Source organism: Paenibacillus herberti, assembly GCF_002233675.1.
GTDB classification, from domain to species: domain Bacteria; phylum Bacillota; class Bacilli; order Paenibacillales; family Paenibacillaceae; genus Paenibacillus_O; species Paenibacillus_O herberti.
The window spans coordinates 1,762,346-1,819,522 of the sequence record NZ_NMUQ01000001.1 but is presented as its reverse complement, the minus strand read 5'-3'; the positions used below and the strand labels follow the sequence as shown (position 1 = coordinate 1,819,522).

Here is a 57,177-nt window from a genome sequence, read left to right as displayed (position 1 = left end):
TCCATATGATTCGGGTAGATGTGGAGTCCGAGTTTGCGCCGATCATCGGCACCGAGAAACAGAGCGAGGAGCTTGTGCGCTACTTAATGCAGGACTTCGAGAACGATCCGATCAAGGTTTGGGATTCAGACATGTTCGGTCGCTCGCTGCATTCCATCGTGCGGGAGGGCATTCAAGGCAAGATCGCTATGATGCCGGACAATGCCCGCTACAAACTGCAGGAAACGCTTGGCCGAATTATTAACGAAGGCTCAGGCGGGTTGATTGCTATCATTCTCTAAAATGAATAAATATACAAATAACAGCAAAAAGCTGGATGCCCTGGGCAGCCGGCTTTTTGCTGTTTTATTTTTGAGTGATTTGGAAGCTTTGCCTAACAAGAATGGGGATCTGAGCGCATATTCACACCCTATCCTTGATTCATTCCAAGTTAATGCCCGTGAAAAGGCTAAAATGAAAAAAGCTTTTCATAACACAGGACAAGCTCTATACTTATACATAAATATACTTTTCGAGCATATTCGACATTAATTCGCACTAATCCGATTGACTAGATTGGGAAAGCTGTTATGATAGACTTAATTATATGTCCACCCCCTTAATAAGGGAAGGGTCCAGAAGGAGTAGATTAGAGATGAAGTGGGGCAAAAAGTCTTTGATGACGCTTGCAGCGGCAGCATTGTTTGTAACTGCGGCTTGCAGCAACAATGGTGGAGGAGCCGAACCGGCTAATAATGATGGCGGAGCTGTTAAGTCCAATGCGATTCTGGCTACGCTCGGCGAGGGCAATGATAATCTGAAAGGCAAAAAAATCGCACTCATTATGCAGTTCAACGAAGGAGCCTTCTCAGCTCAGTATGTGGCAGGCGTTAAGGAGCAGGTTGAAAGTCTCGGCGGTACGCTTCAGGTGCAGGCTGCGGGTAACAATCTCGCGGATATGGCCTCCAAGCTGGATGCTGCGGTCAACGGCGGCTTCGACGGCATTCTGACCGACCACGGTACGGCAGAGGCGCTTGAGGCAGGCGTGAAGAAGGCTGTCGAGAAAGGAATTCCGGTAGTTGCTTTTGATGCTAACCTCCAAGTTCCTGGTGTAACGGTGCTGCAGCAAAGTGATGAGGCCATGTCCAAAACGCTGCTGGAGCAAATGAAAGCTGATATCGGCGGCAAAGGCAATATCGTCAAAGTGTGGGTGGCCGGCTTCGCTCCGATGGAGCGCCGTCAAATTTCGTACAAGGCGTTCATGGACGCCAACCCTGATATTAAGGAGATCGCTCACTTCGGCACGGCTGAGAAGCCTGCTCTGGATACTCAGAACCAGATGGAAGCGATTCTCAAGCAATATCCGAATAAAGGTGATATTTCAGCCGTTTGGGCTTCATGGGATGAATTTGCCAAGGGCGCGACTCGTGCGATCGAGCAAGCTGGGCGTACTGAGATTAAAGTATATGGCATCGATATGAGTGACGAGGATTTGCAAATGATCCAAAAAGAGAATTCCCCATGGGTCGCTTCTATTGCGGTAGACCCGAAAGATATCGGACGCGTTCAGGCGCGTTACTTGTACCAGAAGCTGCATGGCGACGAGACGGAAGCTAAGGTCGTGCTGGATGCGGTACTCGTGAAACGCGAGGCGTTGCCGAAGGATAAACAAATCAATACAACGGAGCTTGGCCAATACGTCGAGGGTTGGGGCAAAAGCGAGCAAGGCATCGCCGACTGGATGGGCCGGACCGACAAGTAGTCAATAATCAACAAGCAAGCGGAGGTGGCCGTTGGCCACCTCCGCTTGCTTGACAATGGGAGGGAAAAGGATGGAGCAGCAGCTTGCTCGCTTGAAGCTGGCTGGCGTTCGGAAGTCATTTTCCGGCGTGCCGGCGCTGCTTGGAGTGGATCTTGAGCTGAGGGGCGGAGAGATCCACGCTTTGCTTGGAGCGAATGGCGCCGGCAAAAGTACGCTTATTAAGATTTTGTCCGGCGCCTACTCCGCGGATGAAGGCATAATCGAGCTAGACGAGCAGAGGGTCCGTATCGGCAGTCCCAAAGAAGCTAAGGCTCTCGGCATCCACTGCGTCTATCAGGAGGTCGATACAGCGCTTGTGCCCCGTCTGAGTGTGGCGGAGAACATCATGCTGGATCGCCATTCTGCAGCTGGTGGCAGCATCTGGGTGGATTGGAAGCAGTTGCACCGGGAAGCGGCAGAGACGCTGAAGAGGCTGGGAGCGGATATTCCGCTTCACAAGCCTGCTGGCGATCTGACGCTGGCAGAGAAGCAACTCGTCCTTATTGCGCGTCTGCTCACGGAGCAAGCTCGCTTCGTTGTACTTGACGAGCCGACGGCTCCGCTCAGCCTCGAGGAAACGGAGCGGCTCTTCCGTGTAATGGAGGGGCTGCGGCAGGATGGGATCGGCGTTGTGTTCATTACACATCGGCTTCCCGAGGTGTTCCGGTTATGCAGCCAGGTGACGGTGATGAGAGATGGAAGCCGCATTTGGACCAAGTCTGTCGAGGAGACAGATGCGGATGACGTAGCTTTGGCGATGCTTGGCCGGCGCTTCGAGGATGAGTACCCGAAGCTTGAAGCGGAGATCAGCGACGTTCTTCTCGATGTAAAAGGGCTGCGCAGCGGCAGCAGGGTCAACGGAGTTGATCTGCAGGTTCGTAAAGGCGAGATTACTGCTGTTGTCGGGCTCGTTGGAGCCGGCAAGACTGAGCTGTCGCGAGCCATTTTTGGCGCGGATGCTGTAACGGACGGCAGCGTGTCGGTAGCAGGACGCCGCATCAAGGCGAGCCAGCCCGCAGATGCAGTCCGCGGCGGGATCGTGCTCGTACCGGAGGAGCGCCGCCGTCAGGGCATTATCGCCAGCGACAATGTGCTGAGGAACCTCACTTTGCCAACGCTGCGCAAGCTGACGCGTGGCGGACTGCTATCGAGGAAGCGCGAGGAATCCAGCGCCACCGGGATTATCGAGCGCCTTGGCATCAAAACATCCGGTCTAGGACAAATGGTTTCGACGTTAAGCGGCGGCAACCAGCAGAAAGTCAGCATTGGCAAGTGGGTGCCGACAGATGCATCCGTCTATCTATTTGACGAGCCGACCAAAGGTGTTGATATTGGCGCGAAAAGCGATATTTTTCGAGTAATAGGATCGCTGGCGCAGCAGGGCAAAGCGGTGCTTTACTTGACCTGCGAATTCCAGGAGGCGATCGGCATTGCCGACCGGATTCTGGTTATGTACGATGGAGCTATTGTGCGCGAATTCCAGCGAGGCGAAGTCTCGCAGGAGGAACTGCTGATCCATGCCAGCGGAGGAAGGGGAGGAGTCGCATGAATTCCAGGTTAACTGAATTTATTTTTAAATACGGCTCGCTGCTCGTCATTGGGTTAGTCATTATTTTCTTCTCGTTTTGGGACGAGCATTTTTTCACCTATGACAACTTGGCTTCCATTTTAAGATCGATCTCGATCACAGCCTTCGTCGCCATTGGGGTGACCTTCTCGTTGTCGGTTGACGGTTTCGATCTGTCCGTGGGCTCTACGGTGTCGATGGTCATCGCCTTCTCCACCGCACTGATGGTATGGTACGAGATGCCGCTTGCCGTTGTCATCATCGGTTCGCTGCTCGTCGGGGCGGCAGTTGGTCTGATCAATTCACTGTTGATCGTCCGTGTACGCATCCCGGACCTGCTGGCGACACTCGCGATGATGTACGTCGTCTCCGGCTTACAGCAAATTTTCACAAAAGGCAATTCGGTCTACAGCAATATGGTGATGCCGGACGGTTCTTCCGCTCCAGGCTCGATCTCTCCGGCGTTCCTCTGGCTTGGTCAAGGCGAGTTGCTAGGTATGCCTGTGCCCGTCGTGATGATGGTGCTGGCGTTCATTCTCGTATTTATCTTTTTCAAATATACCCGAACCGGCCGTCAGATGGAGATGACCGGAGGCAATGAAGAGGCTGCTCGCCTATCCGGCGTAAGGGTTAAGCGAATCCGTACCGCCGCTTATGTGCTGTCGGGCTTATTCGCCGCCGTGGGCGGCCTACTGTTCGCAGCCCGTACTGGCAGCGGTCAGTCCGGAGCTGGTGCGCCGATCCTGATGGAGGCGGTCGCCGCTGTGTTTGTCGGTTACTCCGTGCTCGGCGCTGGACGTCCGAACATCGTAGGTACCTTTTTCGGGGCGGTGCTGATCGGCGTGCTGCTGAACGGCCTCACCATGATGAATGTTCCCTACTATTCCAATGACTTCATCAAGGGTGGAGTACTAGTGCTGGCACTGGCTATTACGTTCATCCATCTCAATCGCAGAAAGGCCTGAAAAAGGGGCTATAGGACGCGCTTGGGGCATGCGAATTGCCTCTGTAAGCCGCTAAAAATAGTCTTGTATTCCGGGTGCTACTGTATTAGTATAAGTTTGTTCCGCCTGAACAGGTATATTTTTGCAGGAAACGGTTAAACCATGTGATAAGGTGAGAAATTACAGGAGGTGAGTTCATTGAACAAGACCGATCTGATTAACAAAGTAACTGAAGTGACTGAGCTGTCCAAGAAGGATGCAACGAAGGCGGTAGACGCCGTGTTCGAAGCCATCTCCGACGCTCTTCAATCGGGCGATAAGGTACAACTCGTAGGCTTTGGCAACTTCGAAGTACGCGAGCGCCAAGCTCGTAAAGGCCGCAATCCCCAAACTGGTGTGGAGATCGATATTCCTGCCAGCAAAACGCCTGCTTTCAAACCAGGCAAGTCCCTCAAGGACCTTGTATCCAACTAGTCCAGCCCAGCTGGCGCGCGTCCGAATGTTTACATTCGGGCGTTTTTTGTTTTAACGGAGGACTTCTACCGGCAAATTTCAGCAACAAAAAGACCACCCCTTCAAATGTAATTTAGTACATCTGAGAAATGGTCCATTTGGGTTGAAATCTGGTTTATGTAGACTACAACTTTTAAAACTTAGAAACTGCTGTAGCCCTGGTATGTTATCTATGGTCGGAGTAACAGGATTTGAACCTGCGACCTCACCCACCCCAAGGGTGCGCGCTACCAGGCTGCGCCATACCCCGACGTTAAAAACTCAACCAAACTCTTAAAACACTTATGTAACGCCAGTTCCAACGAAAATTCGTACGATAATGGCTTCCGTTTGGCACAGGGATGATTATAGCACCTAGGCGCGCACCCCTGCAATATAAAAACTAGCAGTTCTGAGGAAGAAATTTCTTCTCTTTTCCCGTGGGCTATCCTCGCCGCCAAAACTGTCGTTGAACTGGACATACTCCACATGTCGTTCATCGAGCCGTTCGAAGGTTTACTTCAGGAAATCGATGGCACTGGTGGAAGAATGCGTACTACCGGGACGGACTACCGCATTCAGGTTTATTTATTGTCAAGATGGTCACCCCTCAAGTAACATTTGTCTCCTTCAAGTAACGGGTTATTCTCGATATGATACATATACAAAAAGGAAGAGAGAAGGATGATCCTATGAGTTTTTTATCCTTAACGAATGCCAAACGCAAGTTGAGTATGGCTTCTCTTGTTATGGTCCTGATGGCAGGCTCGGTGTCCAGCATCTATAGTCCAGTATCTTTGGCAGCATCCGTTTCAGCTGTTACGATTACCAATCTCAAGGTCGAATCAACCGCAACACCGCTCGGAATCGATGTGGACAAGCCAAACTTTAGCTGGCAAATGGCGGTTTCATCCGATGCACGCGGGTACACACAGACCGCTTACCAGATCGTCGTCAAGGATCCCGAAGATAAAGTGGTTTGGGACTCAGATAAGGTCGCAAGTGGTGGCTCAGTTGGTATTTCTTACGTGGGTGAAGTTTTACGGGCAGCAACCAAGTACAGTTGGACGGTTACCGTTTGGGATCAAAACGGAGATTCCGCTACGGGAGCTTCATGGTTTGAAACAGGTCTGATGAATCCAGAACTTTCAGCATGGAATGGCGCAACCTGGATTGGCGGCAGTCAGGATGATATGGTGCTATTTTCACACTCCCTGTCCGTATTTAAGGTGAAATACAGCATGAAGCTGGACAGCGATTCGAACAGTACAAAAGCAGGCTTTGTACTTGGCGCAAATGATAGCCGTTTGATGGACAAAAATAAGAATATTTACAATATCCAGAGCGGAAAAAATCAAAGCTATCTTAAATTCGAACTTGATATTTCGGCGGTAGATGGCTCTGCTCAAGGTCTAGCTAAGTTCAATATTTATCGAGTGGGCTATGCTCCTGGCGATAAGTCGGATACTCCGATTAGTACGGGCACTATTCCATTGACGTTAATCAACAAGGATAACAAATATAACGCACACAACTTTTATTTAGAGGAAAACCTTGAGCAATGCATGATATATGTAAATGGAACAGGTGAAAGTAACCGAATCATGAGCGCAAAACTCAATCCTTTGGGTGCAAGCGGCGATTTTATCAGCTTCCCGATGTTAGCCGATATCGGTTTTAAGATGGATGCAGGGCAAAAGGCCTCCTTCTCTAACCTCGAAGTGTACAATTATCGAAAACCTTCTAGTACGCTGTTTAAAGAGAATCTGAGTCAAATGATCCCATACGACGGCGTTTACAGCGGATTTGTGGATAATGCGAATTCAGGATTCAAGGTGGTAAATGATGCCTATGTTCTTGACGGTGGGGCCAGTGGTATTTTTGCCGTGGCAGACCCAAGCCGAAATTCGGTTCCCATGATGCGAACAGAGTTTGCTGCCGACAACAAGGAGATTGAAAAAGCCCGCCTATATGTTACAGCCCGTGGTGTATATGAAATGTATATTAACGGCAAACGTGTAGGTGAAGACTATTTCAACCCGGGTCATACCCAGTACAATGTGACTCATATGTATCAAACCTATGACGTTACAGATATGATCCATTCCGGAGGAGATAATGCAATAGGAGCTTGGCTGGGTGAAGGCTGGTGGAGCGGCAATTTCTCCTATATCGGGAACAACTGGAACTATTATGGCGACCGTCAATCGCTTGTGGCTAAGCTGGTTATCACGTATAGCGACGGATCGACCAAAGTCATTACAACAAATCCCACCGAATGGAAATACTATAATGACGGACCCATCCAATACGGCAGCTTCTTCCAAGGTGAGAACTATGATGCAACTAAAGAAGCGGCAATCAACGGTTGGAGCACGGCGGGATATGACGACAGCAACTGGAAGAGCGCGTTCGAGGTAAAGCTGGACAGCACGAATGCCTTTGTGGAGTGGCCTTTACTTTATAACAACATGAAGATGATCGGTCAAATTGGCGATAACGCAAGTATTGTGGAAACGCTTACAGCGAAAAGCGTAACGGACGTTCGCCCCGGCCAAAAGGTCTATGTGTATGATATGGGACAGAATATGGCGGGTGTACCTAAAATCACGATTAAGAACGGTATCGCCGGTCAGAAAATCACGATGCGCTATGCTGAGGTGCTTTATCCGAACCTGCCGCAATACGGGGCAAACGTCGGCATGATCATGTTGGAAAATATTCGGGCTGCCCATGCCCAGGATACTTACATTCTCAAGGGTGGAGATGAAGTTATACAGCCGCGATTTACCTTTCATGGCTATCGTTATATTGAGATAACGGGTATTGATGAACCGTTGCCGGTAGATGCCGTGCAGGGACTGGTTATCAGCTCTATGAAAAATGAAGCTTCTCATTATGAATCATCAAATAGTGAAGTGAACAGGCTGTGGCAAAATATTAACTGGTCCACTCGCGGAAACTTCCTTAGCATTCCTACGGACTCCCCGCAGCGCAATGAGCGCATGGCTTGGTCCGGCGACATTTCGGTGTTTTCGAGAACAGGTACCTATATTACGGATGCGGACCAATTCCTTACTCGTCAATTGTTGGCTTTGCGCGATTCCCAGGATTCGAGTGGCAGATTCAAAGACGCTACACCAGGCCAAAACGGCTTCGGTGGAATTCTGTGGGGAAGTGCGGGCATTACCATACCTTGGGAAGTATATCAACAATATGGCAATGTAGCTGTTTTGAGACAGCATTACGATTCTATGAAGAAATACATGGATTACTTAAGTACCAATTACCCTTATGATGCGAGGCTGGGTGACTGGCTTAGTCCTCAATACGAACAGAATGAACCGATATTTCTGACGACAGCCTATCACGTTTACGATCTGTGGATCATGGCTAAAACCGCGGAAGTTCTCGGTCAATCGCAAGATGCTGCAAAATATTGGGCCTCATACAACGAACGAAAGAATTACTTTAATAACACATTCGTGAAAGTCGTGAATGTCGATAACAAACCTGTCAAAAAAACGGTCAGATCCGACGGTACGCTTATGGATACACAAACTTCCTATGCCGTTCCATTAGCTCTTGGAGCCTTCAGTGATGAGAACATTGCTGTCATGAATGAAAATCTCGCAAATACGGTAACGCGTCAAAATATCGATGACAATAAGGCACTACTTCCCGACTATTCTTTGATGACCGGTTTTATCGGAACAGCGTGGATCAGCAAAGCGCTATCAGACGGAGGACATAGCGATTTAGCCTATCGTCAACTGCAGCAAACCTCTTATCCGTCTTGGTTGTATTCCGTAAAACAAGGCGCAACCACGATTTGGGAGCGATTGGATTCATATACAAAAGAAAATGGTTTCGGCCGCTACAATAATATGAACTCATTCAACCATTATTCCTTCGGGGCTGTCGGTCAATGGATGATGGCGTATTCGCTGGGTATACAGCGCGATCAGAATAATCCGGGTTTCAAACATTTCATTTTGCAGCCTACTCCCGATCCGGATAAAGTCATGACTTCGGCTCAAGGCTACTACGATTCTGTGTACGGACGGATTGTCAGCTCGTGGAACGTCAACAATGACATGTTTACGTACAGCGCGACGGTACCGGCGAACACTACGGCTACCCTGTACATCCCTGCTGCCTCTGAGAGTGCAGTTCTGGAAGGCGGGAAGCAGGCATCGGAGTCCGCTGGAGTCACATTTGTTAAATACGAGAATGGCAATGCGGTCTATGAGCTTCAATCCGGCAGCTACCAGTTTACTTCCCCAATAATCAATAATTCCGGATTGGTCGATCTGGTGAAAAAAGCTAGGGCGTTGCCCAATGCCAACGGAAAGTATACAGTGGATTCTTTCGAAGCTCTGCAAGTAGCAATTGGAGCTGCCGAAGTTGCTTTGGATACCAGCGAGACTGCGGAAGAATTGGCAGCTGCAACGGCTGCGTTACAAGCTGCTATGGATGGTTTAGTGGAATCCGGTAATACCATTGTTGTAACTGCAAACAAGCAACCATGGAAACCAGAATATTCATGGCAAAATGCTGCTGATGGCGATTTAAATACGTTCACTTGGATTAACTCTGCTCAGAACATTGGCGATTACATTCAATTAGAATTAAGAGATCCGCTGCAATTACATTCAGTTTCACTAACTTCAGTTAATACTACGGACCTGCTGGCTAAATCAGATGTTGAAGTTTCTATGGATGGAACAAATTGGGCTAAAATAGGAGAAATGGATAAATTAAACAGGCAGACAATCACCGTTAGCCAAGTACAAGTTAAGTACGTTCGTCTTACTGTAAAAGAAGAAGCATCACGTTGGACTTTGATTAATGAAATAGCTCTTAATGATACGCCAGCCCCTACACCAACGTCTACACCAACGCCAACACCGACACCGACACCGACCGTAACACCGACACCAACGCCAACCGTAACACCGACAATTGTTGTATCTGCAAATAAGCAACCATGGAAAACGGAATATGCATGGCAAAATGCTGCTGATGGCGATTTAAATACGTTTACTTGGATTAGCTCTGCACAGAACATTGGCGATTATATTCAATTAGAACTAAGCCATCCACTGCAATTGCATTCAATTACACTGATATCAGAGAATACTACGGACCTGCTGGCTAAATCAGATATTGAAGTTTCTATGGATGGAACAAATTGGGTTACAGTAGGAGAGATGGATAAATTAAATAGGCAGACGGTCGAAGTTAGCGGAGTACAAGTTAAGTACGTTCGTCTTACTGTAAAAGAAGAAGCATCACGTTGGACTAGGATTAATGAAATCATTCTTAATGATGCACCGACGCCGACAGCAACGCCGACGCCAACAGCAACGCCGACGCCAACAGCAACGCCGACGCCAACAGCAACGCCGACGCCAACAGCAACGCCGACGCCAACAGCAACGCCGACGCCAACAGCAATACCAATACCAATACCAATACCAATACCAATACCAATACCAATACCAACAGCAACGCCAACACCGAGCGCTGAACCTGGAAATGAGCCAGGGCAGCATGAAGAGAAGGTTGAATGGCCGGACGTGGATGCTGGGCATTGGGCAGCGCAAGTCATTCAAAAAGCGGTTAAACTCGATATCGTCAAGGGATTTGCTGACGGCACATTCCAGCCGGGCCGAATAACAACGCGAGGTGAATTTGCAGCTCTGCTAGGAAGAGCACTGAAACTGAATGATGTGGAAAGTGGAGAGCCAGAGTTTGCCGACCAAGCGAGCATACCGAAATGGGCCAGACCATACGTTTCTCAATTGGTCCAAAGGGGCATTATTAACGGATTTGAAGATGACACCTTCCGAACAGGAGAAAGCATGACTCGACTCGAAATGGTTGTCATGATTACGAGAGCGCTTGAGATCAAGGTTGAGCTTAAGGCGCCAGTAACGATGTTTACCGATGCAAAGCAGATACCGGAATGGGCGAGACCTTATGTCGCCGCTGCATATAAGGCGGGATTTGTAAGCGGAAGAGAAGATGGAAAGTTTGATCCTGGCACATCTGCCACTCGAGCAGAGGCGGTCGCAATGGTTATCAGAATGCTGGAATTAAAAAATAACTAAAGCTTCCTTCTGCCGCTCAGTTTTCCTTTCGGAAAACGAGCGGCTTTTCCTTGCCAATTCGTATGAGAAAACGATACGAGATCCGTGATGACCGATGGGGAAAAGTGAACGACCTCTTGCCGCCAGAACTATATCCACAGGGGGCGCTCGGCAATAGATAGCGGAAAGATGCTGAATGCCATGTTCTGGATGATCCGCTCTAAGCATCGGACAATTTAGCGAAAGATTGACTGGTGGTTGTTTAAAGAGCGGCATTTGGTCGAATGCCTCTTCAATAAACTCAAACACAGCAGGTAAGCAAAAATGCAACCACTATCAAGCTGGTTGCATTTTTTGTGAAATTTCATTTGGATCTATATTCTGAAATAAATGCAGTTAAAACAAATGATGCAATAATAATACCGCCAAGGGAGAGTATTTGGATTACATTCATAGTACCGCTGAGCACATTAAATTGAGCAAAAAAGAAGCGGAGTAAAATGAAGAGTACGACAAAAACACCGATGAAAATAATTGTATCTATTAAGAAATTGATGATTCTAATAAAGACCACCACCCACATTCTTCGTTGTATCTTTTAGACTAAATTATCTTTTACTCTTTATTCTTTTTTTTTCTTGATAAGTATTAACAGATAAACAAGAAGTAACACGACATTAATTGACATGAAAAATAAACGTAGGCTTTTCTCAAATAGTCCAATCATAAAAGATACATTGCCACTGGAGAAGAATAAGAACAGTGTTTCAACAACATTACTTTTGTTATGAATCGAATGAATAATTTTGTGAACTACAACTGTTAGAGCGAAAATATTTAAGATTATAGCGAATATGAGCAAGCTCTACCCCCCTGAAATGTATAAGAGCGTATTAGTAGTTTTAAAGCTACTTTTTCATATTCATTAATTATAACATAATTGGCTATATTTACTTTTGGTAATTGAACAGCAAATGCTAAAAAAGATCTGTGATGTGCTGAAGTGTTCACTAATTGGCTGATTTACTGGGAAGATGGGGTTAAGTTATAATTGATGTGAAATTGTATTGTTTAATCGAAGAGGTACTGGGGATTAAATGCCCGGTTCAACATATGTGCATGGTCACTTCATTCACTAATATAGCAACAACAAGGGAGTCTACAGCATGGATTCGATATTATTTATTGTGACATGGGCCATTATTGGGATTTTTATCGGTGGAGTAATAGTACTTGTTAAAGCTAAATTCAAGAAGTAAAAGCAATGAAAATAGGCTTGATTGTATTGAATAAGCTTTTTTGCTAATTCATAAGCATGATCGCTGCTGCAATAAATGAAGTAATCGCTTTGCTTGTACATGAATGATCAAGCTGAGGCGCTTTGAGACTCGCTAGTTTATGAATCTCAATTTATAACGGGACTGAGAAGCCTTATTGGAGCAAAACGGAGGACTTTTTAAGCGTAACGGAACTCAGAGAAGCTATAGAGGGGATTGCGAGGTAATATCATCATCTTTGATTCAAATAACGTTTCTCAGTTCCGTTAAATAATTCGAACCCTGTGTTTGACGGGGAATAAGCTCTCTGAGTTCCGTTAGCGGGTGTTGAGCAAAAATGCTTTCCCAGAATGGATGAGAGCATGGTGAGAACAGAAGCACGCTAAATTTATCAGGCTATAAAGTTGAGCCTGTGCTTATAAGTAGTCCTCTTTACAAACCTAATGGACCTCTCTATACTGTTAAATGATTAGTGCACTAACATGAATTTACTGAATAAACCGGGGAAACAATTAAGTAGTGGTCATCCCGTTTACTTGGGGTGGGTGAGGTCACAGGTTCATATCCTGTTACTCCGACCATACATAATAGCCTGAACTGCTTTCCTGATGCTGATCGGGAGAGCAGTTTTTTCTAGAGGAACATGATGTCCGGATTACCGGGCGAAGGAGGAGACAATCATGGGGCAGCAGGAAGCAGATTACATCGTCATTAAGGCCAAGGATCAGGGAGTCCAGGTCATCGGATTGACTCGTGGCACGGACACCCGCTTTCACCATACCGAAAAGCTGGACAAAGGCGAGGTGCTAATCGCTCAGTTCACAGATCATACTTCCGCAATCAAGATTAGGGGCCGGGCGACAATCATGACCCCCTATGGCACGGTTGAGTCGGGAGAATGATGGAGCAGGCGCAGGCCTGCTTTTTTTTGCGATTGAGAATTCACGAAAGTTGTCCTCATGAGAATTCATGAAGGTTCTCCTCGTGAGAATTTACGAAAGTTATCCACTTTGAAGCCTTGAAGCTCATGAAATTGAACCTGTCCCCGTATACTGGCTGTATAGACCGGTAATGTTGTCCGGAAGCAGTCGGGAGAGGGAGGCTTGGCTCGTATGAGAGCAGGGGCGTGGGGACGGATGGCCGGGGCAGCGATGGCGGCAATTGCCGCCATTTTGCTGCTGGCGCAGCTGCCGTTTGATGGTGGAGCCGTAAACGGCGAAAACAGAGCGGTATTTCGCACGGAGCTGCCTGAGCCGCTTAACCAAGCGAATTTAGTGGATGAACTGCAGGCGCTCGGCTTTTCGCAGCGTTTGCAGCGGGTAGACTGGAATGGAAGCGTACTTAGGGTGGATCTGAAGCGCGCAAGCGGAAGTTTAGAGGAGGCGTTCTGGCGGGAGGATCTGCTGGGGCTAGCCCAGCTCAGTTTCCTTCGCAGCTCGAATGTGACCCGTCTGCTGGCCAGATTGGAAACTTCCGAAGGCATCCTAATTGCCGCCGCTGACTTGAGGCGTTGGGACCCATGGATCAAGCCGGAGACGCTGCGTGACTGGAGTGGCATCCAACTGGGTTCAGATCGCCTATGGCAGTCGCGGCTCAGGCTGGTCTATTTCCGGGCTAAGCCGGAACAAAAGAGTAGTTAGTTCAGCAGAAGGAGCATACTCTGGCAAGGGCTTTCATGCCGTTTTGCTTTTGTGCTTCTATGCCACGATTGTGCTATAATAGTTTAGATTATGGAACGGTTGTGTCTCGCCGTTAGGTTCGGAGGCTTACCTCATGACAGATTACCGAATACCCGATTTAGCCAAAAAGTATACGAAGCATGACATGATTCAGCGCTACGCGGATTTGCCTCCGTTTCCAGACGCACGTATTCGGCTTTTGAGCAGTTTCTTGCAATATGGGCCAGCGGCGGAGCATAGGGAGGTTCAATCCCTTGCTGTATCACTCGTCCAGCTAGGGCTGGACACCCACGATGAGGTGGATATAGAAGCCGGTGAACGTGGAATGATGCAGATGCGTCAGAGACAGCTGCGCGTTCTGGCAGGCGATTATTTTAGCGGCCGATTCTATCAGCTACTGGCAGGCGCCGGGCAGATTGAGATGATCCAGCGCCTTAGCAGAGCTATTTGCGAGGCCAATCTCTTCAAGACGGATCTGTACCAACGGATCAAGAGAGGGCAGCTCCCATCAGAGGATTATCTGGAGCTGCAGAGCAATATCCGAGGTGAACTGCTCCTCAGCTTTTCCGAGCTGATTGAAGAGCGGCTGAAACCTGCTTGGGAGGAGCTTGTACGCACCCTATCCAGGCTGGAGGTTCTCTCTGAAGAGAGGAATAAGCTGGATCACTCCGGCAGTTTCTATGACGGCTGGGGTTACTGGTTCGTTGTGGAGCATGGCGAGTCTCAGGACAAGCGGATGCTTCAGGAGGAAGCGAAGCGGGGAGCTGGCGTAGCAGCACTTATGATCAAAAAATACGGCCTGGCTTCTTTGCTGGCGGACAAGCTTGGCGCATGCGCAGCTCAATTCGGGCAGCTTGCGGGTTCACTGGTTCCGGCCAAGCTGGCGAAGGAGACGGCTCTCATTGGAGAGATGCTGCTTCGCCCCGCCGCGGGAGCGGCTGCTGGAGCGGCAGGTGAAGTGAGGTGACAACAGAGATGAACTCAAGCTCCAAGGAAACACATGTCCATTCCGTATTTCAGAAGATCGCTCCTAAATATGACATGATGAACGATTTGCTCAGCTTCCGCCAGCACAAAGCTTGGCGGAAATTCACCATGCGCAAGATGAATGTGCGTCCGGGAGAAACGGCGATTGACCTTTGCTGCGGTACATGCGACTGGACGCTTGCAATTGCCAAAGCGAGCGGCAACGGCAAGATTATTGGCCTTGATTTCAGCCAAGCGATGCTGGATGTCGGCCAGAATAAGGTCAACCAGGAGAAGCTCGGCGACCAGATTACGCTCGTTCAGGGCAACGCAATGGTGCTTCCCTACCCGGACAATAGCTTCGACTATGCAACGATCGGCTTCGGCTTGCGCAATGTTCCTGATCTTCATCAGGTGCTTCGTGAAATGAAACGCGTCGTGAAACCAGGCGGTAAGGTTGTATGCCTGGAGCTGTCCAAGCCGACCTGGCAGCCTTTCAAGGGGATTTATTACTTCTACTTCGAAAAGCTGCTGCCCCGCGTCGGCAAGCTGGTTGCCAAGTCTTATGAACAGTACAAGTGGTTGCCTGATTCTTTAAAGGCATTCCCGGGACGGAATGAACTTGCGGTAATTTTCCGCGAGACCGGACTGGAATCGGTAAGCGCAGATCCCCTGACCGGCGGCATTGCGGCGCTTCATATCGGAACGAAGGGGACAGACGGGAAATGATCCGCAAAGTACGCATCTTTTTAGAAATGATTAAATTTGAGCATACCATCTTTGCCCTGCCGTTCGCTTATATCGGTATGCTGCTCGGTGCAGTGACGATGGAAGGGCGGCTTCCTTCTTGGGCGGAGGCCGGCTGGATTACTCTGGCTATGATTGGCGCTCGCAGCGCCGCTATGGGCCTCAACCGGCTGATCGACAAAGCAATCGATCTCAAAAACCCGCGGACCGAAAAGAGGGCACTGCCTGCCGGCTTGCTGAAAACCGGCGAGGTTGTGCTTTTCGTTGTCCTGAGCTTTGTCCTCTTTTTCTGGGCGGCGTCTAAGCTCGATCCGGTTTGTATCAAGCTCATGCCGATTGCGGTATTTTTCTTGGTCATCTATTCCTATGCCAAGCGTTTTACTTGGCTCTGCCATATCATTCTCGGCTTGACGATCGGCCTAGCACCACTCGGCGGCTGGATTGCGGTCACAGGCGAATTCGCGCCTGCGGCCTGGGTGTTCTACATCGGCATTGTTTTCTGGCTGTCTGGCTTCGATACGATCTATGCCCTGCAGGACATCGTTTTCGATCGTAATGAGAAAGTGTATTCTATTCCGGCTCGCTTTGGAGTCAAGCGTTCTCTGATGCTGGCTAAGTGTTTCCATCTCGTAACAGCGGTTTGTTTCATCGCACTCTTCTTTATGACCGACCTTAGCTGGATTTACCTGGCGGGTGCATTGATTTCCATCGGCATCCTGTTCTATGAACATCTAATACTTGGTCCAGATGACATGAGTCGTCTGCAAACAGCCTTTTTTACCATGAACGGTTGGCTCAGTATTACGATGCTTGTATTCACACTGCTTGATCTTACGGTGCTGAGAGCATGGGCATGACGGGGGAGACAAGGCGTCCGGTACGCTGGGCTGTCGGCATTACAGGGGCAAGCGGAGCGATTTATGGCGTTCGTTTGGTGGAAGAGCTGCTGAAAGTAGGCTGCGAGGTTGGACTTGTAATCAGTGATGCAGGTTGGAGAGTGCTTAAGGAAGAGCTCGGTTGGGATGCTACGCGAAGGCAGGAAGCGATTCGTCAAGCATTCGGACAAGCAGCAGAAGACGGCAGATTGAGGATGTATCCCAGTGGAGACATCGGGGCGAACATCGCCAGCGGCTCCTACCGGATGGAAGGAATGGTCATCGTGCCTTGCTCGATGGGTACGTTGTCTGCAGTGGCGCATGGTTCGTCGGATAATCTGATGACCCGTGCGGCGGATGTGATGATGAAAGAAGGCCGCAGGCTGCTGCTCGTTCCCCGGGAGACTCCGCTTCATGCGATTCACCTGGAGAATATGCTCAAGCTGTCGCGGATGGGCGTTTCTATCGTGCCGGCAATGCCGGCTTTCTATTACGGACCTCGAACGATGGAGGACCTCGTTGATTTTCTAGTGGGCAAGCTGCTTGATCTGATGGGACTAGAGCATGACTTGTTCCGTCGGTGGGGAGATGATGGGCGTGGCTAACAGCAGACCGATCGGAGTCGGCAGAATTGACTACACGAATGCCTGGCCGCTTTTTCATTATGTGCCGGACGAAACAGAGGATTACCGTATCGTGCGTAGTGTGCCTTCAGGCTTGAATCGCATGCTGCAGCAGGGGGAGCTTGGCGTTTCGGCCGTCTCCTCCTTTATTTACGGAATGGAGCCGCAGCGTTATGTGCTTTTACCGGGGCTATCAGTGGGTACAGTTGGCCCGGTGCGATCCATACTGCTCTTTCTCAAAAAGCCGCTGAAGGAAGTTCTACGCGGTAAAATTGCCATGACGGACACTTCGGCTACGTCGGTGAGCCTGCTCAAAATGATCTTGCGTCTGCGCTATGACGGCAATCCGGAATATACCGTGATGAAACCCGATCTTGGGGCGATGCTGAAGGATAATGATGCGGCTCTGCTTATCGGCGATAGCGCTATTCGGGCGTCATGGGAGTCTCATGGCCTGGAGGTCATGGACCTTGGCCGCGAATGGAAAGAATGGACGGGACTCGGCATGACTTACGCGGTTGTCGCCGCTCGGCGGGAAGCTGTCGAGAACTCCCGAAGCGAAGTGTTGCGCATTCATGAGGACCTGCTGGCAAGCAGGCGCAGAAGTACGGCGAACTTGGAGCCGCTCGTGCAGCGGGCGGTTGCTTCAATCGGCGGCACTAAAGCTTATTGGACCGAATATTTTACCGGCCTGCAGTATGACTTTGGACCGGAGCTCCGCGAGGGGTTAGAGCTTTATTATCGCTACGCGCATGAGCTTGGGCTCGTTGACGGCAAGGCAGTGCTGGAATTTATGAATTCGCAATTATCCACAGGCAGGTGAACGAATGAAACTGCTAGATCTTTATGCCAAAATGAAAGGCGAGCTAAACGGAATCGAGCGGCAGCTGGAAGCAGCTGTAGCCGAGGATACGAGCCTGCTTGGTGAGTCCTCTTTGCATCTACTGCAGGCAGGGGGCAAGCGTATCCGCCCTGTGTTCGTGCTGCTCGCCGGCCGCTTCGGCGACTATCGGCTTGAGGAGCTTCAGCGCGTGGCAGTGACGCTTGAGCTGATCCATAGCGCCAGCCTAGTGCATGACGATGTAATCGACAATGCACGGACCCGCCGCGGCCAGCCAACAGTTGGAGCCAAATGGGATAACCGCATCGCGATGTATACCGGAGATTACATTTACGCCAAAGCGCTTATACTTATGACCGAATCCAAGGACCCTGAGCTTCATCGGGTTCTGGCGCGGGCGATGGTGCAGATGTGTATCGGTGAGATGGAGCAAGTTCGCGATTTCTTCAATACGGAGCAGTCTGTACGCAACTACCTGCGGCGTATTCGCCGCAAAACAGCCCTGCTGATTGCGATCAGCTGCCAAATGGGGGCTATCGCTTCCGGCGCAGATCGCAGAACAAGCAATCTCCTCTACCAATTCGGCTACAATACGGGCATGGCATTTCAAATCCGCGACGATCTGCTGGATCTGCTCGGTACGGAGAAGCAGATCGGCAAACCGCCGGGCTCTGATATTCGCCAAGGCAATATTACATTGCCCGTGCTGCTTGCGCTTCAAGAGCCGGCGCGCCGTGAGCCGCTATTGGCAGAGATTCGCGCGATTCGCGAGAGTGAAGGGCATGGAGATACACATGCAGCCATTCATTTAATCCGTTCGAGCGGTGGCGTAGCCATTGCCGAGGAGATGGCGGAGCGCTTTACCTCAAAAGCTTTGACCGCGCTGGCAGGACTTCCGAACTTGCCGGCGAAGAAGAATCTGACTGACATCGCCCATTTTATCAATAAACGCAGCTACTGACCGTCCGCCGTGGCGGCAGTTGGGTGTCCAGCGAACCAGGAGGGAACCGCATGGAAAGAACCTTGATTATGGTCAAGCCTGACGGCGTACAAAGAGGTCTCATCGGCGAAATCATGACTCGTTTCGAGAAAAAAGGCCTTCAGCTTGTCGGTGCGAAGTTCATGCTCGTCAGCGAGGAGCTGGCCGAAACCCATTACGCCGAGCATAAGGGCAAACCGTTTTATGAAAAGTTGATTACGTTTATTACTGGCGGGCCCGTGTTCGCGATGATATGGGAAGCCGATAATGTTATTGCTCTTACGCGGGCGATGATCGGCAAAACGGATGCGGTGGAAGCTGCGCCTGGCACGATTCGCTCGGATTATGCCGTACATACGAACTTGAATCTTATCCATGGATCCGATTCTCCCGATAACGCCGAGAGGGAGATTTCACTTTGGTTTACGCCGGAGGAGATCGTTAGCTATGAACGAACCCTTGCACGCTGGATCTGATGTCGTAAGCGGAGCGGATGCGGATTTCAATCGCTTCATCGAACAGATTCGCACCCAAACCCGGATTGATTTGTCCCAGTACAAAGAAAATCAAATGAAGCGGCGCCTCACAACGCTGCGCATGCGGTATGGCTATACGACGTTCGCCGCTTATTGGGATGCGCTGCGCAAGTCGCCGGAGCTGATGGATGAATTCCTCGACCGGATGACCATCAACGTATCCGAATTTTGGCGCAACCCAAGCCGCTGGGAAGTTCTGCACAGCCGTTTCCTGCCGGATTTGCTGGGGAAAACGACGAAGCTTCGCTGTTGGAGCGCAGCTTGCTCGACCGGTGAAGAGCCGTATACATTGTCTATTCTTCTGGAGGAGCTAGGTGCTGCTGCGAGATCTGAGATCGACGCCACGGATCTGGATCGGGGTGTGCTGGCCAAAGCACAGTCGGGTGAGTATCACACCCGTTCGATCAAGGATGTACCTCGCCCGCTGCTGGACAAATACTTCAGCGCAAGTCACGCAGGTTATACGGTGAAGCCGGAGCTGCGTAAAATCATCCGTTTCAAGCAGCATAATCTGCTGGACGACTCCTTTAATGGGCCTTATGATCTTATTATTTGTCGTAATGTCATGATTTACTTCACGGAAGAAGCCAAAACGTTGCTTTACCGCAAATTCGCAGACGCCTTGAAGCCTGGCGGGATTCTATTCGTCGGCAGCACGGAGCAGATTTTCTCTCCCGCTGAGTACGGTCTGGAATCCGCCGATACTTTTTTTTACCGGCGTAAAGGTTGAGTTAGCTCCAGTAAGCCCGGCCTTGTGGCCGGGCTTACTTTCTTGTCAAACCTGGGCGCCTATACTATAATGGGCAAAGAAAGTTTGGATGGATGGCCTGATGCGAACAGGGCTGGGCACTGACGGCGAGTAGCGAATTTCCGCCGAAAAGTGGAACAGTTCGTCTTGGCGCAGCATGACGCTTGATCTCTTAAAAGCGTCGCTGTATTAAAGCAACGGCATCATTTTTGGGCCTTATTGATGAGGGGGAAAACGGGTTGCGTGAGCTAACAGTTAATTTGGAGGAGCGGTCTTATCCGATTTATATCGGTGAAGGCTTGCTGACCCGCGCTGGCGATCTGCTGCTGAAGCATGGTCTGAGCACAAAATCCCCGCTATTGATCGTCACCGACGATAGGGTGGGACCGCTCTATCTGGATTCACTTACCTCCACTTTGGAGGCAAGCGGGTTCAATCCTGTATCTTTCGTAGTACCAGCGGGTGAGCAGTCTAAGTCGCTGGACGTATTTCAATCCATCATTACGAAAGCGTTGGAAGTTGGCCTAGATCGCAAGTCGGCAGTCATCGCTCTCGGCGGTGGAGTAGTCGGGGATCTGGCGGGTTATGTTGCTGCTGCTTATATGCGCGGCGTTCGTTTCGTGCAGATTCCAACAACGATTTTGGCGCATGACAGCAGTGTTGGCGGCAAGGTGGCGGTAAACCACCCCAAGGCCAAAAATATTATCGGGGCGTTTCACCAGCCAGAGCTCGTTCTTTACGACCTGGACACTTTGAAATCTCTGCCTCCGCGCGAGGTTCGTTCTGGACTGGCTGAAGTCATTAAGCATGGTCTCATCTGGGATGAGGAGTTCGTGAAATGGTGTGACGACAACGCCGAACGTCTGCTGGCACTGGACCCGGAGGCGCTAGGGTACGCGCTTTACAAAGGTTGTTCGGTGAAGGCGGCGGTCGTGTCCGAAGACGAGACGGAGCAAGGTTTGCGGGCGATTCTTAATCTGGGGCATACGATTGGTCATGCGCTAGAAGCGGTAGCTGGCTACAATGAGCTTCAACACGGTGAAGCGATATCGATCGGTATGATCGGTTCAGCGATGCTTGGCGTACAGCTAGGCGCGCCGATTGAAGTTTACGAGCGGACCCGCCGTGCGCTCGGACTGGTCGGATTGCCGACCACTTTGCCGGAGCATTTGAATACAGACCGGATTATGGAAGCATTGATGCATGACAAGAAATTTGGCGAAGGCAAACTGGTGTTTGTTGTGCCAACGGCAATCGGTAAAGTCGAGATCAGAAATGACATTCGCAGCGAGTGGATATTTGCTATTGTGGAGAGGCTAAAGCGGGAGGAAAGCTGGACATGAGTGTAAGAGGAATTCGTGGAGCCATTACGGTTGACCACAATGAGGAAAAAGATATTTTGGACGCAACTTCGGAGATGCTGGAGGCGATCGTCGCCGATAATCGTATCGATCCAGAAGATATTTGCAGCGTGATGATCACGGTAACTACCGATTTGGATGCCACCTTCCCAGCGCGCGCTATTAGGGGCTTGCAAGGATGGGATCTCGTACCTCTTATGTGTGCGGTAGAGGTGCCGGTCAAGGGCAGTCTGGAGCGTTGTATTCGCTTGATGGTTACGGTGAACACGGAGCTGACGCAAAAGGAAATCAAGCATGTTTACTTACGCGGCGCCAGAGTGCTTCGCCCTGATCTGAGCGTTACAAAAGCTCCATAATAAATGGAGCTGCGGAGCAGTCAGCACCGCCTAGCAATAATGCAACTCCGGCTTGACGGCAGCTTGAGCGCTCCTGTATAGTCAGGATAGCAAGCAAGATCCGGGTGGACTTAACAGACAGTCCCCAATCATGTCCGGCGGCAAGAGGGCCAGGAGTGACGGGGAGTCTGATAGATGAGCAGAGATGAGCTTAGTTGAGCAGGCGAGTATGGCAGGGATTATTCTAATGTGCCGAGTGCATGATTTTGTGCATGTCGTGTATTTAGACTAGGTTTCCTCCATTTAGCGCTTGAACTTGACCTATTCCATGTCTCCATCAGCTCCCGCCCTGCGGGAGCTTTTTGCTTTGACCCGGGTTTTATCCCTACCCTATGGCATGGAGATGATGACGATGAATCAAGAGTTGGAAACGATAATCCGCCTAGCTGGACGTTACAATCTCATCCCAGTAGCACGCTATTTGCTGGCTGATACCGAAACGCCCATCCGTTTATTTCAGCATTTTGCAGCAGAAAAGAGAGCTTTCCTGCTGGAGAGCGTAGAGGGCGGAGCCAAGTGGGCGCGCCACTCCTTTATCGGCATGGATCCGTTCATGATGCTTCATGGCAAAAACGGTCGTATGGTGCTGGAAAAGCGCGGTGAACAGCTGGAGCTTGGAGGAGAGCGGCCACTTGAGCTGCTTAAGGCGCAACTGCAAGCCTATCGTAGTCCTGAGCTGCCTGGTATTCCCTCGTTCAGCGGCGGAGCTGTAGGATTTTTCGGTTACGACCTGCTGCAGTATTATGAGAAGCTGCCGAAGCATCGTCATGATGACTTGATGATGGACGATATGCAGTTCATGTTCTGCGATTCTATGATCGTGTTTGATCATTTCAAACAGCAAATCGGCGTAATCGGCAATGTTCATATTCCAGAAGCAGCGACGGATACCGATATCGAGCGTGCTTACCATGATACGCTGACGAAAATCGAGGGGACTCTTGAAAAGCTGCGGCAGCCGGTTCCACTCTTGGCGACGGCTGGAGGACCGCTTCCAGATGACCCAGAGCTAGGCGACATTCGCTCCAACCTGACCAAGGAGCAATTTCTCTCCAATGTGGAGTCGGCGAAGGAATACATTCGGTCCGGGGATATTTTCCAGGTGGTGTTGTCCCAGCGCTTCCATATCGAAACGGATGTTGATCCGCTGCAGGTGTACCGGATTTTGCGGACGATGAATCCATCTCCATATATGTACTATCTCAAAATGGACGATGAAGTGATCGTCGGAACTTCACCCGAAGCACTTGTTAAAGTGTCGGACGGCAAGGTTGAAACGCGTCCGATCGCCGGCACAAGGCCGCGCGGCCGCAACGAAGAGGAAGATCGCGAGCTTGAGGCGGATCTGCTCGCCGACGAGAAGGAGCGCGCGGAGCATCTGATGCTCGTTGACCTGGGGCGCAACGATATTGGACGCGTAGCGGAGTTTGGCAGCGTGCGCTGCGATTCTTTTATGCAAATTGAGCGTTATTCTCATGTGATGCATATCGTTTCCAATGTGAAGGGGCAGATGAGAGAAGATAAGGATTTCTTTGATGCCTTTATCAGTTGCCTGCCGGCAGGTACGGTCTCCGGCGCTCCAAAGCTGCGGGCGATGGAAATCATCGCAGAGCTTGAGCATGAAGCCAGAGGCGCTTATGCCGGGGCGATCGGTTATTTCGGCTTCAGCGGTCGGAGCATGGATACATGCATTACGATTCGCACGATTATTTTCAAAGGCGGCAAGGCCTATGTGCAAGCTGGGGCGGGCATCGTCTGGGACTCCGTTCCGGAGAAAGAATACGAGGAGACCGTCAACAAGGCGAAGGGTATGCTGAAGGCGATTCGCACGGCCGAAGCGGCATTCGGGCAACGACGCCATGAGGAGCAGGCGCTTCCGCAAATCAATAGCGATTATTTTGTAACGGCAGGAAGGGAGGAGCGGTCATGATGGAAGCAGTTCAAGGAATTACGATGCAAGGAGCGCTGAACAAGCTGATCGGGGGCGAAAATCTCAGCCGCGGCGATGCAGGCGATGTTATGCGTCAGATCATGGACGGCCAGGCGACATCTGCGCAGATTGCGGGTGTTGTGACGGCGCTGCGAATGAAAGGCGAAACGATCGATGAAATCAGCGGTTTTGCGGAAGTCATGCGCAGCTTCTCCCGACATGTCGATACGGTGCAGGAAGGGTTGCTGGATACATGCGGCACTGGCGGCTCCGGCATTCATAAGTTTAATATTTCTACAGCTTCATCGATTATTGCAGCTGCGGCAGGTGTGAGGGTAGCCAAACACGGCAACCGGGCGATGAGCGGCAAGGCAGGCAGCGCGGATGTGCTGGAGGCCCTTGGCGTGAACATCGGCCTGGATGAAAAGCAGGCGGCAGCTTGCCTAGAAGATATTGGCATCTGTTTCCTGTTCGCACAGCTGTATCATCCTTCGCTCCGTCATGCGGCTGGACCTCGCCGTGAGCTTGGCTTCCGGACGATTTTCAACCTATTGGGGCCGCTGACCAATCCAGCAGGAGCAGATCGACAGCTGCTCGGTCTGTATGATCGCTCGCGCACCGCAACGGTAGCTGAAGTACTCGGCAGCCTTGGGCTGAAAAGAGCGCTCGTTGTCTCCAGCTATGACGGGCTGGACGAGATCAGTATCAGCGCTGCGACTACAGTGTCGGAGCTAGGCGAAGACGGCAAGGTGCGCACGTATGACCTGACGCCGGAGGAAGCGGGGATTAACCGCTGGCCGTTATCGGCGATTCAAGGCGGATCACCTCAGGAAAATGCGGAGATTATCCGCCGGATTTTCAGCTGCGAGGAGCAGGGTGCATATCGCGATATCGTGCTGATGAATGCGGGAGCGTGCATTTTTACCGGAGGTGCGGCGGGAACGCTGGCCGAAGGCGTACACAAAGCGCGCGCGGTCATCGACAGCGGCTTGGCTGGGGCTAAGCTCCAGCAGCTTATTCAGAAGACAGGAGAGCTGGCCCATGTTTCTTGAGCGAATTGTGCAAACGAAAAAAAATGAGGTGGGGGAGCTTGCAAGAAGCTTCAACCTCAATACTTACGAACGTGAAATATCCGGCTTGGAGCCGTGTCGCGGCTTCATCCGTTCTGTTACAATAGAGCGTCATCGGGATACAGGTCTCATCGCTGAGGTGAAAAAAGCCTCGCCGTCCAAAGGACTGATCCGCGAGGATTTCCATCCTGTGGAGCTGGCGCGCACGTATGAGCAGGCAGGTGCAGACTGTATTTCGGTGTTGACGGATCGGGATTATTTTCAGGGTGCGCCCGAGTACTTAACCTCTATCCGCGGTGCTGTATCGCTGCCGCTGCTGCGTAAGGATTTTTTAATCGATTATCGTCAGGTGTATGAGGCGCGGATTATAGGTGCGGATGCGGTGTTGCTGATCGCGGCGATTTTGAAGCGCTCGGAGCTGAAGGCGCTGCATGAGATTGCCGAGTCAATCGGCATGGATGTGCTTGTAGAGGTTCACGATGAGCGGGAGATGGATCTTGTGCTTGACGTCGGTATTGCTAAGCTCGTCGGCATCAACAATCGCAATTTGCATACGTTTGAGACGAGTCTGGAGACGACGGAGCGGCTGATGCGCATGGTGCCGGCAGGCGTTAGCGTCATCAGCGAAAGCTCGATTTCGCAGCCAGAAGATATCGAGTATATCCGTGGCACAGGAGCTAGCGGCGTGCTCGTAGGCGAGCATTTCATGCGCCAGCTTGATCCTGGCGAGGCGGTTGAGCAGTTGCTCGGCCCAGTTACGAAGCGATGAGCGAGTCGGTGGGGGCGCAGGAGGGCTCGCTGCAGGGCGGGTGCTTGCAAGGCACGCCGCATGAGGAAAGCTTACCGCAGGGCGGGAGCCTGCCGGTAGACTCATCGCCGCGCCAGCCTATGCAGAGCGGCATGCCGCTGCTCAAAATTTGCGGCATCCGCGATGCGGCTGCTGCCCGCCTGCTCGGCGAGCTGCCGGCCGATTATGCCGGCTTCATCCTCGCGCCGAGCAAGCGGCAAATCAGCCCGGCGCAGGCGCGCGAGCTGATCGCCGCTATGCGCGAGGCGGCACGCGCGGCTGGGCGCCGCGCACCGCTAGCCGCAGGCGTGTTCGTGAACGCGCCTGCGTATGAGCTGGCGCGTGCCGCTGACGCAGCCGGCCTGGACATCGTCCAGCTGCACGGCGCGGAGAGCCCCGCGGATTGCGCGGCCGCGGCTGCGGCAACAGGACGCCCCGTATGGAAGGCGCTGCATGCCGGCCATGTCGGCGGAGCCCAAGGCAGCGGACCAACACCAGCGGAGCTGGTGCGAGATTATGCAGCGGCAGGCGTTAGCGCGCTGCTGCTGGACACGGCCGGAGGAGGAACAGGCCGGACGTTCGACTGGGAGCTGCTCCCGGCCTATCAACAGGCGGCGCGTGAGGCTGGGGTGCCTCTTTTCGCCGCAGGCGGGCTTCATCCCGAGAATGTCGGCGAGCTGATAGAGGGTTATCGTCCAGACGGGATCGATGTATCAAGCGGCGTAGAGCAGGACGGACAAAAATCACCGGAGCTGATCCGGGCATTTACGGGAAGGGTGAAGCAACTATGAATAAGGTACCTGATGGGAACGGGCGCTTTGGCAAATTCGGTGGACGTTATGTGCCGGAAACGTTGATGAACGCGCTTTTTGAATTGGAGGAAGCTTATAAACATTATTCCAATGATCCGAAATTCCAGGAAGAGGTCCGCTATTTGCTTAGCAAGTATTCCGGACGTCCCACCTCGTTGTACTACGCGGAGCGTTTGACGCAGCATCTGGGCGGCGCCAAGATTTTGCTGAAGCGTGAGGATCTCAACCACACTGGCGCACATAAGATCAACAATACGATCGGACAAGGCGTCCTGGCCAAACGGATGGGCAAAAAGAAAATTATCGCTGAAACCGGAGCTGGCCAACATGGCGTCGCCTCGGCGACTATCGCTGCGCTGCTCGGCATGGAATGTAAAGTATTCATGGGTGAGGAAGACACAAAGCGCCAGCAATTGAACGTATTCCGTATGCAGCTGCTGGGAGCGGAGGTCGTGCCGGTACTGTCCGGAACGCGTACGCTGAAGGATGCTTGTAACGAAACGCTGCGTTATTGGGTCAGCCATGTGGATGACACCTACTATATTCTTGGCTCCGTTACAGGACCGCATCCTTATCCGATGATGGTGCGCGACTTCCAGCGCATTATCGGCGATGAAGCCAGAGAGCAGATTCTGCGTGAGGAAGGCCGTCTTCCGGACTATGTTGTAGCCGCTGTAGGCGGAGGCAGCAATGCAATTGGTATTTTTTATCCATTTGTAGGGGACGAGTCGGTGAAGCTGGTCGGTGTCGAGGCAGCTGGACGCGGCATTGATACACTTGAGCATGCAGCAACGATGACGCTCGGTCGCCATGGCGTATTCCAAGGTTCTCTCAGCTATGTGCTTCAAGACGATGCGGGACAGGTTCAACCAGCTCATTCCATCTCGGCTGGACTGGATTATCCGGGTATCGGACCCGAGCATGCTTATCTCAAAGATTCAGGCCGAGCAGAGTATGTTCCAGTAACGGACGCGGAAGCTTTGGAGGCACTGCAGCTGCTGAGCCGCACCGAGGGTATCATTCCGGCGCTGGAATCGGCGCATGCGATCGCCCAGGTCATGAAGCTGGCTCCAACATTGCCCCCTGATCAGACGATTGTTGTCTCCCTGTCCGGGCGCGGCGACAAGGACGTGGAAGCGATTATGAGCTATTTGGGAGGACAAAAGCATGAATCGCATTGATGAGGTTTTCCACAAGCTGAAGTCAGAAGGCCGCACGGCGCTCATTCCGTTTATAACTACAGGTGATCCCGATCTGAAAACGACAGTGGATATCATCATCGAGCTGGAGCGGAGCGGCGCGGATATGGTGGAGCTTGGTGTTCCTTATTCCGATCCGCTTGCGGACGGGCCGGTCATCCAGCAAGCCTCGGAGCGCGCGCTCCGTGGGCCGGTAACGCTGGAGGCATGCGTCGAGGTTGCCGCTCAAGCAGCAGCGGCTGGCGTTAAGATGCCGTTCATACTGTTCAGCTATTTTAATCCTATTTTGCAATATGGCTTGGAGCGATTCTTCACCCTCATTCATGAAAAAGGGATCAGCGGCCTCATTATTCCTGATCTGCCGATCGAAGAGGACGGCGAGGTGCGTGAGATGGCGGCAGAAGCCGGCATTCATCTCATCCCGTTAGTCGCTCCAACCTCCAAAGCCAGAGTGCAGCGCATCGCAGCCTTGGCGCAAGGTTTTGTCTATTGTGTCAGCTCGCTCGGCGTGACCGGCATGCGCAGTGAGTTCCACAGCGGCATCGAAGAATTCCTACAGTCGGTGCGCGAAGCGACGCCGCTGCCAATTGCAGTCGGCTTCGGTATCAGCAGCCGTGACCAGGTAGAGCGGATGAGCAAACATGCCGACGGTGTTATCGTAGGAAGCGCGATCGTTCGCCAGGTAGAGGAAGCATTGCCACTGTTGCTAAAAGAAGACACATACAGGGACGGCATCTCGCAAATCGGCCGTTTTGTTGCCTCTTTGCGAATCTGACTTGGTGCACCGCTTTAAAGTGCTTTCAACTTCACGTCAATTATGAGACAATAGAAGGCATGACGCGTGAAGCGGAATCCTACTTTTTATGAGGTGAACCATCCATGAAGACCAAACGAAATATCGTCCATTTGCCAGTCTACCAGCCAGGGAAGCCGGTAGAGGATGTTAAACGGGAGCTTGGCCTGACTGAGGTCATCAAGCTTGCCTCCAACGAAAATCCATATGGCAGCTCTCCTAGCGCCAAGCAGGCTATTATAGCGGAGATCGACAACAGCAGCATTTATCCGGATGGAGCGAGCGTGGAGCTGACAGCTGCGATGGCGCAGCATCTCGGCGTCCACCCGAATCAGTTGATCTGGGGCAACGGTGCAGACGAGATTATCCTCATGCTCGCGCGCGCTTATCTGGAGCCTGGAGACGAGACGGTAATGGCTGACGAGACTTTCTCGCAATACCGTCATAATGCAGAGGTTGAGAATGCGGTTCTCAAAGAGATTCCACTCATCGACGGACGGCAGGATTTACCGGCGATGCTGGCAGCGGTGACCGACAAGACGAAGCTTATCTGGGTCTGCTCTCCGAACAATCCGACGGGTACAATCGTGACCGAGGCGGAGCTGGTCGAGTTCATGGATAAGCTGCCGGGACATGTTTTATGCGTGTTGGACGAGGCTTACTGCCATTTTGTCGACGATCCAGAATACCCGGACAGCATCAAGCTGTTGGAGCGTTACCCGAACCTAATTCTACTTCGCACCTTCTCAAAAATATACGGCTTGGCTGCGCTGCGCATCGGTTACGGTATCGCTCAGCCGGATGTTATCCATTCGATTAATCTTGTACGCGAGCCGTTTAATACGGCGCGTGTAGCTCAGGCTGCGGCCAAGGCTGCGCTTGGCGACCAAGAATTCGTCAGCAGCTGCCGTGAGAACAACCTGCAGCAGCGGGATTACTTGCAGGGCGAATTTGCTCGCTTGGGACTCTCCTACTACCCGACACAGGCCAATTTCATTATGGTCGACGTCGGTATGCCTTCTCGTGAGGCGTTTGATCTTCTGCTGCGTCGCGGTTTCATTACCCGTGCTGGATGGGCCAAGTCTCCGACTTATTTGCGAGTGTCGATCGGTACAGCCGAAGCGAACCGCAAATTCATCTCTGCTTTGGAGGAAGTATTGAAGGAAGCGGCGGTGCGGCAGTAAGTTGATGACTAAAATAGCGATTATCGGAGCTGGCCTTATCGGCGGCTCTCTTGCCCTTTGTTTTAAAGGACAGCCCGGCCTACGGGTAACAGGGTATTCCTACCGCCAGGAATCGGCGGATAAGTATGTGCGTTTAGGTGTAGTTGATGAAGCGACGACATCGCTCGAAGAAGCGGTGCACGGCGCTGATTATATTTTTCTATGTGTACCGGTAGGCATGCTGACGGACTACGCGCAGCGCATAAGTCTCATGCCTCTCAAAAGCGGATGTATCCTGACGGATGTTGGCAGCACGAAGGCCGGCGTGGCAGCCGCGGTTTCAACTATTAAATGGGGAGACGCCGTTTTTATCGGCGGCCATCCCATGGCAGGCTCAGAGCGTGCGGGCGTGGAGGCAGCGAGTGCGATTCTGTTCGAGAATGCGTACTATGTACTTACACCGGATGAGAATACACCTCCCGAGGCAGTGGACCGACTGAGCTATCTGCTGCGCCTTACTCGCGCCAAAATCGTGCATATGAACCCAAAAGAACATGACGAGATTGTCGGCGCGATCAGCCATTTGCCGCATCTCATTGCGGCAGCGCTTGTTAATCAGGTGAGTCGTTATAATGAGGGCAACGGCGGTTATGCGATGCTTGCTGCTGGCGGATTCCGCGATATTACGCGCATCGCTTCCAGCGATCCTATCGTTTGGCGGGATATTCTGCTTGAGAATCGGGTAATCGTGTTGCGTCTGCTGGAAGAGTGGGGAGGAGAGCTCAATCGGCTTGCAGACATTCTTCGTTCAGAGGATGGCGAGGCAATCAGTGGAGCATTCCGTAGCGCAGGAGAGTTCCGTAGCAGCTTGCCGGAGCGTCGTAAGGGTGTGCTGCAATCCATTTACGAATGTTATATGGATGTACCGGATCATCCTGGTATTATCGGCAAAATCGCCACCGAGCTCGGCAACCGGAATATCAGCCTGAGTAATCTTCAAATTATCGAGACCCGTATGGATGTACCGGGTGTGCTCAGACTGAGCTTCCGCACACAAGGCGATCTGGATCAGGCAGTTGAAGTGCTAGAGGCGTTTAATTACGTCGTAAGAGTTACTTAATAGACAAAAAGCCCCGGTGCTGCTGGGGCTTTTTGACGTCCTGAAAGTGGAATTTGTTCCTCAAAATTTAAAATGAAAACGCTTATTGACAAATTGTAAACGGATACATATAATAAAGGTACAGTATGGTTTCTCTCCACTCCTATCCTACTTAAGCACTCATCATGAGTGCGTGCCACCCTTCGGGGTGGCTTTTTTTATTGATTTTTTTAACGGGTTAGGGAGTCTGAATTAAATTATGCATTATCGATTCTAACAATTGGTGCGTCTTCTTTAACAACTTTAAATGGACCGGTTACAGTAGCATTAGCTACTCCATATTTAAAAACTATTCCTCGGCTTGCCCAGCTCATAGTTATTACAGCCCCTCCCACACGTACTCCATTTGTAGAAGTTATGTTGTATATAGCAATAGCTGAAGCGTGAGAAGTTGTTAATAGCTGAAAGTTATACCTTCCTCCTGGCTGGATTGTGTGAGGAGAAGGACCCGGAGCTTCGAAATCTCCTGTCAGGCTAGTTGAGGTCATTAAATAACTTCCTGTACCGTTTTTGACGTCGATTGAAACAGATCCTAATGTTGATAAATCGTCATCCTGAGGGGGATCCTCTTGGAAAGGACTGAAGAAGACATTTGTTACAATTACCAAAAGAATGAATAACACAAGAATGATGCCAAGCGAGCCTTTATAATTGCTGATTGATACATATTGAGCGCTTTCGTTCATTTGTCAATCCTCCTAATTTGCTAAAATAAAATCGATGGAGCAAGTTAAAACGTGCAGGTTAAGTAAGACATCACTCGTCAGTTTTACGAAAATAAAACTCTTACTATAGTTAATGCAATAGAGTTAGAGAATGACACGATGAATATGCCCGATTTTATGGAGAAATTTTCAGATTTGAGAGGGAGTAACTCTATGGTGGATTACGAATGGTATCGAAGCTTTATTGCTATCTATAAGCATAACTCTGTGTCTGAAGCTGCGAAAACGCGCATGATGACGCAACCGGCGATGAGCCAACATTTGGCTGCATTAGAGGCAGAGGTAGGGGAGAAGCTATTCAAGAGAATTTCTAGAAAAATAGTTCCCACGGAGCGAGGAAAAGAGCTGTATTCACAATTGGCCCCACTCATCGAGTCCTTGGACATGGCTACAATGAATTTGAAAGGCGCTTCCTTACCAACTCTTGCTGTTGTGAAAATTGGAACCCATCATGAATTTTTTAACGCTAAAATACTGCCGCTGCTTCATAAATTGAACATACGTACCGTGTTAGAGTTCAGTGAGGCGCATCAACTGCTGGAGCTATTAAAAGATGACAAGTTGGAACTGATTATTACTTCCCAAAAAGTTCCTACACCAGGCATTGAGTATTTGAAATTAATGGATGAAACATTCGTCATTGTGGCCCCAGAATCGTATGCGATCCCGGATGCGATGGACCGAGCGGCCATAGAAAAATGGCTGTCTGCTCAGAATTGGCTGAGTTATGGCTTGGAGCTGCCGATGATCAGGCGAATTTGGAGGGAGCATTTTAAAAAGAGGCCGCTGCTCAGACCCGTACATATTATTCCGAATAATGATTTGATTCTTAGAGCCATCGAAAGTGGCGCGGGTTTAGGCGTACTTCCTACTTACATTTTGGAACATGCAGCCGATCTGTCCAAAGCGAAAATCATTTTCGGGGAGTTAAAAGTGAACAATGAGTTTTTTATTGCCTATAAGCTGAAACATAAACATGTGTCTCCTATACAGGAGATTATTAAAATTCTATATGAGCATATTTGATGAATATGCATAAATATATTTATCGATAACTATCTATTTCATAATTGGATTTATATATAGGAAAGGCATACAATGACAACGTAAGAAGAGGACAAACATCCAAAAAGTATTATTCTTAAGGAGGATATACAGTTTATGTCCAACTATAAAGCCCTAGTTGTAGGCGCAACAGGCATCATCGGAAGCTATATTCTAGACCATCTAAGCAGTTCGAACGAATGGGATGCCATAGGCGTAGCCAGAACAATCCCGGACAAACATGCTGAGCGTTATGTCAGCCTGGACCTGTTAAACCTGGAGGCAACCAAAGCAGCCTTAAGTGAAATTAAAGGTATCACGCATATCTTTTATGCAGCCTATCAGGATTTCCCCGCCCATTCCAAGGAACAGATTGATGTAAATACGGGTATGCTGTCGAATGTGGTAAAGGCGGTTGAAGAAACGTCAGACTCGCTGGAGCGGGTGATTATGATGCAAGGCGCTAAGGTTTATGGGGTGCATCTGGGCAAGTTCAAAACCCCGGCCAAGGAAAGCGATCCGCGTCATCTTCCTCCGAACTTTTATTATAACCAGGAAGATTTTTTGCGAACCCATCAAGTGGGAAAAAGCTGGTCTTGGACGATTCTAAGGCCTGACCTCGTTGCTGGAGTATCCATTGGCAATCCAATGAGTATCGCTATGGTAATCGCCGTATATGCATCGGTCTCCAAGGAACTCGGACTACCTCTCCGCTTTCCAGGCAAAGAAGGTGCATACCGGGCGCTTATCCAGATTACAGATGCTTCTCTGCTCGCTCGCGCATCGGCATGGGCGGCCACTCAAGAGCATACCGCTTTTGAAGTATTTAATATAACCAATGGGGATTTCTTCCGCTGGGAAAACCTCTGGCCTACGCTGACAAAGTATTTCGGCATGGAAGAGGGACCGATTCAAACGATCTCTTTGACAGAATTGATGCCTTTGCAAAAAGAAACTTGGACAAGCATGGTTCAGAAATATGATTTGTTCCCTACACCTTATGAAAAAATCGCCTCATGGCCGTTCGGTGATTTTGTTTTAGGAAGCGAATATGACATCATTACCGATACGACAAAAGTGAAGCAATTTGGTTTTCATGAAGTGCTGGATTCTGAAAAGGAACTGCTCTCCGTATTGGATGAGTTAAAGAAACAAAAACTTATTCCATGACTAGTGGAGACAGCTGTCCCAAAAACTGCCAAAACAGTAAGAGCGAAGACGTTGCAGCGTTAATTCTGCTACGTCTTCGCTCTTTTTTTCTTTCATTGTTTATTGGTTATGAGGTTGAAAATGAGGCAATACATATTCACCTAGCTCATGAATGACTTCATCAGCTGGGCGCTCGCTATCAAAAAGCGCGAAGAAGAGATGATTAACGCCAATATCTTGATATGCTTTTAACAACTCAAGCAATTTATTTCTTCCCACTCTAAAACCTAATCGGATCGGAGTGGCCGCTTCATTCGGATCTTCCGCCAAGTCTAGATGCATCGGCATGGAGAAGGGACGAAAGGCAACATCGTTTTGATTAATAGCTGATTCTCTCCATGAGTTTATCACTTCTGCCTGTCGAATCGGGGCTTGTGGGTAATACATCCATCCGTCACCATGACGTCCAAGCCATTCAAAGTCTTGCTGTGCAAAGCCGGTTATCATGGTTGGAATTTTTTGTGGAAGCTTCGGTACGAGAGTAGCTTGCTGGATTTGACCATAACGGGAGTCGATCACGGGATAATGTTCATAAAGGATTTTTTCTAGATAAGACAACGCTTCTCTAAATTGAACGCCGCGGCTAGGGTGATCTACTCCAAGCCCTAGAAAGTCAGCGCGGCGGTCTCCAGAGGAGACTCCCATGATAAACCTCTCTGGGAAGAGTGCCTCGATTGTAGCGGCCTCCTTCGCCATCCGTAACGGATGACGAAGTGGAAGTACAAGCGCAGACGTTCCAAGGGCAATTTTTTTCGTTTGGCCAAGCAAATGTGTACCATAAATCAAAATATCATAAATTTGACCGACAGCCGGGTCCAAGAAATTGGGATCCTCTAATATGACATCCCTGAGCCACAATGTAGTGAACCCATAGTTTTCAGCAGCCTGCGCCAACTCGATTTGGTTCGCCATAGTCGGAGTTTTCATTTGATAATTTTCAAGAGGTAGATGAAGACCAAGCGTAAGCGCACCTTCTTTATACATTCGTTGATAAGATTGATGTTGTTCGAACATATAAGTTCCCCCTTGTTTTATTTTTGTTCAAGCTTTGCAGAAATACCGGCAAGAATAATCGCAATGGCAACCATAATCGCTCCAATCCAAGGCGTATGCACAAGGCCAATGGAGTCAATAACAATCCCGCCTACGATTGAGCCAATCGCGATTCCAATGTTGAATGCCGCAATATTTATGGCTGAAGCAATATCAACCGCTGAAGGGACATATTTTTCAGCAAGCTGAACAACATAAAGCTGAAGGCCAGGCACATTCATGAAGGCAAACACGCCCATCAATACGACACCGATAACGCCGACTACTTTAAATGGAGCAAGGAAGTACAACAGAATGAGAGTGGCTGCCTGAATAATAAACATCCAAAACAAGGCGCGTATCGGGTTTTTATTCGCTACTTTACCACCCATGGAGTTACCGAATGCTACGGCGATACCGTAAGCAATCAGGATAATATTAATGACGCCTTTGCTGAGTCCAGTTACTTCTGCAAGGAGCGGAGTTAAATAAGTGAAAACAACAAACGTTCCTCCATAACCAAATACGGTAATAAGGAAGGCCAGGAGCAAACGGCCATTTGTAATCAATCGGAACATATCCGAGAATTTAGCCGGCGGAGATTTTTTTAGGTTATTAGGAATAAGCACGGCGCTGGCGATGACTGCGATGACACCAAGCAAGGCAACACCCCAAAAAGTTGATCTCCAGCCAAAAGCCTGTCCGATAAATGTTCCGAGCGGCACACCGGTAACGATCGCAATCGTAAGACCAGTGAACATAAGCGCGATGGCGCTACCCTTTTTCTCTGGCGATACTAATTGAACGGCAATGGTGGCTCCGATGGAGAAAAAGACACCATGGGCAAACGCTGTAATGAATCGTGCGACAATGAGTATTTCAAAGTTCGGTGATAATGCGGCGACTACGTTTCCTACAATGAAAACAACCATAAGTGTCATAAGCAACGCTTTGCGATTCATGCGATTGGTTAGCGCTGTAAGGACTGGTGCTCCAACCGCGACTCCCATGGCATATCCGGAAATAAGCCAACCAGCTAGTGTAATACCGATATTTAAATCTTCGGCGATTGAAGCAAGTAAACCAACGGGAACAAATTCTGTTGTTCCAATACCAAATGCGCTGATGGCAAGAGCAAGCAGGGCCCATTTGCTATCCGATTTGGGTTGAGAAGCTGAACTAGCAATGGATTGACTCATTATCTCATCTCCTGATGTTAATATATTTATGAAAGTAAATATTCTTTTCGTTGCCGGCATTAACGTTATTATAACCAGGAATTTAGAAATGATTAAGTACGCACTTTTAAGTCGGGTAGGTACTAAAAAGTACCCATACTAAATAATGCAAGGGCCCTGTTCAATGTCCCGGTCCGGTTTTTTTACCTATTAGGGTCGCTCGTCGAGCGCCTCTTTTTCTTTGCGCTTTAGGGTCTATTCCACACCATTTGAATGTTCTGCATCAACAAAAAATAGGCGAGAGCGCGTATTCGCGACCTCACCTATTTTTATTGTAAGAGCGTTCGGAGAAGTTAAGTTCAACTTATATAGTTAACAAGAGCTTCTAACAATCAACTCGGGTTCTACGAAAATTTGTACGGGAACGGCCAACTCATGAATGAGATCATTTTGTGTATCCGTGCTTCCTCCGCCACCGCCACTTGTAATTTCAATCGCTGAAACGGTGGCATAGTTTAAGGAGGTCGATGCCATATAGCAGTGTAAGCTTGATCGGCCCACCAAATGATTCCGCTGCTGTCCATATAATTGGAAGAAAAATTCACATCGACTTGCAATGGAACACTGGGCGGGGGGCTTACGGCGACGGCTTGAGGCGGAACAAAGGGGAACAGGAGGGACATTATTAAAGCGTTTACAACAAACAATGACATTTTCCGGCTTTTTCATTTCACTAATTTTCGAGTGGATTAAATAGGCGCAGTTAGCCGAAAAGCTCAGTTGAAATAAGAGGAATTCAATTGATACTACTTCGAATAAGAAACAGAGATTGTACTGCTCACTAAGCTACCTCCACGGTTAAGGTTCAGAATTCACGAAATTAATTTACGAAAAAATTTCTTGTAACGAAAAATTTCATAGATAGTTGTGTTGATGTTTTTTTCTTAGAACTTCCTCATATTCCTTCTGAGATTTCCTGGGAGTGATACAATATTAAAGGTTTCACGTGATCCAGTATTTGGTTAAAATCTTCTTGTCGAAGCTGGCAGGAAAATGACAGCCAATGGCGAATTTAAATTCTTCAGAATGAGAAGCATGTTGCCGAAATACACTTTATCGTTGTCTTTCTTTTTCTTAATCTTTTTTTAGCGCTATAGCGCAACTTTCTGCATCCGTTCCGGTACAATATTTATACCGGATACGGAAATCGCTGCAGGTGAGGAGGTCTCAAGCCGCCTGTTATGGATGATTCCGATTTGATCCGGCAAATCAAACAAGGAAATGTTGAGCTCTATTCCGAACTTATGAGGCGTTACCAGCGTAAAATCATGGCCTTTATCCTTCATATGCTAAAGAGCACCAAGCTGGAGATTGTCGCGGAAGATCTATGCTCTGAGACATTCTACAAGGCTTATCGCAGCTTGCATTCGTTCCGTGAAGTGGATGCGCAATTTTCCACTTGGCTGTACACGATTGCCCGCAACACGGTGCTGAGTGAGCTGCGCAAGCAGCGGAGCGTACATATTCCATTTGAAGAGAGCGGTGTAATGCCGATCGCTTCTCAGGATTCAGCTCCAGAGTATCGTGTTCTGCAGGGAGAGAGAATGGAACTCGTTCGAGAAGCCATCAATGCTCTGCCTGAGAAGCAGCGATCTGCACTCATTCTCCGGGAATATGAAGGTTTGGACTATCAAGAGATTGCTGATATACTGGGTGGGACCGTAAGCTCGGTCAAGTCATTATTGTTCCGTGCCCGGGGCAGCGTCAAATCTCAGCTGGAACCCTATTTTGAAGAAACGGAGAGCGAGAATTTCGAAGGGATGAAGCTGCGATGAAATGCGAAGAAGTGCAGGAAGCGTTGGGCTTTTATTGGGATCTGCCAGATGGCGATTTCGTGAAGCGTTCTGTCAACCTGCATTTAAAGCATTGCACAGCCTGCAGACAGGAATACGAGCTGTGGGAAGAAAGTGAGCGGCTGATTCGGGAATTCGCCTTCGAACAGGAGATGGAAGCATCCGAGACAGCGGAGGATGTTAACCGCGCTGTTATGGAGAGAATATATGCCGAAGACCAATTGGATTGGAATCTGAGACGCCGATTTTCGCTTTCCAGGCCGCTTGGCTCCAGATTTTCGGCAGCAATCGCAGCTTGCTTGGCGATGTTCACGACCAGCATGCTTTATGTATTGCTAGATCGTGGGAATAGCGGAGCAGAAGCGACAGGGCTGCTGGACACGGCTAATGCCTCATCCTCTGCTATGTTCAAGGCTAGTTTTTCTTCAGACATTCCTATTGCCAGAGTCAGTGATCCATTTATACTGAGTTTGGTGCCGCGTACGCCGCAGTATTGGATTATATTATCCATACTTGGTCTGGTGATGACGATGCTGATGATGGGATGGCTGTCAAGAATTCGTAAATAATCGCTTTCCGGCTGCAATTGCGGCCGGTTTTTTTATTGAACCAAGATCGGAAAGGACGACAACCGTTAATGAAACTAGGACTAATCAGACATGGACGGACCGATTGGAATGCGATGGGTCGTATCCAAGGAGTAACCGATATTCCGCTCAATGAGGAAGGGAAGCTCCAAGCGGTACTGCTTGCGAATAGGCTGAATAAGGATGAGCTGCAATGGGATGCTGTTGTGACGAGCCGTTTATCCCGTGCTTTGGAGACAGGGCGCATTATTGCGGACAAGCTCGGCATACCGCTGCTGGAGCCCGAGCTGCTGCTCGTGGAAAGAAGTTTTGGCTCCATAGAAGGGACCGTTGAGCAAGAAAGGCTGGACGCCTGGGGGACGGAATGGCGTACGAATCCAGAAGCCGGCATGGAAAGCGATGAGAGCGTACGTGCTCGGTCAGAAGCTTTTTTGAAAAAATATACGGAACTGATGCCTAATAGCAAGCTTCTCGTAGTCACTCATGGAAGCTACCTCGCTCAGATGCTCGGCGTCATGGTTGAGGGGCTCGATCAGTCCTATCTACATAATATGTGCTACTCTGTTCTGGAGCTTAACCCGGAAGGATGGCAGTCTCTGCTTCATAATTGCACCCTTCATCTTGAGGTAACTCCATAAAGCTTTCCCCACAGCCCTCCCCCATGGCGGGTTTTTTTGTTGCCTACCACGTCTTAAACCTTCTAAATCTTCCCATAATGGTAGTACGAAAAGCAGATCATACGTCACCAGCCGCCATGAGGAGGAGGGAAGAGAGATGAATTTCGCGGATATGCTTGGCTACGCAGATATAACGCAGCTAAGCCGAATAGCGAATGTGTACGAATGTGATTGCAACGGGAATTCTAAGCATGAGCTAATTCAATCGATACTGTCCAAGGTAGGTTCACGGGAAGTGTTCGAAGCGCAGGTAGGCAGCATGAGAATGGAAGATATGCGGTTTATTAACTCTTTGATTTTTGAAAAGAGGGAGCAGTTCAGTCTTGAAGAGCTGATTGCCAGAGTGCAATCCAGCAAGTTTCAAGATGATCCCGTTATACCGGAGCCTGCACCTAAAAGTTCAGCTAAGGCCAAGGGGACGCGAGGCCGTAAAGGACGCGTTATACCGGTGCCTGAATCCGGACCGAGAGAAATAATTGCCCGCTTCAAACATCAGGGATGGTTGTTCAACGGCATAGCCGGGCCAGACCGATACTTGTTCCAAGTGCCGAGAGACCTGAAGGCTAGGTTCAGGGAATCGCTCAAGCGTCGTTTCTGTGAAAAGCTCGTACTTGTTGGAGAACCCCCGGTTTATCGCGATGAACAGGAACTTTTAGCAGGAGATGTAAAAGCGCTGTTGTCCTACACGCGGCATCATGAGATTCAGCTTACTCGTGAGGGATATATGCATCGACGCAGCGTGCTGCAAGTGATGGAGAGCTTCGGCGTACGGGAAGAACCTCCGGCCAAGGCGGCCTGGAGATTCGGTTACGGGCGCAGATTCCGGGAATATCCGGAGCGATTTTCCCTTGTCTATGATTTTTGCTTCTATAATAAGTGGCTGCAAGAAACGGAAACAGAGCTGCTTCTGACGCCACTTGGCGAAGAAATATTACTCGGCAAGCGTCATATCGGAACGGAACAGTTGTATCGTTTTTGGCTAAGGCTGTACAAAGGTCCCATATCAAATTTGAATTCAATCGTCCATTGGGTAGATGAGCTAGCAGATCGCTGGGTGACGGCAGACTCACTTCGCGAGGTACTCGTCCCATTCATCAAACCCTATTATTATGATACGGCGGAAGCTGTTATGGACTCGCGAATTCTGATGATGATGATGCATCTTGGCTTGCTGCGAATTGGGGAGGACGAAAGTAGAGGCACGGTGCTGCGGATGACTCGTCTGGGAAAAGCGATTATAGCCGGCGTTAATGTGGAGCATGGAGATGTGCTCAAGGTTGAGCCACCCGGAGGGCTCGAAATCTAGTGGGAAAAGCGGGACAAGAGCATATTTCTAGCTGTTACGGGCGTGTAACCTCCTCCGGCTGGCAATGTCTCGAATAGAATGCTAGCAAGCAGACGCTTGTTGCTATAGCTTTAATGGCTTCTATACCTGGCGGCGATACCGACTAGAATGGAGCAGCAAGAAAAGGTATAGGTGCACGAATGATTTTGATGGAGGTGTATCCTATGGACAAGATAAAGGCGAATTATGAAGTAATGTTGGCACTGGCAGCCGAGATGCTCCTGGACGAAGCTCTTATGAAGTTCCGCACGGAAAAAATATATGCCGCAATCGACGATGCACTCGAATCCCGTGATAAGGAAAGCTTCGATAAGTTGTCCGCTCAATGGAACACACTCCACCGCTGATCCGACAACCTGCAACCAACATCCTTGAACCTCCCTTCTCTACGGAATTCCGCAGAGAAGGGTTTTTGTGTTAATGAAAGCATTGGCAAATGAATCCTCTCCATGTAACATAGATGTGGTTATTAATAGAGAGAGAGGTGCGGCTTGTGAAATTTAGTGACATCGAAGCGGATCGCTGGCCAGAGCTCCAGCCATTCATGGATACTTGCCTGCTCCCGGTGACGGGGCTGAGCGGCACGGAAAACCCTTGGCAGGCCGTAGCGGCGCTAGAGCGTTTGCGAGATGCGATGGATGTAATCGAAATTCCTTATAAAGGAAGAATCGTTGCCTATCCGGCTGTTCAGTATGCGGATGAGCAATCGGTGGCCTTGCTTGGACACTTAGTTCAGAATTTGCGCAAGGCGGGCTTCCGTTATGTGGTAATCGTATCTGCGGCATTAAGGTTGGATAATCTAAGCGAAGCGGATCTCGTCGTATCGCCTGATAACGAAGGGAAGATGCCGGATGCGGCAGAGGCACGGGAGCTTATTCGCAAACTTTGGAACGCTTAAGTTATATCCTGAAAAAGGACGTTGGACCCGCGTATAAGACGAAACGGATTAGGGGAAACCATTTCTCAGGGAATGATTGTTAACTGTGGAAGCCTTTAAGGTGTAAATGTGACAATTTAGCAACAAAGATGAGAGCGATTTTTGAACATTGAACTTCCAAATTCTTGACGCTCCTATACTACTGACGTATGATAGGAATTGCTTGGTTCGACACGGAATGTCTGGCGGACAAGGCATCCGATATGGTTGCAAAGGGGGTTGAACAGATGAGTAATCACGAGTATCAGGAGACCGCACACACTCCCATAAAGCGTAAGGAAATGTCCCGTAGACAATTTCTCGCGTATACCCTTGGAGGGGCCACCGCATTTATGGCTGGCGGCGCTGTACTGCCGATGATCCGGTTCGCCGTTGATCCCCTGCTGGAGAAGCGTGCTGGCGGCAGCTACGTAAAGGTAGTAGAAGAGAGCAAGGTGAAAGTCGGAGAGCCGACAGAGTTCAAGTTCCAAATCCATCAAATTGATGCTTGGTATATAAGCAATCCCGAGCAGGCAGCATGGATTATGAAGGACGAGAACGGCAAAATTTTCGCGCTCTCGCCGGTCTGCAAGCACTTGGGCTGCACGATCGGATGGAATACTTCGAACAAAAATCAATATGTGTGCCCTTGCCACGGTGCGCATTACACGGTTGACGGCAAAAACCTCAACGTAGCACCGGCTCCGCTTGATGAGTATCAAGTCAAAGTTGAGAACGGTTTCGTCTACTTGGGAGAGGTCATTCCCAACACGCGGGTTTAAAGGGAGGCGTTAGTTCAGATGTTTAAAAGCGTATACAACTGGATCGACGAACGTCTTGACGTGACGCCGCTGTGGCGGGATGTTGCGGATCATGAAGTTCCTGAGCATGTCAATCCGGCGCATCACTTCTCTGCGTTCGTTTACTGCTTCGGGGGTTTGACGTTCTTCATCACTGTAATTCAGATCTTATCCGGGATGTTCCTCACCATGTACTACGTGCCGGATATTATCAATGCTTATGCGAGTGTCGATTATCTTCAGCACAAGGTGCCGTTCGGCTCGATCGTACGCGGCATGCATCACTGGGGAGCGAGTCTCGTTATCGTAATGATGTTCCTACATACGCTTCGTGTCTTCTTTACGGGATCGTATAAGGCTCCCCGCGAGATGAACTGGGTTGTCGGCATGCTGATTTTCTTCATTATGCTTGGACTCGGTTTCACGGGTTACCTGCTTCCTTGGGACAACAAAGCTTACTTTGCAACAAAGGTCGGCATTCAGATCGCGAACTCTGTTCCGTACATCGGGGAGTATATTAAAATCTTCCTGCAGGGAGGCGAGATCGTAGGGGCGACCACACTTACCCGCTTCTTCGCGATTCACGTGTTCTTCCTGCCCGGCGCTCTGCTGGCATTGCTAGCTGCGCATTTCTTGATGATCCGCAAGCAAGGTATCGCGGGTCCTCTATAACCGAGAGGAGGGACATACATGGCGCACGGCAACAAAAACGAAAAAGTCGTCTACGTTGGTGACTCCCGGGTGCGTAAGCCGGGTGGCGCAACGATACCGCCGGATTACACCTCCTTTCCGGGGCGCTCGGAAGCCTTCATCCCGAACTTCCTGCTTAAGGAATGGATGGTCGGCTGCGTAGTACTCGTCGGATTTCTTGTTCTGACGATTGCGCATCCGGCTCCGCTTGGTTATCCGGCGAATCCGACCAACTCTGCTTTTATTCCGATTCCGGACTGGTACTTCCTGTTCCTGTACCAGCTGCTCAAATACCCATGGGTATCTGGTAGTTATGTGGCATGGGGCGTAGTCGGCATCCCAGGTGTAGCGTTCGGCTCACTGCTGCTGGCTCCTTTCCTGGACACCGGCAAAGAGCGTCGGTTCTATCGCCGTCCGATTGCTACAGCATTAATGCTACTCTCGTTGGTATCTTGCTACTACCTCACCAAGGTGAGCTGGGATTTCTATCAACATGAGCTGGAGATTACCGGCACAATTCCTGAGCACACCGTACGTGAGGAAAAAGCACGCGAGGCTGCTGCGGCTGGCAAGGAACCGCCGTCGGCGACCAAACCGGCTGAGGCAGTTGAGCTCGTAGACGCAGATAACGCGGAAGTAAAATCGATTATGGAAAAGGCAGGCTGCTTAACCTGTCACGCGACTGATCTGAAAGGTCAGGCCGGAGCTAATATTCCTGCGCTGCGCGGAGTAGGCGATCTGCTTACGAAGGAAGAGCTTGCCGAGATCATCACGAACGGCAAGGACAAGATGCCAGCATTTGGAACAGATCTATCCGCAGAAGAAATCGGCACTCTTGCCGATTGGCTCGCCAAGCAAAAAGCAACCGAATAAACTGCTTCTGGTTAAGATCTGATCGTTTTTATGCGGTCAGGTCTTTTCCATATTCTCCTGCAGAAGGAATGATGCTCATCATGGATTTGAGACTTGGCAGGCAATTGCTCGTTTACCGGCCGTTTTTGTGGCTGCTATTTATTACAAATGCGTTGGGTACCGTCTATGGGTATTACTGGTATGCTTATCAGCTTCAGGAGACTGTTTCAACGGGACATCCGCTATGGCAGCTCCTGTTTGTGCCGGATAGCCCAACAGCCAGTCTTTTTTTCACGTTGTCGCTTCTGTATTTACTCTTCCCTCCTTCCTCACCGGGAAGGGTTGCCGTATGGCTGCGAATGATCATTGAAGCGCTTGCTGTCCTCACGTCGATCAAGTACGGCATCTGGGCGGTCGCTATGATTCTCGCAGGAGCTTATCAAGGTGAGCCGCTCGAGCCGACGCATTTTATGCTCATGGCTTCCCACCTCGGTATGGCCGTTGAAGCGTTGCTTTATCTGCCGTTTATGAAGTTTGGCAGACTGGCCGCCGCGGGAGCGTTCGGGTGGCTGCTGTTGAACGACTATAACGATTACAGATTCGAAATCTTCCCGTATTTGCCACCGCAGTTATATGATCAGGTGCCGGCTGTTCAAGCCTTCACGAATGGGCTGTCTATATTCAGCTTTGTCCTCACTTGGTTATGCCTGGCGCTCGTGCGTCGTCGGCGGTAACATCCATTGGAGCCCGCTGCGCGAGTTATCCCTCGCGGGGTTCATTCATATTGCTCAACCTCCTTGCATAAAGTAGGACAGACAGGAGGGGTTGGCATGTCAAGACGATGGTGGGCAGTCGTAGTAGCGTGCTTGGCGGCAGCCCTTCTATTGAACGGCGTCGCTTTCGCAGCAGCCATTCGAAAGAATCCGGCGGACCTGGTGGAGCAGGATGTGCGTAGTAGGGACAAGCAGGCTCAATTCCAGGCTGCTGCTGAGCGGCTTTATGATGCGGTAATGAACAATGAGCGCAGCGAGCTCTTTTATTCGCTGAGGGATGTGCGCCAGCTCGCCGAGGACGAGCAGTTGCGGCAATCTGGCAGCGAGCTCGGCTGGATCGCCGTGGACAGTAGCGTCCGCGAAGCTCAGCGCGAGATTGAGGCTGGTGGAAGCGCGCATCTTTTGCTTAGCGCGGCATCCAGCATTCGGCTTGCCGCAGACAGCTTGACAGCGGGCAATGAAGCATTATGGCTGCAGTATGAGCCGGTGATCAAAGAAGATGCCAGGCAGCTAATTATTGCCTGGACGACAGCGGGAGGTCAGGGAGGAGCGGCTGCAGGGGCCCGAATGGCCACGCTTAAGGGACATTGGGATCTGATCGAGCCGGCAGCTCTCCTGGCACGCGAAAGAGATAAGGCGGAGGGAATGCGGAACAGCATCGTCTATAGCTCCAAGCTGCTGGCATCGCAGGATGGAACACGGACCGGATGGGCCGTCCAGTCCTTCGAGGCAGTGTCATCGGCAGCTGAGGATCTTTTCCGGACGGATACGGAGGATGATGCAAATTTGCCTGCCAACGCTATCCCTCAGCCCCTGCAGCCGACAGGTGGTTGGTTGCTCTATTCCATTGTCCCGCTCATTTGCGCTTTGCTTGGCTACGTGGGCTGGATCAACTATCGCCGCGGACAGCATGGGGTGACAGTAATGCCAGCTCCTGCCGAACGCCCAAGCCGGAACGGTGTTGCACGCAAATAGGCTGGCTAAGGCCTTGGTGATTTTGTAAATGAAACAGCCTGACCCTTTTTTTGGGTCAGGCTGTTTGGACTTTTTTTGCTTCAATGGAGAGCAGAGGTGAACTAGGAACGTATACTAAGAACGTCCGGTTAAGCCTCTTCCTTGAAACCTTCACCGAGCACATCATGCACATCATTGATGACGATGAAGGCTCGTGGATCGATGCTCTTAACGATAAGCCGCAGCGTTCTGATCTCGCTTCGGGAAACGACGCAATAAATCATTTTTCGCTCGGCCTTGGAATAGGCGCCTACGGCAGGGATAAGGGTTACACCGCGCTCCAGCTCAATTGTAATCCGCTCGGCAATTTCTTCTGCCTTTTCACTAATAATGGTGAAGGCTTTGGCAGCGTAGGCTCCCTCCTGGATAAAGTCGATGAGCTTGGCCGCGATAAATACTGTGACCAGCGTGTAGAGCACTTTTTCCTTAGGAATATACATCAGGGAAATAGCGATGATGATCACATCGAAACCGAGAATGATCTGGCCCATGCTCCAGCCCTTAGAGCGATTGATGATGCGTGCGGCAATATCTACGCCGCCAGTTGTGCCGCCGAATCGGAAGACGATGCCGAGGCCGCTGCCAAGTGTTACGCCGGCGTACAAGGCGGCGAGAATGAAGTCTTGCTCCGCGTTGAATGGCTCCAGCCAGCCGGCGGTGATCGCTTTTTCGAAAACAAACAGGAACAGCGAGAGGCTGAGTGTGCCCACAATCGTCATGATCATCGGCACTCGCCCTAATATTCGTAGACCAATGATGAATAGCGGTATGTTGAGCACAAGCGTCGTAATGGACAGCTTCCAGCCGAGGGCGTAATTAAGCAGAACGGCGATGCCAGTCAATCCGCCCTCCATCAGCTTGTTTGGCAGCAGGAAGTATTGAAGTCCAAATGCGTAGATCGCCGTGCCAAGCATGACGGGAATAATCGTTTTGTAGAGGTAACTGAGTGGAATCCTGGACATGATAATTTCTCCTTGATAAGTCGTTTTTCAATACCTCTCGTTCAGTGATGCGGGATATGTCAATATATTGTGTTCAAAACTGCTTTAGGATAACATAGGTGGAGATACCTTGCAAAGAAGGAGAACTTTTATGGAGGAAAAATCACTCGCTGAAATCCAGCGTGAGGTCGATCGTTATATAGGCCAGTTCAAGGAAGGTTACTTCAGTCCACTGTCCCTTGTGGCCAGAATGGCGGAAGAAGTCGGAGAACTAGCCCGAGAAGTTAATCATACTTACGGCGAAAAGCCAAAAAAGGCGGACGAGGCGGATAATTCCATTGAAATGGAGCTTGGCGATATTTTATTTATTTTAAATTGTTTTGCCAACTCGCTTAACATCGATCTGACCCAAGCACATAACGCAGTGATGCATAAGTTCAATACCCGTGACGCCGAACGCTGGACACGCAAAAACAGCGAACCGCTCTAGCCATTGAGGCATATGCTGTACCATCATCCTAGTGCAAGGAAGGTGGGAGGATGGACGGGGAAGGCTGCATCAAGAAAGCTTATGAATGCATTTTGAAAGGCGATTTCGATGAGGCCATCCAGTGGTTCCTGCAAGCCATCCATCTGGAGCCGGATAATGCGTCCTTTCATTATAAGTGCTCCGTGTCCTGCACGAGAAGCGGCAAGTGGGAGCTTGCGCTGCATCATGCAGCCAAGGCCTGTGCTTTGAAGCCTGGTAATGAAGAGTACCGTTACCATCTGGATGTAGTGGATGCACGGCGGCTCGTATCTGATGCGAAGCTGCTGTTGGCCTCTGGTGAGAGCAAACCGGCGCAAGTGATGGAGTTTCTGCAGGAAGCAAGAATTCTCGATCCTCTGCAAGCGGAAGCCTGTTATCTGGCTGCTCGTTGCTGCATAGAGTTGGGAAGACTGCAGGAAGCGAAGCAGCTAGCTGCCGAGGCTTTTCGATTGGAGCCGAGTATGGAAGAGGCAAGGCTTCTTTATCGCCAGATCAAGAGAATGTCGCGGCGGCGGGGAAGGGATTAGGTTTTCCCTGCCGCTTTATTTTTGAACCGAGGTGAAGATCGATGACAACCCCAATTAAAGTTGCTGTTGCTGGAGCTTCCGGGCGCATGGGCCGCGAAGTGGTAAAAATGGTGCTGCAAGACGAGCAGCTCCAGCTGACCGGCGCGATGTCCCCATCCGCTGGCGCAGTTGACGCCGGCCGCATGGTCGGGCTTGATGAAGCCGGTATCACGGTTTCTCCCTCGCTGGAAGCGATGCTGGCAGGCGCCGATATAGATGTACTTGTTGATTTCACCGTCCCACAGACGGTATATGCCAACACACTTGAAGCGATCACACGCGGCATCAGGCCGGTTGTTGGTGCGACAGGCTTCACGCCAGAGCAAATCAAGGAGCTGGACGAGCTCTGCAAGCAGCAAGGAATCGGAGGTTTGATTGCTCCTAATTTTTCGATCGGAGCCATCTTGATGATGAAGTTCGCCGCGGAGGCGTCCAAATATTTCCCTCATCTGGAGATTATTGAGTACCATGGCGACCAGAAGCTGGATGCCCCATCCGGAACTTCCATCAAAACGGCGGAACTGATTTCTGCGGCTCGCCGCGAAATGAAGCAAGGTAATCCTCGCGAGGAGGAAACGATTGAAGGAGCCCGTGGTGGTTACTATGACGGATTCCGAATCCACAGCGTTCGTTTGCCAGGCGTATTCGCTCAGCAGGAGGTTGTGTTCGGAGCTTTTGGCCAATCGCTGAAAATTCGCCATGATTCCTATGATCGCGCTGGATATATGCCAGGTGTTGCTCATGCCGTCAAAAAGGTCATGACTTACGAAGGGCTGATTTACGGCTTTGAACATATTATGGATTGATTTGCACGGACAGTCAGCTAAACATGGATCGTTCCACAGATACTAGCGACTGACAGACAAAGGAGTGGGAGACAGATGCTGCAAATCGCATTTATCGCGCATGATCGCAAAAAAGATGAAATCGTCAACTTCGTGACGGCTTATGAGGATGCTTTTAAGGATGCCAAGCTGTACTCAACCGGCACGACAGGCACCCGCATCATGGAAAAAACGTCCCTGCAAATCCATCGCTTCATGAGTGGTCCGCTTGGCGGCGATCAGCAGATCGGCGCTCTTGTGGCCCGAGACGAGCTTGATCTCATCATCTTCCTGCGTGATCCGCTGATGGCTCAGCCGCATGAGCCGGATATTATCGCTTTGCTTCGCCTTTGCGACGTTCAAGGAATTCCGGTAGCGACTAACATCGCTACGGCCGAGCTACTCGTCAAGGCGATGATGAGAGGCGATTTTGCTTGGCGAGAACTCGTTCATAAATATAAGCCGGAGTAAGCTATGGAACATACAGTAGATATTCTTGTATTCGGCGCTCATGCGGATGACGCTGAGATTGGCATGGGCGGAACAATAGCGGGCCATGCCAGCAGAGGAATTAAGGTCGGCATTTGCGATTTGACCCGCAGCGAGATGAGCTCCAACGGCAACGTTGACCTCAGGGAGCAAGAGGCGGAGCAGGCCGCAAAAATTCTTGGCTTAACTTATCGAGGCTGTCTTGGACTACCCGATCGGGGCTTGACCGGAGATGCGGAGCAGCTAGCCGCCGTCACGAGAGAAATTCGGCTGCGCCGACCGCGCATCGTGTTCGCGCCTTACTGGCAGGATCGCCATCCTGACCATAACGCTTGCAGCGCGATCGTCGAGGAAGCTGTGTTCAATGCCAAGCTACGTCGGTATATGCCGGAACTACCACCTGCCCAGGTGGAGCAGCTAATCTATTATTACATAAATGATCAACGGGATCTTGCCCTTACAGTGGACATTTCGGATATGATTCAGCTCAAGATTGACGCGCTTGGGGCCTACCGCTCACAGTTCGACCCTATCGATGACGGTGACAGAGTGGAAACACCGCTCACCCAAGGTTATGTCCGGCGTGTTGAATACCGGGATTACTTGACAGGACAAGGGGCTGGCTGCGATTATGCAGAAGGTTTTGCGCTGAAACGTCCGCATAAAGTGTCGACTTTTATCCATTCATGATTAATGGGCTCGCTTCCTGAATACAATGGGAACAACGGAAGCGTCAACGCTTCAATTCGGGAGGAAACCATCATGTCCAGAAAATTGAAGATCGGAATTACTTGTTATCCGACGCTGGGCGGCTCTGGTGTCGTGGCAACAGAGCTCGGCAAGCTATTGGCGGAAAAGGGGCATGAAATTCATTTCATCACCCATTCCATTCCGTTCCGGCTCGGGCAATATCATAAAAATATTTTTTATCATGAAGTCGAAGTGAACAATTATTATGTGTTCCGATATCCGCCTTATGATTTGAGTCTGGCAAGCAAAATGGCTCAAGTGGCAACAATGCAAAATCTGGACCTGCTCCATGTCCATTATGCTGTACCGCATGCGGTATGTGCTTATCTGGCCAAGCAGATGGCTGGCAGCGGCCTGAAAACGGTAACAACTCTCCACGGAACAGATATTACGGTACTGGCGCAGGATGAGTCGCTTAAAAGTCTGATCCGCCTTGCCATCGACGAGAGCGACGCGGTTACTGCGGTCTCCAAGGATCTGATCCGCGAGACGCGGGAGCTGCTGGATATAACACGGGATATCGATTTGACCTATAACTTTGTTGATAAGAGAATTTATTACCCAAGAGATACAAGCAATTTGCGTGGAGACTATGCGACTAACGATGAAAAAATATTGATGCATATTTCCAATTTCCGGCCGGTTAAGCGGGTTGGGGATGTCATAGATATTTTCAAGCGGGTTAATGATCATATTCCTACGAAGCTGCTACTGGTCGGAGAGGGGCCGGAGCTGTCGCGCATTCAATGCCAGATCCGGGAGATGGGTTTGGAGGATCGAGTGCATTTCCTTGGCAAACAAGAGGATGTGGCTCAGGTTATCTCGCTCGCTGATCTGCTGCTGCTTCCTTCCGAGAAGGAAAGCTTCGGTCTTGTCGCTCTGGAGGCGATGGGCTGCGGGGTGCCGACGATCGGTTCCACGGCAGGCGGTATTCCTGAGCTTGTGTCGCATGGTGTAACAGGATTTCTGTCCGAAGTAGGAGATACGGCGGATATGGCTCGCAATGCTGTACGCCTGTTGACGAATGAGTCTATGTACGAAGAGTTCAGCAAGGCATGCATCTCGCGGTCCTGCGAAGAGTTTTGCAACGAAAGAATTACGACCGAATACGAAAAGATTTATTATCGTGTGCTTGGCATGGAAGCAGAGCTCCCGATGCAGGCTTGCCACGGATGAACGGCCCTCTTCAGTTAGCCCCAGAAATGGAGGCGGCTCTGCCTGTTCTGCTACGACTCGAACAGGCCGGGCATGAGGCGGTATTTGTCGGTGGGTGCGTGCGGGATCTGCTGCTCGGCTTATCGCTTAAGGATGTGGACATTGCCTCCCCGGCTCAGCCGGAGGAGGTAATGGCGCTTTTTCCGGGCTGTATCCCGACCGGGCTGCAGCATGGGACTGTTACCGTCCGCAGCGGTGGTCAGCTATACGAGGTGACGACGTACCGCGCGGAAGCGGATTACGAGGATTCTCGTAGACCATCCTCGGTTGCGTTTATACGCAATCTCGAGGAGGATCTGCTGCGGCGTGATTTTACGATGAATGCGATGGCGCTGGATCGGCGGGGCAAGCTGTGGGATCCGTTTGGCGGGCGTGAAGACTTGTCGCTACGGCGGATTCGGGCTGTTGGATATGCCAAGGAACGATTCGCTGAGGATGCGCTGCGGCTGCTGCGAGGAATTCGTTTCGCCTCCGTGTATAAGCTGAAATTTTCACATGGTACGTGGAAGGGACTGCTGGCAAGCCGCGAGGGCTTGCGCCGGATCGCGATGGAGCGGGTCGGGCTTGAGCTCGATCGAATGATTGGGGGAGGCGGCATAGCGCGTGCGGCAGCTTTGTTAGTGGCTTCCGATTTGCCTGCGTACTTCAAGGATTCTCTGCCGGGCTGGCATGAAGCGAAGATGAGTTTTTCCATGCCGGAGAGACAAAGCGAGCTGGCTTCGCGGATGGAGTTGGCTAGCCGCCTTGGAGGAGCCGATGACGGATGGGCAGCTCTTTTTCTACTGCTCGAACTGGATGAGGCAACGGCTGCAGGATGGTTCGATCGTCTGCGTTACAGCCATGCACGGAGGGATCGGTTGGCCGACATCCTGCGGATGCATTACAAGCTAGTCGCAGCCGGCTGGGAGCGTCTGAGCAGCAAGTTATGGACTGAGCTCGTCCTGGACGAAGGACAGGCCGCGGCTGAACATTGGCTTGAGTTTATGGAACAGGCAGAAAAGCATGGGCTGCATGCCGGGTTGTTAACGCCGCTTGGGCCGTCAAGGCTGTCGGTAGAGGACATGGAACGGCATGAGGAGTCAATGCCAGCGGTAGAGCTTGCTGAGTGGCATGGGCGGTCCATGCCAGCGCTAAAGCCTGCTTCTGAACGGCCTGGCCTTAGCAGCTCGGGTGCTATGGTGGATCCCGCAGAGGCGGCTGCAAATTGCCGGGCTTGGCTGCAGGCGATGCCGGTACGATCACTGAAGGAGCTAGCCGTGGATGGGCGCAAGCTCCAGATTGAGCTAGGCCGTCGGCCTGGCCCATGGCTCGGCCCGCTGTTAGGCCGTCTTTTGCGGGAAACTGCGCGTGGTAAAGTCGCTAATGAAGAAGCAGCGCTGCTGGCTCACGTCCGGCAGCTCGCAGACGGAGAGGAGGGGACAACATGAATACAAACCAGCTGCTGAAGCTTTTCGAGCAGGCGGGAGAGAGCTTTTTGTCGGGAGAGACGGTTAGCAAGGAGCTCGGCGTAAGCCGCACCGCAGTATGGAAAAGCATCCACAAGCTGCAGGAGCAAGGTTATGAATTCGAAGCCTCGCGCAAGCTCGGCTACCGGCTTGTCGGGCGGCCAGATCCCCTTGATGCCTCCATTTTGGAGGGAATGCTAAAAACGCGAGCTTTTGGACGAAAGCTGGTCGTTTTGCAGAAGGTGGATTCCACACAGAATATCGTTCAGCAGTTAGCACAGCAGGGAGCAGAGGAAGGCACGCTCGTGCTCGCTGAGCAGCAGTTGAACGGTCGTGGGCGGATGGGCAGAGGCTGGGTTTCTCCTTATGGCAAAGGGTTGTGGATGAGCATGGTGCTGCGTCCGAAGTTGCCCGTTGGCAGCGCACCTCAGCTTACGCTGCTTACCGCTGTGGCGCTCTGTCGTTCGCTGCGTGCAGAAACGGCGCTCGACATCGGCATCAAATGGCCGAACGATCTGATGATCGGAGGGCGCAAGTTGAGCGGCATTTTGCTTGAATCCGCAGCGGAGGATGAGCGTCTCAGCTATGTTGTCGCCGGAATTGGCATCAGCGTCAATCTGACAACGGAAGATTATCCGGCGGAGCTGCTGGAAAGGGCGATTTCGCTGCGTTTGGCTGCTGGTCGCGGTTTTTCCAGAGCTAGCCTGGCAGCTTCCTTCTTGCTGGAATGGGAGACGTTGTACGACCTCTATTTGACGGAGGGTTTCGCACCGATTCGCTCGATCTGGGAGGCGTTATCTGTTTCCCTGCATAAGAAGACGGTGCTGCGCACGCCGCAAGGCAGTCTGGAGGGGACTCCGGTCGGCTTGCATGAAACGGGCGCGCTGATGGTGAAAATGGAAGACGGAACGATGCAAACTTTATTTTCCGCAGAGATGGGGGAGGTTGTCCCTAAATCATAATTAGTGCTGTCTCAAGGTGTTTAATGACCTCGGGGCAGCTCTTTTTTTCTAGCCACATGCCTAACTAGATGCGTTTACGGGAATGGGTTGATCTGGTATAATCGATGGTGACCGGGCGGTATCCTGATGATTTTGAACCGCACTGGCACAGCCGGGCAGATAGCAATTCGTCTGCTGTTTTATAAGAAGGAATGGACAAGGAAGTGTGTACCTTTTGCTTGGAGCCGCTTTGCGGACCGGGACGGAAGGAAGCTCGCTGCCGCCAGGACATCCTTTTTCGGGCTGGACTTTTTAGCTAACGGCTAAAAGGTTTTTTTGTGTTCACACTAAACAATATTCCGAGCACCGGAAAGGGGATTTACAAAATGAAACAAGCCCTCACGATTACGAAGCTGCAGCGAATGAAAAAAGAAGGAGAGCCGATCACGATGTTGACGGCTTACGATTATCCTTCAGCGAAGTTGGCTGAGGAAGCGGGAGTTGACACTATTTTAGTCGGTGACTCGCTCGGCAATGTCGTACTTGGTTACAACACGACAATACCGGTTACGCTGGACGATATGATTTTTCATGCGCGTTCGGTCGCGCGTGGCGCGGCGAACACATTCCGCATCGTTGATATGCCGTTCATGACGGCGCGCATTAGCCGTGAAGATACGCTGCGAGGAGCAGCCCGGCTGATGCAAGAAGGCCATGCCCATTCGGTGAAAATCGAAGGCGGCGAAGAGGTAGCGGAGTATGTCCGCGCTTGTGTTGATGCAGGTATTCCCGTTATCGGTCATATCGGCCTAACACCGCAGTCGGTTCACCAGCTTGGAGGATATAAGATCCAAGGCAAGTTGGAGGCCGAGGCGGCGCGGCTGGAATCCGATGCACTTGCGCTTCAGCAGGCTGGCGCATATGGGGTCGTGCTGGAGCTAGTTACAGGCACGATCGCGACGCGTATTTCCCGCAAGCTGGATATTCCGACTATCGGAATCGGTGCAGGAGCAGGATGCGACGGCCAAGTACTTGTTTATCATGATGTCATTCAATATGCTTCACCCTATATACCTAAGAAATTCGTCAAAACCTATGCCAATGTAGGTGGAATCATCCGCGAAGCGCTCGGCAGCTTCGTGCAAGAAGTGAAGGCAGGCAGCTTCCCGAGCGAGGAGCATACTTTCGGAGCCGCAGCGCAGCAGCCAGCCGCATTGTATGGAGGCGAAAGCAAATGAGCACGTTGACACAATCCAGGCAAAAAACGCCGCTTGTTGTGCGGACGATCAAGGAGCTCCGCGAGACGTTGGCGCGCCGCAGAAGCGAGACATCCGGCTTAAAAACGGGCTTTGTGCCGACGATGGGATTTTTGCATGACGGCCACGGCAGCCTCATTCGTCGCAGCGCTGCCGAGAATGGCCTCACGGTGCTGTCCATTTTCGTAAACCCGTTGCAATTTGGACCGACTGAGGATCTGGATCGTTATCCGCGCGATGAAGAGCGTGATCTGAAGTTAGCTCAGCGTGAAGGGGCGGATATTGTGTTTCTGCCCTCCGTGCAGGAGATGTATCCTCGTCGGGCGCTTACCCGAGTTCTCGTGAGTGAAGTGACGGAATCACTCTGTGGAGCTTCCAGGCCGGGTCATTTCGACGGTGTGGGTACAGTCGTAAGCAAACTATTCCATATCGTGGAGCCGACTCGGGCCTACTTCGGCCTCAAGGATGCCCAGCAAGTGGCGGTTGTGCAGCAGATGGTTGATGATCTAAACTTCAATGTGGAGATCGTTGCTTGTCCAACGCTGCGGGAGCAGGACGGCTTAGCGCTCAGCTCACGCAATGTGTATTTGTCGCCCCAGCAGCGAGTTGAGGCGCTTGTGCTCTCTCGCACGCTACAGCAAGCGTCCCATTGGTCCAAGGAAGCTGGTATAACAGCAGGCCAGCTCGAGGAGAGAGTCCGCCTGGCGCTGTCCCGCTCACCGCTAGCATCCATTGACTATGCCGAGCTAAGAAGGTATCCTTCACTGGAAGCCATTGAGCCGCAACAGCAGCTGGACGAGGCGTTGCAGCATTCACCGCTGCTCCTTGCACTTGCTGTTCGTTTCGGCAATACGCGACTGATCGACAACGCCATACTTTCTATGAAAGGGGCATGACCCTATGTTCCGCACTATGATGAAGTCCAAACTGCATCGTGCCACCGTAACAGAGGCAAACCTGAACTATGTGGGCAGCATTACAATAGATGAAGACTTGATGGATAAGGCTGATTTGTGGGCCAATGAGAAGGTTCAGATCGTCAATAACAACAATGGAGAACGTTTCGAGACTTACGTCATTTCAGGGCCGAGAGGCAGTGGCGTGATCTGCTTAAATGGAGCGGCCGCACGGCGCGTACAGCCTGGCGACAAGGTCATCATCATTTCTTATGCCACTATGGATGAACAAGAAGCTCGTGAATACACTCCTAAAATTGTCATTCTGGATGAGAATAATAAACCTATCCAGATCTTGGACAAAGAAATTCACGGGGATATTTTGTGATTTCAGTTCCCTAATGCGCCCGCATTAGGGAACTGTCGCCGCCGGGTATAGGTGGGGCTCATCGGAAGCAGAATGAGGGTACGGCATTGAAGGCTTGGGCCTTTGAATCGCCTTATCAACTGAATCCAAGTGAGGACTCATCCCAGAGCCGAAGGCGGGTGTTAAGCGATGTTTGAGCCGATGTTTGCCGTCATGAATGAGATGCTGGACGACATCATGCTACGTTGTCCCGGCTGCAGTCCGGGGGAACGCGAGCAGCTGCTCGGACAGCTGATCCAGCTTCGCGGTATCAGCGACCAATTTATTGATGAATGGCTTGTTTTCGAGGAAAAGCTGGTTGACTTTCAGGATGCATTCCCAACGGAGGCAGCGGCTGCCGGCCTTGGCGGAGTAGCCGCTATCCACAAGGGGCTTTCAGGAGCTCATGCTCCCCAGCCAACAGGACAACCCGGCCGCCTAGCTAAGGCTAAGCTGCCTCTAATGATGGAGCCGCCATCGTTGAAGCGCCCTACATCTTCGCCAGTGGCTAAACCGTCCCAACAGGATTCGCTTCCAATAGCCAAGGAGGCTGCTCCAAAAGGCGAAATCCCGTTGCCAGTTAACGCAGCAGCCTTAAGTTTCGACACCGAAGAAAACATGATGCGAAAAATCGCCTGCGGACAAGGTTATTTCAAATTATTCATGTTTCCGCAAGCGGTCTTGGAATTCCAAGCTGCGATTGATCTAATGCCGGAATGCAATTTGGCGCGTTTATATCTTGCGATGTCGTTTATGCATACCCAGCAGTGGAACGACGCTGAGCTGCATTTCAAGCTGCTGGCAACGCTCACGGAACATCCGCGCTGGCAAGCGATTAGCTTCAATGCGTTGGGCTGTATTCAGGCGATACGCCTTAATATGGAGCAAGCGGAACGATTGTTCCGCCAAGCAGTCAAGATGGATCCAAGCTTCGAGGATCCCGTAACCAATCTCAAATCATGCCACCAAGCGCCCGGCCCTTTATCCCTTTATTTCGGAAGCGCTGAGCTGATTTGATTGCGAGAGGAAGATCGGCCTTCAATGAATTATGCGGTACTCGATGTAGAAACCACCGGCACGAACAGCGGTGAAGATGATCTTATACAAGTCGGCCTAGTGCTGATGGACGAGGAGTTCAATGTCGTAAAGACACTGAACTCCTTTGTGCGCCCAAGTGTGCCAATACCGCCCTTCATCACGCAATTGACCGGTATTGACGATGCGATGGTGCAGGATGCGCCGGAGCCGGATGATCTGATGCTGGAGATGATTCCGCTGCTTGATGACGCTGTGCTCATCGGCCATAATGTTTCATTTGATGCCGGTTTCCTTAATATGGCGCTGGATCGGGCAGGTTATTCACCGTTCACTGGACGCAGGCTGGATACGGTCGAGATGCTGCGCCT

The 57,177-nt window shown here is 50.8% G+C and carries 56 protein-coding genes and 1 tRNA gene (2 of these 57 only partly in view); 52 read left to right on the top strand and 5 right to left on the bottom strand.

Annotation, left to right across the window (positions count from 1 at the left end; all coding sequences use genetic code 11):
• The 5 genes from spoIVA to CGZ75_RS08335 all read left to right on the top strand — a co-directional run.
• Positions 1–281, top strand: partial view of a stage IV sporulation protein A gene (gene spoIVA / locus CGZ75_RS08360; protein ID WP_089523743.1) — the 3' portion only. It extends 1,198 nt beyond the left edge of the window; the window shows 281 of its 1,479 coding nt (coding positions 1,199–1,479); the start codon falls outside the window, past its left edge; it ends in the stop codon at positions 279–281.
• Between the two features lie 353 nt (positions 282–634).
• Entirely contained in the window at positions 635–1,741 is a 1,107-nt protein-coding gene (locus CGZ75_RS08350) for a sugar ABC transporter substrate-binding protein (RefSeq protein WP_089523741.1), read from the top strand.
• A 70-nt stretch (positions 1,742–1,811) separates the two neighbouring features.
• Entirely contained in the window at positions 1,812–3,329 is a 1,518-nt protein-coding gene (locus CGZ75_RS08345; protein WP_089523740.1) for a sugar ABC transporter ATP-binding protein, read from the top strand.
• Complete coding sequence (locus CGZ75_RS08340; protein WP_089523739.1) at positions 3,326–4,312, top strand: ABC transporter permease; 987 nt, start codon at positions 3,326–3,328, stop codon at positions 4,310–4,312. Before CGZ75_RS08345 ends, CGZ75_RS08340 begins: the two co-directional genes overlap by 4 nt.
• A 177-nt stretch (positions 4,313–4,489) precedes the next feature.
• On the top strand, positions 4,490–4,765 hold the full coding sequence (locus CGZ75_RS08335; protein WP_089523738.1) for an HU family DNA-binding protein: 276 nt from the start codon (positions 4,490–4,492) through the stop codon (positions 4,763–4,765).
• Between the two features lie 212 nt (positions 4,766–4,977).
• On the opposite strand, the gene CGZ75_RS08330 is transcribed toward CGZ75_RS08335, so the two are convergent.
• Positions 4,978–5,054: transfer RNA gene (locus CGZ75_RS08330), tRNA-Pro, on the bottom strand.
• Positions 5,055–5,475: 421 nt separating this feature from the next.
• Here CGZ75_RS08330 and CGZ75_RS08325 point away from each other — a divergent pair.
• From CGZ75_RS08325 to CGZ75_RS08215, 21 genes are all read left to right on the top strand, one after another.
• Entirely contained in the window at positions 5,476–10,899 is a 5,424-nt protein-coding gene (locus CGZ75_RS08325; protein WP_089523737.1) for a family 78 glycoside hydrolase catalytic domain, read from the top strand.
• Positions 10,900–12,835: 1,936 nt separating this feature from the next.
• The gene (gene mtrB, locus CGZ75_RS08310; RefSeq protein ID WP_089523734.1) at positions 12,836–13,057 is read left to right on the top strand and encodes a trp RNA-binding attenuation protein MtrB; all 222 of its coding nucleotides are present in this window, start codon (positions 12,836–12,838) and stop codon (positions 13,055–13,057) included.
• Positions 13,058–13,267: 210 nt separating this feature from the next.
• Positions 13,268–13,795, top strand: a complete 528-nt coding sequence (locus CGZ75_RS08305) for a hypothetical protein (RefSeq protein WP_141136699.1) — start codon at positions 13,268–13,270, stop codon at positions 13,793–13,795.
• A gap of 133 nt (positions 13,796–13,928) precedes the next feature.
• Positions 13,929–14,801 carry a heptaprenyl diphosphate synthase component 1 gene (locus tag CGZ75_RS08300; RefSeq protein WP_089523732.1) on the top strand — a complete coding sequence of 291 codons (873 nt, stop codon included), beginning with the start codon at positions 13,929–13,931 and terminating at the stop codon, positions 14,799–14,801.
• 8 nt (positions 14,802–14,809) lie between these two features.
• Positions 14,810–15,529 carry a demethylmenaquinone methyltransferase gene (locus tag CGZ75_RS08295; protein WP_089523731.1) on the top strand — a complete coding sequence of 240 codons (720 nt, stop codon included), beginning with the start codon at positions 14,810–14,812 and terminating at the stop codon, positions 15,527–15,529.
• Complete coding sequence (locus tag CGZ75_RS08290) at positions 15,526–16,404, top strand: UbiA-like polyprenyltransferase (RefSeq protein ID WP_089523730.1); 879 nt, start codon at positions 15,526–15,528, stop codon at positions 16,402–16,404. Before CGZ75_RS08295 ends, CGZ75_RS08290 begins: the two co-directional genes overlap by 4 nt.
• Positions 16,395–17,027 (top strand): UbiX family flavin prenyltransferase, encoded by a 633-nt coding sequence (locus CGZ75_RS08285; protein ID WP_425436451.1) that lies wholly within the window; start codon positions 16,395–16,397, stop codon positions 17,025–17,027. The genes CGZ75_RS08290 and CGZ75_RS08285 overlap by 10 nt, the downstream gene beginning before the upstream one ends.
• Positions 17,014–17,868 (top strand): menaquinone biosynthesis protein, encoded by an 855-nt coding sequence (locus CGZ75_RS08280; RefSeq protein WP_176444811.1) that lies wholly within the window; start codon positions 17,014–17,016, stop codon positions 17,866–17,868. Before CGZ75_RS08285 ends, CGZ75_RS08280 begins: the two co-directional genes overlap by 14 nt.
• Before the next feature lie 4 nt (positions 17,869–17,872).
• Positions 17,873–18,847 (top strand): polyprenyl synthetase family protein, encoded by a 975-nt coding sequence (locus CGZ75_RS08275; RefSeq protein ID WP_089523727.1) that lies wholly within the window; start codon positions 17,873–17,875, stop codon positions 18,845–18,847.
• Positions 18,848–18,897: 50 nt separating this feature from the next.
• Entirely contained in the window at positions 18,898–19,341 is a 444-nt protein-coding gene (gene ndk, locus CGZ75_RS08270; RefSeq protein WP_089523726.1) for a nucleoside-diphosphate kinase, read from the top strand.
• Positions 19,313–20,131, top strand: a complete 819-nt coding sequence (locus CGZ75_RS08265; protein ID WP_089523725.1) for a CheR family methyltransferase — start codon at positions 19,313–19,315, stop codon at positions 20,129–20,131. The genes ndk and CGZ75_RS08265 overlap by 29 nt, the downstream gene beginning before the upstream one ends.
• Before the next feature lie 257 nt (positions 20,132–20,388).
• The gene (gene aroB / locus CGZ75_RS08260; protein ID WP_089523724.1) at positions 20,389–21,492 is read left to right on the top strand and encodes a 3-dehydroquinate synthase; all 1,104 of its coding nucleotides are present in this window, start codon (positions 20,389–20,391) and stop codon (positions 21,490–21,492) included.
• Positions 21,489–21,866: a chorismate mutase gene (gene aroH / locus CGZ75_RS08255; RefSeq protein ID WP_089523723.1), complete on the top strand. Its 378-nt coding sequence runs from the start codon at positions 21,489–21,491 to the stop codon at positions 21,864–21,866. Before aroB ends, aroH begins: the two co-directional genes overlap by 4 nt.
• Before the next feature lie 391 nt (positions 21,867–22,257).
• A complete protein-coding gene (gene trpE / locus CGZ75_RS08250; RefSeq protein ID WP_089523722.1) occupies positions 22,258–23,835 on the top strand; it encodes an anthranilate synthase component I in 1,578 nt (525 codons plus the stop codon).
• Complete coding sequence (trpD, locus tag CGZ75_RS08245; protein ID WP_089524617.1) at positions 23,835–24,887, top strand: anthranilate phosphoribosyltransferase; 1,053 nt, start codon at positions 23,835–23,837, stop codon at positions 24,885–24,887. The genes trpE and trpD overlap by 1 nt, the downstream gene beginning before the upstream one ends.
• Complete coding sequence (trpC, locus tag CGZ75_RS08240) at positions 24,877–25,674, top strand: indole-3-glycerol phosphate synthase TrpC (protein WP_089523721.1); 798 nt, start codon at positions 24,877–24,879, stop codon at positions 25,672–25,674. The genes trpD and trpC overlap by 11 nt, the downstream gene beginning before the upstream one ends.
• Positions 25,671–26,483, top strand: a complete 813-nt coding sequence (locus tag CGZ75_RS08235; RefSeq protein ID WP_245850746.1) for a phosphoribosylanthranilate isomerase — start codon at positions 25,671–25,673, stop codon at positions 26,481–26,483. The genes trpC and CGZ75_RS08235 overlap by 4 nt, the downstream gene beginning before the upstream one ends.
• On the top strand, positions 26,480–27,685 hold the full coding sequence (gene trpB, locus CGZ75_RS08230) for a tryptophan synthase subunit beta (RefSeq protein WP_089523720.1): 1,206 nt from the start codon (positions 26,480–26,482) through the stop codon (positions 27,683–27,685). The genes CGZ75_RS08235 and trpB overlap by 4 nt, the downstream gene beginning before the upstream one ends.
• The gene (gene trpA / locus CGZ75_RS08225; RefSeq protein ID WP_089523719.1) at positions 27,672–28,478 is read left to right on the top strand and encodes a tryptophan synthase subunit alpha; all 807 of its coding nucleotides are present in this window, start codon (positions 27,672–27,674) and stop codon (positions 28,476–28,478) included. The genes trpB and trpA overlap by 14 nt, the downstream gene beginning before the upstream one ends.
• 104 nt (positions 28,479–28,582) lie before the next feature.
• Positions 28,583–29,680, top strand: coding sequence for a histidinol-phosphate transaminase (hisC, locus tag CGZ75_RS08220; protein WP_089523718.1), 1,098 nt, complete (start codon positions 28,583–28,585; stop codon positions 29,678–29,680).
• 4 nt (positions 29,681–29,684) lie between these two features.
• Positions 29,685–30,779 carry a prephenate dehydrogenase gene (locus CGZ75_RS08215; protein ID WP_089524615.1) on the top strand — a complete coding sequence of 365 codons (1,095 nt, stop codon included), beginning with the start codon at positions 29,685–29,687 and terminating at the stop codon, positions 30,777–30,779.
• A gap of 236 nt (positions 30,780–31,015) precedes the next feature.
• On the opposite strand, the gene CGZ75_RS08210 is transcribed toward CGZ75_RS08215, so the two are convergent.
• Entirely contained in the window at positions 31,016–31,504 is a 489-nt protein-coding gene (locus tag CGZ75_RS08210) for a hypothetical protein (protein WP_089523717.1), read from the bottom strand.
• A 138-nt stretch (positions 31,505–31,642) separates the two neighbouring features.
• On the opposite strand from CGZ75_RS08210, the gene CGZ75_RS08205 reads away from it, so the two are divergent.
• On the top strand, positions 31,643–32,569 hold the full coding sequence (locus CGZ75_RS08205) for a LysR family transcriptional regulator (RefSeq protein ID WP_245850745.1): 927 nt from the start codon (positions 31,643–31,645) through the stop codon (positions 32,567–32,569).
• Between the two features lie 135 nt (positions 32,570–32,704).
• On the top strand, positions 32,705–33,757 hold the full coding sequence (locus CGZ75_RS08200; RefSeq protein WP_089523715.1) for an SDR family oxidoreductase: 1,053 nt from the start codon (positions 32,705–32,707) through the stop codon (positions 33,755–33,757).
• Between the two features lie 99 nt (positions 33,758–33,856).
• Here CGZ75_RS08200 and CGZ75_RS08195 read toward each other — a convergent pair whose 3' ends face one another.
• Together CGZ75_RS08195 and CGZ75_RS08190 are read right to left on the bottom strand one after the other, a co-directional pair.
• Positions 33,857–34,810: an LLM class oxidoreductase gene (locus tag CGZ75_RS08195; protein ID WP_089523714.1), complete on the bottom strand. Its 954-nt coding sequence runs from the start codon at positions 34,808–34,810 to the stop codon at positions 33,857–33,859.
• Positions 34,811–34,827: 17 nt separating this feature from the next.
• Positions 34,828–36,027 (bottom strand): MFS transporter, encoded by a 1,200-nt coding sequence (locus CGZ75_RS08190; RefSeq protein ID WP_089523713.1) that lies wholly within the window; start codon positions 36,025–36,027, stop codon positions 34,828–34,830.
• Positions 36,028–37,247: 1,220 nt separating this feature from the next.
• Between CGZ75_RS08190 and CGZ75_RS08185 the strand changes: the two genes are divergently transcribed.
• The 11 genes from CGZ75_RS08185 to CGZ75_RS08135 all read left to right on the top strand — a co-directional run bounded on the left by CGZ75_RS08185 (position 37,248) and on the right by CGZ75_RS08135 (position 45,474).
• The gene (locus CGZ75_RS08185) at positions 37,248–37,841 is read left to right on the top strand and encodes an RNA polymerase sigma factor (RefSeq protein ID WP_089523712.1); all 594 of its coding nucleotides are present in this window, start codon (positions 37,248–37,250) and stop codon (positions 37,839–37,841) included.
• Positions 37,838–38,428: an anti-sigma factor family protein gene (locus CGZ75_RS08180; protein ID WP_089523711.1), complete on the top strand. Its 591-nt coding sequence runs from the start codon at positions 37,838–37,840 to the stop codon at positions 38,426–38,428. Before CGZ75_RS08185 ends, CGZ75_RS08180 begins: the two co-directional genes overlap by 4 nt.
• 68 nt (positions 38,429–38,496) lie before the next feature.
• Positions 38,497–39,084 carry a histidine phosphatase family protein gene (locus CGZ75_RS08175; protein WP_089523710.1) on the top strand — a complete coding sequence of 196 codons (588 nt, stop codon included), beginning with the start codon at positions 38,497–38,499 and terminating at the stop codon, positions 39,082–39,084.
• Between the two features lie 136 nt (positions 39,085–39,220).
• Positions 39,221–40,429, top strand: coding sequence for a hypothetical protein (locus tag CGZ75_RS08170; protein WP_089523709.1), 1,209 nt, complete (start codon positions 39,221–39,223; stop codon positions 40,427–40,429).
• A gap of 203 nt (positions 40,430–40,632) precedes the next feature.
• Positions 40,633–40,815: an IDEAL domain-containing protein gene (locus CGZ75_RS08165; RefSeq protein WP_089523708.1), complete on the top strand. Its 183-nt coding sequence runs from the start codon at positions 40,633–40,635 to the stop codon at positions 40,813–40,815.
• Positions 40,816–40,961: 146 nt separating this feature from the next.
• Positions 40,962–41,366, top strand: coding sequence for a DUF2487 family protein (locus CGZ75_RS08160; protein ID WP_176444730.1), 405 nt, complete (start codon positions 40,962–40,964; stop codon positions 41,364–41,366).
• A gap of 266 nt (positions 41,367–41,632) precedes the next feature.
• Positions 41,633–42,166 carry a ubiquinol-cytochrome c reductase iron-sulfur subunit gene (locus CGZ75_RS08155; protein ID WP_089523706.1) on the top strand — a complete coding sequence of 178 codons (534 nt, stop codon included), beginning with the start codon at positions 41,633–41,635 and terminating at the stop codon, positions 42,164–42,166.
• Between the two features lie 18 nt (positions 42,167–42,184).
• Positions 42,185–42,856, top strand: coding sequence for a menaquinol-cytochrome c reductase cytochrome b subunit (qcrB, locus tag CGZ75_RS08150; protein WP_089523705.1), 672 nt, complete (start codon positions 42,185–42,187; stop codon positions 42,854–42,856).
• Positions 42,857–42,874: 18 nt separating this feature from the next.
• Entirely contained in the window at positions 42,875–43,747 is an 873-nt protein-coding gene (locus CGZ75_RS08145; RefSeq protein ID WP_089523704.1) for a menaquinol-cytochrome c reductase cytochrome b/c subunit, read from the top strand.
• 80 nt (positions 43,748–43,827) lie between these two features.
• A complete protein-coding gene (locus tag CGZ75_RS08140; protein WP_089524614.1) occupies positions 43,828–44,460 on the top strand; it encodes a DUF1405 domain-containing protein in 633 nt (210 codons plus the stop codon).
• 96 nt (positions 44,461–44,556) lie between these two features.
• On the top strand, positions 44,557–45,474 hold the full coding sequence (locus CGZ75_RS08135; RefSeq protein ID WP_089523703.1) for a sporulation protein YpjB: 918 nt from the start codon (positions 44,557–44,559) through the stop codon (positions 45,472–45,474).
• Between the two features lie 128 nt (positions 45,475–45,602).
• Here the strand turns inward: CGZ75_RS08135 and CGZ75_RS08130 are convergent, their stop codons facing one another.
• Positions 45,603–46,475, bottom strand: coding sequence for a YitT family protein (locus tag CGZ75_RS08130; RefSeq protein WP_089523702.1), 873 nt, complete (start codon positions 46,473–46,475; stop codon positions 45,603–45,605).
• Positions 46,476–46,605: 130 nt separating this feature from the next.
• Here CGZ75_RS08130 and CGZ75_RS08125 point away from each other — a divergent pair, with 130 nt between their 5' ends.
• The 13 genes from CGZ75_RS08125 to dinG all read left to right on the top strand — a co-directional run.
• The gene (locus tag CGZ75_RS08125; RefSeq protein ID WP_089523701.1) at positions 46,606–46,944 is read left to right on the top strand and encodes a nucleotide pyrophosphohydrolase; all 339 of its coding nucleotides are present in this window, start codon (positions 46,606–46,608) and stop codon (positions 46,942–46,944) included.
• Positions 46,945–46,994: 50 nt separating this feature from the next.
• Positions 46,995–47,510 (top strand): tetratricopeptide repeat protein, encoded by a 516-nt coding sequence (locus CGZ75_RS08120; protein WP_089523700.1) that lies wholly within the window; start codon positions 46,995–46,997, stop codon positions 47,508–47,510.
• Between the two features lie 41 nt (positions 47,511–47,551).
• Complete coding sequence (gene dapB, locus CGZ75_RS08115) at positions 47,552–48,355, top strand: 4-hydroxy-tetrahydrodipicolinate reductase (protein WP_089523699.1); 804 nt, start codon at positions 47,552–47,554, stop codon at positions 48,353–48,355.
• A 75-nt stretch (positions 48,356–48,430) separates the two neighbouring features.
• On the top strand, positions 48,431–48,844 hold the full coding sequence (mgsA, locus tag CGZ75_RS08110) for a methylglyoxal synthase (RefSeq protein WP_089523698.1): 414 nt from the start codon (positions 48,431–48,433) through the stop codon (positions 48,842–48,844).
• 3 nt (positions 48,845–48,847) lie between these two features.
• Positions 48,848–49,552, top strand: a complete 705-nt coding sequence (gene bshB1 / locus CGZ75_RS08105; RefSeq protein WP_089523697.1) for a bacillithiol biosynthesis deacetylase BshB1 — start codon at positions 48,848–48,850, stop codon at positions 49,550–49,552.
• Positions 49,553–49,624: 72 nt separating this feature from the next.
• Positions 49,625–50,788: an N-acetyl-alpha-D-glucosaminyl L-malate synthase BshA gene (gene bshA, locus CGZ75_RS08100; protein WP_176444729.1), complete on the top strand. Its 1,164-nt coding sequence runs from the start codon at positions 49,625–49,627 to the stop codon at positions 50,786–50,788.
• Positions 50,785–52,254 (top strand): hypothetical protein, encoded by a 1,470-nt coding sequence (locus tag CGZ75_RS08095; protein WP_089523696.1) that lies wholly within the window; start codon positions 50,785–50,787, stop codon positions 52,252–52,254. Before bshA ends, CGZ75_RS08095 begins: the two co-directional genes overlap by 4 nt.
• Positions 52,251–53,234 (top strand): biotin--[acetyl-CoA-carboxylase] ligase, encoded by a 984-nt coding sequence (locus CGZ75_RS08090; protein ID WP_089523695.1) that lies wholly within the window; start codon positions 52,251–52,253, stop codon positions 53,232–53,234. The genes CGZ75_RS08095 and CGZ75_RS08090 overlap by 4 nt, the downstream gene beginning before the upstream one ends.
• A gap of 365 nt (positions 53,235–53,599) precedes the next feature.
• Positions 53,600–54,451, top strand: coding sequence for a 3-methyl-2-oxobutanoate hydroxymethyltransferase (gene panB / locus CGZ75_RS08080; protein WP_089523693.1), 852 nt, complete (start codon positions 53,600–53,602; stop codon positions 54,449–54,451).
• Positions 54,448–55,365, top strand: coding sequence for a pantoate--beta-alanine ligase (gene panC, locus CGZ75_RS08075; RefSeq protein WP_089523692.1), 918 nt, complete (start codon positions 54,448–54,450; stop codon positions 55,363–55,365). The genes panB and panC overlap by 4 nt, the downstream gene beginning before the upstream one ends.
• 4 nt (positions 55,366–55,369) lie before the next feature.
• Entirely contained in the window at positions 55,370–55,753 is a 384-nt protein-coding gene (gene panD, locus CGZ75_RS08070) for an aspartate 1-decarboxylase (protein WP_089523691.1), read from the top strand.
• Between the two features lie 168 nt (positions 55,754–55,921).
• The gene (locus tag CGZ75_RS08065; protein WP_089523690.1) at positions 55,922–56,788 is read left to right on the top strand and encodes a tetratricopeptide repeat protein; all 867 of its coding nucleotides are present in this window, start codon (positions 55,922–55,924) and stop codon (positions 56,786–56,788) included.
• Positions 56,789–56,812: 24 nt separating this feature from the next.
• Positions 56,813–57,177 carry the 5' end (the start) of an ATP-dependent DNA helicase DinG gene (gene dinG, locus CGZ75_RS08060; RefSeq protein WP_089523689.1) on the top strand. Its footprint extends 2,497 nt past the window's final position, so only the first 365 of its 2,862 coding nucleotides appear in the window; it begins with the start codon at positions 56,813–56,815; its stop codon lies off the right edge, out of view.

Excerpts from the sequence above, each read along its gene's own strand:
- CGZ75_RS08090 (WP_089523695.1), top strand. The coding sequence starts at position 52,251 with ATGAATACAAACCAGCTGCTGAAGCTTTTCGAGCAGGCGGGAGAGAGC.
- mgsA (WP_089523698.1), top strand. The coding sequence starts at position 48,431 with ATGCTGCAAATCGCATTTATCGCGCATGATCGCAAAAAAGATGAAATC.
- CGZ75_RS08275 (WP_089523727.1), top strand. The coding sequence starts at position 17,873 with ATGAAACTGCTAGATCTTTATGCCAAAATGAAAGGCGAGCTAAACGGA.
- bshA (WP_176444729.1), top strand. The coding sequence starts at position 49,625 with ATGTCCAGAAAATTGAAGATCGGAATTACTTGTTATCCGACGCTGGGC.
- dapB (WP_089523699.1), top strand. The coding sequence starts at position 47,552 with ATGACAACCCCAATTAAAGTTGCTGTTGCTGGAGCTTCCGGGCGCATG.
- CGZ75_RS08145 (WP_089523704.1), top strand. The coding sequence starts at position 42,875 with ATGGCGCACGGCAACAAAAACGAAAAAGTCGTCTACGTTGGTGACTCC.
- CGZ75_RS08210 (WP_089523717.1), bottom strand. The coding sequence starts at position 31,504 with ATGAACGAAAGCGCTCAATATGTATCAATCAGCAATTATAAAGGCTCG.
- CGZ75_RS08295 (WP_089523731.1), top strand. The coding sequence starts at position 14,810 with ATGAACTCAAGCTCCAAGGAAACACATGTCCATTCCGTATTTCAGAAG.
- qcrB (WP_089523705.1), top strand. The coding sequence starts at position 42,185 with ATGTTTAAAAGCGTATACAACTGGATCGACGAACGTCTTGACGTGACG.
- trpA (WP_089523719.1), top strand. The coding sequence starts at position 27,672 with ATGAATCGCATTGATGAGGTTTTCCACAAGCTGAAGTCAGAAGGCCGC.
- panB (WP_089523693.1), top strand. The coding sequence starts at position 53,600 with ATGAAACAAGCCCTCACGATTACGAAGCTGCAGCGAATGAAAAAAGAA.
- trpE (WP_089523722.1), top strand. The coding sequence starts at position 22,258 with ATGAATCAAGAGTTGGAAACGATAATCCGCCTAGCTGGACGTTACAAT.
- CGZ75_RS08125 (WP_089523701.1), top strand. The coding sequence starts at position 46,606 with ATGGAGGAAAAATCACTCGCTGAAATCCAGCGTGAGGTCGATCGTTAT.
- CGZ75_RS08215 (WP_089524615.1), top strand. The coding sequence starts at position 29,685 with ATGACTAAAATAGCGATTATCGGAGCTGGCCTTATCGGCGGCTCTCTT.
- CGZ75_RS08195 (WP_089523714.1), bottom strand. The coding sequence starts at position 34,810 with ATGTTCGAACAACATCAATCTTATCAACGAATGTATAAAGAAGGTGCG.
- bshB1 (WP_089523697.1), top strand. The coding sequence starts at position 48,848 with ATGGAACATACAGTAGATATTCTTGTATTCGGCGCTCATGCGGATGAC.
- CGZ75_RS08285 (WP_425436451.1), top strand. The coding sequence starts at position 16,395 with ATGGGCATGACGGGGGAGACAAGGCGTCCGGTACGCTGGGCTGTCGGC.
- hisC (WP_089523718.1), top strand. The coding sequence starts at position 28,583 with ATGAAGACCAAACGAAATATCGTCCATTTGCCAGTCTACCAGCCAGGG.
- CGZ75_RS08165 (WP_089523708.1), top strand. The coding sequence starts at position 40,633 with ATGGACAAGATAAAGGCGAATTATGAAGTAATGTTGGCACTGGCAGCC.
- CGZ75_RS08205 (WP_245850745.1), top strand. The coding sequence starts at position 31,643 with ATGAATATGCCCGATTTTATGGAGAAATTTTCAGATTTGAGAGGGAGT.
- CGZ75_RS08135 (WP_089523703.1), top strand. The coding sequence starts at position 44,557 with ATGTCAAGACGATGGTGGGCAGTCGTAGTAGCGTGCTTGGCGGCAGCC.
- trpD (WP_089524617.1), top strand. The coding sequence starts at position 23,835 with ATGGAAGCAGTTCAAGGAATTACGATGCAAGGAGCGCTGAACAAGCTG.
- CGZ75_RS08265 (WP_089523725.1), top strand. The coding sequence starts at position 19,313 with ATGAACGAACCCTTGCACGCTGGATCTGATGTCGTAAGCGGAGCGGAT.
- CGZ75_RS08325 (WP_089523737.1), top strand. The coding sequence starts at position 5,476 with ATGAGTTTTTTATCCTTAACGAATGCCAAACGCAAGTTGAGTATGGCT.
- panD (WP_089523691.1), top strand. The coding sequence starts at position 55,370 with ATGTTCCGCACTATGATGAAGTCCAAACTGCATCGTGCCACCGTAACA.
- CGZ75_RS08290 (WP_089523730.1), top strand. The coding sequence starts at position 15,526 with ATGATCCGCAAAGTACGCATCTTTTTAGAAATGATTAAATTTGAGCAT.
- CGZ75_RS08185 (WP_089523712.1), top strand. The coding sequence starts at position 37,248 with ATGGATGATTCCGATTTGATCCGGCAAATCAAACAAGGAAATGTTGAG.
- CGZ75_RS08120 (WP_089523700.1), top strand. The coding sequence starts at position 46,995 with ATGGACGGGGAAGGCTGCATCAAGAAAGCTTATGAATGCATTTTGAAA.
- CGZ75_RS08340 (WP_089523739.1), top strand. The coding sequence starts at position 3,326 with ATGAATTCCAGGTTAACTGAATTTATTTTTAAATACGGCTCGCTGCTC.
- CGZ75_RS08175 (WP_089523710.1), top strand. The coding sequence starts at position 38,497 with ATGAAACTAGGACTAATCAGACATGGACGGACCGATTGGAATGCGATG.
- CGZ75_RS08200 (WP_089523715.1), top strand. The coding sequence starts at position 32,705 with ATGTCCAACTATAAAGCCCTAGTTGTAGGCGCAACAGGCATCATCGGA.
- CGZ75_RS08190 (WP_089523713.1), bottom strand. The coding sequence starts at position 36,027 with ATGAGTCAATCCATTGCTAGTTCAGCTTCTCAACCCAAATCGGATAGC.
- CGZ75_RS08345 (WP_089523740.1), top strand. The coding sequence starts at position 1,812 with ATGGAGCAGCAGCTTGCTCGCTTGAAGCTGGCTGGCGTTCGGAAGTCA.
- CGZ75_RS08280 (WP_176444811.1), top strand. The coding sequence starts at position 17,014 with ATGGGCGTGGCTAACAGCAGACCGATCGGAGTCGGCAGAATTGACTAC.
- CGZ75_RS08155 (WP_089523706.1), top strand. The coding sequence starts at position 41,633 with ATGAGTAATCACGAGTATCAGGAGACCGCACACACTCCCATAAAGCGT.
- aroH (WP_089523723.1), top strand. The coding sequence starts at position 21,489 with ATGAGTGTAAGAGGAATTCGTGGAGCCATTACGGTTGACCACAATGAG.
- CGZ75_RS08305 (WP_141136699.1), top strand. The coding sequence starts at position 13,268 with ATGAGAGCAGGGGCGTGGGGACGGATGGCCGGGGCAGCGATGGCGGCA.
- CGZ75_RS08235 (WP_245850746.1), top strand. The coding sequence starts at position 25,671 with ATGAGCGAGTCGGTGGGGGCGCAGGAGGGCTCGCTGCAGGGCGGGTGC.
- CGZ75_RS08130 (WP_089523702.1), bottom strand. The coding sequence starts at position 46,475 with ATGTCCAGGATTCCACTCAGTTACCTCTACAAAACGATTATTCCCGTC.
- trpC (WP_089523721.1), top strand. The coding sequence starts at position 24,877 with ATGTTTCTTGAGCGAATTGTGCAAACGAAAAAAAATGAGGTGGGGGAG.
- CGZ75_RS08065 (WP_089523690.1), top strand. The coding sequence starts at position 55,922 with ATGTTTGAGCCGATGTTTGCCGTCATGAATGAGATGCTGGACGACATC.
- CGZ75_RS08180 (WP_089523711.1), top strand. The coding sequence starts at position 37,838 with ATGAAATGCGAAGAAGTGCAGGAAGCGTTGGGCTTTTATTGGGATCTG.
- CGZ75_RS08095 (WP_089523696.1), top strand. The coding sequence starts at position 50,785 with ATGAACGGCCCTCTTCAGTTAGCCCCAGAAATGGAGGCGGCTCTGCCT.
- CGZ75_RS08350 (WP_089523741.1), top strand. The coding sequence starts at position 635 with ATGAAGTGGGGCAAAAAGTCTTTGATGACGCTTGCAGCGGCAGCATTG.
- ndk (WP_089523726.1), top strand. The coding sequence starts at position 18,898 with ATGGAAAGAACCTTGATTATGGTCAAGCCTGACGGCGTACAAAGAGGT.
- panC (WP_089523692.1), top strand. The coding sequence starts at position 54,448 with ATGAGCACGTTGACACAATCCAGGCAAAAAACGCCGCTTGTTGTGCGG.
- mtrB (WP_089523734.1), top strand. The coding sequence starts at position 12,836 with ATGGGGCAGCAGGAAGCAGATTACATCGTCATTAAGGCCAAGGATCAG.
- CGZ75_RS08140 (WP_089524614.1), top strand. The coding sequence starts at position 43,828 with ATGGATTTGAGACTTGGCAGGCAATTGCTCGTTTACCGGCCGTTTTTG.
- CGZ75_RS08300 (WP_089523732.1), top strand. The coding sequence starts at position 13,929 with ATGACAGATTACCGAATACCCGATTTAGCCAAAAAGTATACGAAGCAT.
- trpB (WP_089523720.1), top strand. The coding sequence starts at position 26,480 with ATGAATAAGGTACCTGATGGGAACGGGCGCTTTGGCAAATTCGGTGGA.
- CGZ75_RS08170 (WP_089523709.1), top strand. The coding sequence starts at position 39,221 with ATGAATTTCGCGGATATGCTTGGCTACGCAGATATAACGCAGCTAAGC.